We start from the raw sequence: 56,082 nt of genomic DNA, 5'->3' as shown, positions 1-56,082 counted from the left end.
ATTCCTATGCCAGCGGCCGCGCTGCGGCCTCCATGCTGGCTGGCGACATCTGGCCCGAGGCGGTGTTCTGCACCTCGGACGCCATGGCCATGGGCTTGCTCGATATGCGACGCGACGACTTTCCGGGCCATCGCCCCAGCCGTTTCCGCCTTTACGGCTTCGACAACCTCTCGCTGATCGGTATGGCGGCCTATCCAATCGCTTCCATCGGCTTCGACAAGGCCGACTACGTGGCCCGCATCGCTCAATTGCTGACCAACCCCGCCGCGCCGGGCGAGCGGCTGGTGACTGTGCCAACCCATTTCGTCCCTGGCGCCACCGCCTGACGGACACCCGGATGGATTGACGATCACGGTCGATTGTGAAATCGGTTTCATAGTCAATTCTTAGCGGGTTTATCATGCTGCTGCTAGCCAATGCCGAAGCCTGGCCGGGCTTTTCTCACACCGTCGAGCGCCTGCGCGCCGGCGACGAGGGGCTCCCCGCCATGGTGAGCGGCATTTCCCGCGTCGAGGCCGAGCCCAAGGTCCGCAGCGTCGGCTATGGCGGCTGGCCAAACATGCTGGGGGTCATGGAGTGCGACGGGGCGGTGATGAACGGCACCACCCGCACTGTGGGCTCTGTGGGCGCCGTTCCCGACACCATCCCGGTCTGCGCCCTCGCCTATGAGGTGATGCAGCGCCTGCCCCATGTGACGCTGACCGGCGCCGGCGCCCGCCGCTTTGCCGACGAGATCGGCTTCACACGCGACGACGCGCTGTTTCCCGATAGCAAGAGGGTGTGGTGGGAACGGCTGGAAAAGGAAATGAGCGCCGAGCAGCGCGCCAATTTCCCAGACATCCCCTTGGCCCCGCTCAGCACCGCCATTACCGATCCGGAACGGGTACGCGACACCACGGTTTTCCTCTGCCAAGACACCAAGAAGGGTATTCACGCCGCTACGTCCACCTCGGGATGGGCCTGGAAATATCCCGGAAGGCTGGGCGACAGCCCCATTCCCGGCGCCGGCTTTTACGCCGATAGCCGCTACGGCGCTGCCGCCTGCACCCATACCGGTGAGATGACCATGCGCGCCGGCACAGCCCGCGCCATCGTCATGGCCCTGCGGCTAGGCTATAGCCTCTCCGAAGCCATCGAGTTCGCCATCGAGGACCTGCAGGACCTCTCCGGCGGGTTTCTGGGTGGCGTCGTCATTCACGCCATGGACGCCGAGGGCAGTCACGACGTGGTCAATTTCCGCTGCGACGGTGATATTCGCTATTGGTTCTGGCAAGACGGCATGGATGCGCCGGAACTGCGCGCCGCCCGCACCGCCTGACATGTTGGTTGCGACACGGCGTCACTGAATATGATATTTGAGATCAGCTTTATTGACATCACATAAAGCTGATCGTAGCAGTCCGAATTAGGAGCCAGCGGCTCCGAAAACCAACAGGACTGGATCCACCACCATGCACCGAACCAAGGTTCGTGCCGCGTGCGCCTTGTTGCGCGCTCCAAGCCTCGCCGCTCCAACCCGGCCATTCAGGCAGCCTCAGCCATGAGCCGCACTGACGACAAGAGCGGGCGCTTGCTGCTCGTTCACTCCCACTTCGGCCCGGCGCCCGACCTCTTCGCACTGGCCATGGAGCGAAACGATGCACTCCTCGTGCGCGAGCGCGACCTGTCGCCCCATCTCTTCGCCACGGCGCGCGGACTGATCACCACCAGCCATCTCGACCAGGTCGGCTTCATGCAGTTTTCAGATGCGCTTGCCACTTTCATGGCTCGCGGCGGCCGCTGGTTCTTCAACGGCCACATCATGCGCCCCTTCCTGGCCGGCCTCGAGCACTTCCTGCCGATCCCCCGGGCCCGTCGCACCGATCTGACGCTGACCCGCCTTGCCGAGCACCCGATCTTTTCCGGCATCGAGCAATCCGACTTCGAGGAAAATAATGGCGTCGCCGGATTTTACGGCCGGGGCCACAATCCCATGCCGCAAGGCGCCCGCGCCATCAACGGCATTGGACCCGACAGACACCCCATCGACTGGGAATGGACGCTCCCCGCAGGTGGCAAGATGTTCAGCCATGCCGGCAATGACATCGGTGGCATGAAGGGCCCAAATCCTAATCACGCCATTGTCGGGCCGCGCATCATCGCCTGGACCACGGGAGAACTCTGATGGCCATCCTCGCCATTCATCCGGGCACATATTACCACATCGGGAGCCTGGAAAGCCCGCGTTATGCCGGCTATTTCGATCGGCTGGTGCGCCCCGAAGACCTCGGCACTATCCGGCTCGCAGACTTCGCCGTCGTCCTCATCCCCTGTCGCACACCCGCCGACCGCATGTTGCCGCATCGCGAGGCGTTGCGGGCCTATCTCGACCAAGGCGGTACCATCATCGCCACCGGCGAAAGCGACAGCCAGCTTTTCCTGCCCGGCATAGAATTCACGCCGCAGCCCACCAATTTCTGGTGGTGGCTGACGCCCGGCGCCGATTTGGGCGTGCGCATCGCCAGCCCTGGCCACAGCCTGTTTTCGCGATTGGGTGAAAAGGACATCACCTGGCATCTTCATGGCTGGTTCGAGGTGCCGGCGGGCGCCGAAGTCCTCGCGATCAACGAGAGCGGTAAGCCCATTCTCTATGTGGACGAGGTGACCACCCCCGGCCGCATGATCATCACCAGCCTCGACCCCCTCTATCACCACGGCAGCCATTTCATGCCGGCGACGACTCGTTTCCTCGATGGCTTCCTGCCCTGGATGCGCGATCAACTCGACAAGGAGACCCAGCCATGAGCACCACAACCCTTACCGTCCTCGAAAACGGCAAACCGCTGCTTTTCAGCTTCGACGACCTCATGAGCTATCATGGCTTCGGCTTTCCCGGCGGCGTCGCCCATGGCTTCAAGGTGATGCAGCGTGCTTTGCCGCTGCTTGCCGATGGCGAGGTCCCCGAACGCCGGGAGATCGCAATTCGCACCGCCTTTAAGGGCCCCGGCGCCCGCGACGCCTTCGAAATGGTGACGCGCAGCCTGACCGAGGGTCGCTACAAAGTCGATGCCGATCTGGCGCAGCCCGAGCGCGGCACGACGCTACAAGCCTATGTGTTCATCCTCAGCTATCGCGGCACCGAGATCCGGCTGCGCATCCGTGACGGCATCGTGCGCGATGAATTCATCGCCCTGGGCCGCAGACCCGATCGCACTCCAGAAGAAGACGAGCGGCACGAATGGCTGAAGCTGGACATGCGCGACCGGCTTCTCGCTTTGCCTGCCGACCAGGCCTATGACCTGTTCTAGCGCCCGCAGCGGGCTACACGCCGCAGCATCAAAACAAAAAGGGGCGCTCGAAGCGCCCCTTTTCAGATGATCAGAACCGATCAGAACGGGCTGTCGGGGAAGTAGAACTGGGCAGCATTGTCCTTGGTTACCAGCGGGGCGCCCAGGATATATTCGCCCTGCACCGGACCGTTGGAGGTGAAGTTGGCCACGGTCACGTCGATGGCGGTCGCGATCATCGCCGGCGGATAGAGCACGTCGACCGGGATCAGCTCGTCGCCATCCATGATGCCCTTAATGACGTCCTTCATGCCGGCGCCGCCGACGATGAACATCTCGCCTTCGCGGCCCGCCTGACGCACGGCCTCGACCACGCCCATGGCAATGTCGTCGTCCTGCGCCCAGACGCCGTCAATATCGGGGAAGCGGCTGAGGAAGTCCTGCATCACTTCGAAGCCGTCATCACGGTTCCAGTTGGCAAACTGGTTGTCGAGCACATTGATGCCCGAGCCCTCGATCCCGGCCATGAAGGCGTCGAAACGCTCGGTGTCGATCACGGTCGGAATACCGCGCAGGATGACGATATTGTCGCCTTCGCCCAGACGGGTCTTGAAGTATTCGGCCGATACGGCGCCCAGCTCGGTATTGTTGCCGGCGACATAGACGTCTTGAATGGTGGAATCGGGCAGGCCGCGATCCACCACGGTGATGAAGGCACCTGCGGCCTTGGCCTGGCGGACCGGCTCGACCAGCGGCTCGGATTCGAACGGCAGCACCACGAGGGCGTCGATCTGCTGCACCGAGATCAGGTCTTCGATGTCGCCAGCCTGGTCGGCGGGGCTATCGGCGGTGACGATGATCACGTCGATATTGGAATGCAGGGCTTCGATGCGCTTTTCAGCTTCCCCGGCATGCCAGTTGAGCCCGCCTGCCCAACCATGGGTCGCTGCCGGAATGGAAACACCGATCTTGATCTGGTCCTGAGCGAAGGCCGGAAGCGCCAGAGCGGTGGTCGCGGCCAGAGCCAGGGTCAATGCCTTGATAGACATGGGTAGTCCTCCCTTGAGTGGCGCGTTGTGCGCCGGTTTTGCCCGCCCTTGCGAAGCGGGAATGCTTGCTATTCGGCCTTCTTGCGTATGGCGCGCTTGAAGCTGCCACGCTGCAGATAGACCGCCGCCACGATGATCACGCCCTGCACTGCCCCATTGAGGTAGTTGGAGATGATATCGGTGAGATTGAGAATATTGCCGATGGCGGTGAGGATCAGCGCACCGATCACCGTGCCGCCGATGCGGCCATAGCCGCCCTTAAGCATGGTGCCACCAATGATCACTGCGGCGATGGCCTCCAGCTCCCAGAGCACGCCGGTGGCCGAGGAGGCCGAGCCCAGGCGCGGCACATAGATAATGGTGGCGAGCGAGACGCACAAACCCTGAAGGATATAGGTCCAGGTGCGAACGCGATCGACCTTGATGGCCGAATAACGCGCCACCTGCTCGTTGGAACCGATAGCCATGCAATAGCGGCCGAAGGCGGTGCGGTTCATCAGGATCCAGCCGATGACGGCGACGATGATGAACACCCAGACCGGATAGGGCACGCGCAGGAAGTTGTCGTAGTAGACCGGGCGGTAGATTTCGCGGGCCCCGCTATTAAGCGAGAGCGTGCCGCCATCGGCAAAATAGGTCACCAGCGAGCGATAAATGCCCATCGTGCCCAGCGTCACGATAAAGGCTTCGATCTTTGCCTTGGTGGTCAGGAATCCATTGATGAAGCCGGCACCTGTTCCAAGGATAAGCGAACAGCCGATGCCCAGCAGCACGGTCCAGATCGATGCCCCCATGCTCTCGACTGCCGAGTTCATGATGATGATCATCATGCCTGCGATAAAGGCAGCCATGGAGCCCACCGAAAGATCGATGCCCCCGGCGGTGATGACGAATGTGGCGCCTACCGCGATGATGCCGATAAAGGCCGAGCGGGTCAGCAGGTTGGTGACATTGCCCTCGTTGAGAAAGGCAGGGTTCAGGCTATAGCCAAGAATGACCAGCAGGATCAGCGCCAGCAATGGCCCAGCGGTCTTCAGGTCGAGCTTGAAGCCCTTCTGGGGCCTGCTCGCGGTTTCAGGCGCTGACACGGTCATTTTCTCCACCCTGCTTGATGCCGGCCGCGTAACGCATGATCTCGGCTTCGGTAATTTCTGCGCCCTCCAGCACGCCGGCCATGCGTCCATTGCGCATGACCACGACACGGTGGGAAAGGCCGATGACTTCCTGCATTTCCGAGGAGATGACGATGATCGCCTTGCCCTCGGCGGCCAGCGCCGCGATGATGTGATAAATCTGCTGCTTGGTGCCGACATCGATGCCGCGGGTCGGCTCATCCATGATGACGATGTCCGGCTCGCTCTCCATGGTCTTGCCCAGCATCAGCTTTTGCTGATTACCACCCGAGAGCTTTCCCACCGGCACTGACGGATCGCGGGCCCGCACGTCGAAGCGGCGCACCGCGCGTTGCAGCGCCTGCTCTTCGCTGCGCCCGTCCAGGAACCCGTTGCGCAAATGCTTTTTGAGCGTCAGCAGCGTAAGGTTGGGTTGGAGGCCTGCATTGAGCAGCAGCCCCCGCCCCTTCCGGTCCTTGGTCATATAGGCCAGGCCCGCCGCAAGTGATTTCGAAACATCGGAGAACTCGGAAACAGCGCCATTGACCGTCACCGTACCAGCGCTCTTCTTGGTCAAGCCGACAATGGCCTCCGCCACCGCCGTGCGACCGGAACCGATCAGCCCGGCAAAGCCGAGGATTTCCCCGCGCTTGAGTTCGAAAGAGATGTTTGAAATGCCCGATGCGGCCAGATCGCGCACCGAGAGCACCACCGGCGCATCGACATCGGGCTCGTGCTTGGGCGGATAGAGGTTGGACAGTTCGCGCCCCACCATCATCTGCGCGATGGAGTCCGGTGTCAGGTTCTCGGTGCCGACCGTGGCGATCAACTGCCCGTCGCGCAACACGGTCACCCGGTCGGCCAGTTCCATGATTTCGTCCAGCTTGTGCGAAATGAAGATCACGGCGACGCCCTTGGCAGTGAGCCGGCGGATCTGCTCGAAAAAGGTCTGCGTTTCGGCCACCGACAACACGGCCGTCGGCTCGTCCATGATGATGACGCGCGCGTCGCGGCTGATGGCCTTGGCGATCTCGACCATCTGCTTGTCGGCCACCGAGAGCGTGTTGATGCGCGCATCGGGATCGATATTGACATGCAGTGTGTCGAGAATGCTGCGGGTCTGTTCGCGCATATCCCGAAGTTGCAGGAACGGCCCTGAGCGCAACTCGCGCCCCAGGAAAATCGAGTCCGCGACGCTTAGATGTTCGGCCAGCAGCAATTCCTGATGGATGACCACAATGCCCATGGATGCGGCCTGCCCATTGGGCGGCAGCACTACGGTTTCGCCATCGTAGATAATGCTGCCGGAGGTCGGCTGTTCGATGCCTGAGAGGATCTTGATCAGCGTGGATTTGCCAGCGCCATTCTCGCCGATAATGGCGTGAACCTCGCCCGGCTTGATGTCGAAATCGATGCTGAACAACACCGGGATTTCGCCGAATGACTTGGAGATGCGATGCGCCGATAAAATCGGCGCAACTGTCCTGTCCTGCGCATCGTTCATGCTTGGCAGCCCCTCCCCTGAGCACGGCGCACTTGCTGTGCGGCTCTTTGCTCAAGCCATGATGTAAAGGTTTTCATGATTGATGTAAAGGTTTACACAAGGGCATAAGTAATAGGCTTTGTGGAGAATGCCGTGGCGGAGGAAACGGCATCTGCTAAAGGCAGTGGCGCATTGGTCCGAAGTGGCCGGGCGTCGAGGGCGGAGCGGTCCAAGTGCAGCACCATAAGCTGGCAACCATAGAAGATGTCGCGGCCCTGGCCGGGGTATCCATTGCCACCGTCAGTCGGGCCATCAACGAGCCGACCAAGGTCGCCGACGCCACGCGCCGCAAGGTCGCGGAGGCCGTTGCCCGCACCGGCTACACCACCAATGCCATGGCCCGCTCGCTGCGCATGCGGCGCTCCAACATGATTCTGATCCTTGCCCCCGATGTCGGTGACCCCAATTTCTCCAACATCCTGGTCGGCCTCGAAACCGAGGCCAGCAAGCGCGGCTATGGCCTGCTGATCGGCAATACCCAGAATGATCCCAGCCGGGAAACCGACTATCTGCGCTTCATCAGCTCCAACCAGGCGGACGGGTTGATTCTCTTCACCGGCCATTTGCCCTATGGCTTTGGCCAGAACGCCGAAGAAACCCGATTGCCGCCCATGGTGGCAGTGAACGAGCCGGTGGTCGACCAACCCGTGCCTTTCGTGGGCGTCGACAATTTCGAAGGCGCGCGTGTCGCCACCGAACACCTGATTTCCCAAGGCCACCGTCGCATCGCCTTCATCGGCCATTCGCCTGGCCGCGAGATCAATCGCTTGCGCGAGGCCGGCTATCGGCTCGCGCTCGAGAGCGCGGGCATAGCCATCGACCCTCGCCTCATCCTCGATGGCGAGGGCACCACCGAAAGCGGTCGCGCCGCCGCCGAACTGATGTTCGTTCGCGATGCCCTGCCCACGGCCTTCTTCTGCGTCAACGACGCCACGGCGCTGGGCGTGATCATCGCCCTCAACGCCCGGCGCTACGAATTGCCCCGCCAGTTTTCGGTCATGGGGTTCGACGACATTTCCTTTGCCAGCTTCGTCAGCCCCTCGCTGACCACCATGAAACAGCCCCGCCACCGCATGGGCGAGGCGGCCATGGAATTGCTGCTGGCCATGCTGGCGGGCGAACAGCCCAAATCGCAGAAAGTGCTGCTGCGGGCCGAACTGATCGTGCGCAACTCGGTCAGCCGGCCCAACAGCTGAGCGCACCGAGGCCACCACTTCGAAACCGGTGCATCGCGAACCTGCCGGCTCTGGCCTCCATCCCGATATGCTCATAGAACCATAGCCACCACTTGGCGGCAGGAACAGCACTTCATGACCACGGCAATTATCGGCGGCAGCGGCTTCCTCGGACGCAATGTGGCGCTGCGCCTGCTGGCGCATGGCGAAAAACCTGTCGTCGTGCATCGCGGCCACGAACCGGCCAATCTGCCCGAGAGCGTTGCAATCGAACGCGCCGACCGCACCGACGAAACGGCGCTCGACACCATCTTCCGGCGCCATGAGGTGACGGCGGTCGTCGATATCTTCGCGCTGAGCCTCGGCAACACCCAGCCGGTGATCAATGCCGCCCAGCGCGCCCGCGCGCGCTATGTGCTCACCAGTTCAGTGGATGTTTACGCCAATTATGAGGGCCTGCTGCGCAAGGGGAATGCCGCGCCACGCATGGAGCCGGCCGACGAAGACGCACCGCTCCGCACCATGCGCTACCCCTATCGCGGCAACCCTCGCCGTCCGCAGGGCGTCAGCGACGACCTTTTCGAAAACTACGACAAGATCGTGCTCGAAGAGGCCGCCCGGGCCGCCGATCTCGATGCCGTCATCCTGCGACCGCCGATGATCTTCGGGGTCGCCGACAAACAGCGCCGCTTCGGCTGGGTCACCGACAATGCCAAACCCGGTGAGCCCTTCGCCATCGATGAGCGCGCCTATGGCTGGCTCAACTCCTATGGCTATGTCGAGGACATCGCTGAAGCCTTCGCCCTTGCCGCGCTCCATCCCAAGGCCGCCGGGCGCACCTATAATGTGGGACAGAATTTCGTGCGCAGTGCCGCGGATTGGGCCCGCACCCTCCTGCCCTATATCGGCTCGACCGCCGAGGTGATTGCTGCACCTGCCGGTCAAGGCGTGTGGGCCGATCGCGCCGATGCCTCCGACCTGCGCTACCCGCTCACCCTCGACACCACCCGCATCCGCAACGAACTCGGATTTTCCGAAGTGCAGCCGGAAAGTGCGGCGATCAAAAAGACGATTGCGTCCTACAGCCTTCCAGCACATTGACCGCACCCCGGCGATCTGTTTAGTCTCGCTAAACAAAGCATTGGCAGGAGCGTCTGTTGGAGACATCCACCACGCCGACGCTCGGCACACGCATCCGGGCGCGGCGCAGGGAACTTGGGCTGACAGTCTATGACCTCGCTAAGGCGAGTGGTCGTACTGTCGGCTTCATCTCCCAGATCGAGCGCGACATCTCCCGGCCCTCGCTTGCCTCGCTTTACGCCGTTGCCCGTGCGCTCGACACCAATGTCGACCGGTTCCTCTCCGAAGCACCACAGCGCCAGCACCAGATGGTGACCCATTCCAGCAAGCGCGCAAGGTTCTCGCTCGGCGCCACCGAGCCGCTCTACGAATTCCTCGAGCCTGGATTTGCCGATGCCGCGCTCAACGCCTGCATCACCCATATCCCGCCCGGCTTCGCCTCCGAAACCATGCGCCATGAGGGCGAGGACTTCGTCTACCTCATCAGCGGCACCATGCTCTACGTGGTCGACGGGGTGGAATACCCCCTCGAGGCCGGCGGAACGCTGCACTTTTCCTCAAGCCTACCGCACATGTCTCGCAATCCGGGGCAAGAGGTGGCCATCGAACTTTGGGTCGGCACCATGAGGGTGTTTTCGGACAATGCCCGCCCCAATGCCCCTTCAATATCGCTGCCGGGAACGCAGCAGCTTCAACCAGGAGAAACATCATGAAACTGACCAGGACGCTGACCGCAGCGCTGTTGAGCATGACCATGCTCACCGGCGTCACCTTTGCGGCAACCCCGGCCAATACGCTCGTCATCGCCGATGCGCTCGACGACATCATCACGCTCGACCCCGGTGAAGTTGGCGAAGTCGGTGGCATCATGGCCGCCAAGCAGATTTACCAGACACTGATCGCCCCCGATGTGGCCGACCCGACCAAGATCTACGGCGTCCTGGCCGAAAGCTGGACCGTCTCGGAAGACGGCAAGACCTTCACCTTCAAGATGAACCCGGCCGCCAAGTTTGCCTCGGGCAACCCGGTCACCGCCCATGACGCCGAATTCTCGCTGCGTCGCGTGGTCAAGATGGCCTCGCGTTCCGCATTCCTGCTCACACAGCTGGGCCTCAACGCCGAGAATGTCGAAGAGCGCATCAAGGCCACCGATGACGCCACGCTGGTGTTCGAAATCGGCGAACCCTATGCCGAGTCTTTCGTGCTCTATGCCCTCTCCTCGCACAGCGGCGGCATCGTCGACAGCAAGCTTGTGATGGAACACGAAGTCGATGGCGACATGGGCAATGCCTGGCTCAAGCAGGCCAATTCCGCCGGTTCGGGCCCGTTCGTTTTGACCACCTGGACGCCCAAGCAGTCGATCCTGCTCACCCGCAACGAGAACTTCTGGCAGGAAAAGCCGGCCATGGAGCGGCTGTTCTTCCAGCACGTGCCGGAAAGCGCCGCCCAGCGCCTGCTGCTCGAAAAGGGTGACATCGACATCGCCAACAAGCTTGGCGCCGACGACTACACTTCGATCGCCGAAAACGCCGATATCAAGACCCTCGATGGCAGCTCCGGCGTTATCTATTACATGGGCCTCAACGTCCGCAACGAAGCCCTTTCGCACCCCGACTTCGTCAAGGCCATGAAATATCTGGTCGACTATGAAGGCATCGCCCAGACCATCGGCCAGGGCACCATCAAGGTTCACCAGACCCTGGTTCCCGAAGGGTTCTTGGGCAGCCTCGACTACAATCCTTATTCGCTCGACATCGAGAAGGCCAAGGAACTGATCGCCTCGAGCGGCGTCACCACCCCGGTCAAGCTCGACACCGTGGTCTGGAACGTGCCGCCCTATACCGACTTCGCCCAGGCCGCCCAGGCGACCATGGCCCAGGCCGGTATCGATCTCAATCTCCTGGTGGTCGATGGCCAACAGTGGCTCGAACGCTACCGCTCCTCCGATCTCGATATCTGGGTGGGCCTCTGGGGCCCGGACTATCCCGATCCGCACTCAAACGCCAAGGCTTTCGCGGTCAATTCCGACGACACGCCCGATGGCTCGCAGAGCCTGGCCGACCGCTTCGGCTGGGATGCCGGCGACCTCTCGCCCAAGGCCATGGCCGCCCTGCGCGAAAACGACAACGAAGTGCGCAAATCCATGTATGAGGAAATCCAGGTCGAGCACACCGACACCTCGCCCTTCCTTTATATGTTCCAGGAAGTACGCCGCGTCGCCATCCGCGCCAATGTGCAGGATCTCGAACTGGGCCTGACCCTGTCCGACGACCGCTATTGGAAGGCGCACAAGGACTGATTCCAATTTTCGGCGCGGCGGCAATGCTGCCGCGCCCCCCTCTCCCGACAGGACTGATCTGTGGCCGCTACTGCTTCCCCGACCTTGCTGCGCCTCAGGCGTTTCGCCAATGGCCTCGTCACCACCATCGTGACGCTTCTCGGCCTGGTGGCGCTGACCTTCTTCATCGGCCGCGTCATTCCCATCGACCCGGTGCTGTCCATCGTCGGCGAAAAGGCCACCCAGGAAGCCTATGACAAGGTCTTCTTTGAGCTGGGCCTCGACAAGCCGGTCTGGGAACAGTTCACCTCCTACACGCTCAAGCTGATGCAGGGCGATTTCGGCACCTCCTTCACCACCACCCGACCGGTACTGACCGATCTCCTGAGCTTTTTTCCCGCCACGCTGGAGCTGGCAACCCTGGGACTTCTGATCGGCGTGCTGCTTGGCATTCCCGCGGGCGTCGCCTCGGCCTACTGGCACGACAAGTGGCCCGATCACCTGATCCGCATCATCGGCCTGGTCGGCTATTCGGTGCCGATCTTCTGGCTCGGCCTCGTAGGCCTCTACGTGTTCTACTACAAGCTCAGTTGGGTCGCCGGACCCGGCCAGCTCGACGTCTTCTATGTCGGCATCGTGCAGCCGATCACCAATTCCATTCTCATCGACAGCCTGTTGCGAGGCCAGTGGGAGGTGTTCTGGAATGCGGTGAGCCACATCATCCTGCCGGTCTGCCTTATCGGCTATTTCTCCATGGCCTATCTCTCGCGCATGACCCGCTCGCTGATGCTCGACCAACTGACCCAGGAATATGTGTTGACTGCCCGGCTCAAGGGCGCCACCGAGCTGGAAGTCGTGGTCGGCCATGCCCTGCGCAATGCCGCCATTCCGCTCGTCACCATCATCGCTCTCTCCTATGGCGGCCTGCTCGAGGGGTCAGTGCTGATCGAAACCGTGTTCGGCTGGCCCGGGATCGGCAACTACATCGCCTCCTCACTGTTCCGCGGCGACATCAACGCCGTGCTTGGCGGCACTTTCCTTGTCGGGGTGATCTTCATCATCCTCAACCAATTGTCCGACGTGCTCTATGCAACGCTCGATCCCCGCACGCGGGAGGTGCGCAAATGACCACACTGGACCAAGTCGATAGCGCCGGTCGTGCCCGCTGGAAGCAGATTGTCAGCTTCTGCCGCCGCTTTTCGCGCAATCCCCTGGGCATGTTCGGCCTCTTCATTCTCCTGGTGCTGCTGTTCTGCGCCGCCTTTGCCGAGTTCATCGCGCCATACGATCCCTATCTGCCAAACCTCGCCGCGCGCCTCACCGGCCCAGGCGCCGAATTCTGGCTCGGCTCGGACGAGCTCGGCCGCGACATCCTCAGCCGCGTCATCTATGGCTCGCGCCTGACGCTGCTGATCGTCGGCCTCGTCATCGTCACTGCCGCGCCCATTGGCCTCATCATCGGCGTCGTGGCCGGCACCTATGGCGGCTGGCTCGATGCGCTGTTCATGCGCATCACCGACGTTTTCCTCGCCGTGCCAAAACTCCTGCTTGCCCTGGCTTTCGTTGCCGCTCTCGGCCCCGGCATCGTCAATGCCGCAATCGCCATTACGCTCACCGCCTGGCCGCCTTATGCCCGCATGGCCCGCGCCGAGGCCCTGGCGGTGCGCAACAGCGACTATGTCAACGCGGTGCGTCTAGCCGGCGCCTCCGAGTTCCACATCATTGTCTTCCATATTATCCCCATGTGCATGTCCTCGGTGATCGTGCGCATGACGCTGGATATGGCCGGCATCATTCTCACCGCGGCCGGCCTCGGCTTCATCGGGCTCGGCGCCCAGCCACCGCTGCCGGAATGGGGCGCCATGATCTCCACTGGCCGCAAGTTCATCTTCGACCAGTGGTGGGTCGCGACCGTTCCCGGCTTTGCCATCTTCATCGTCTCGCTTGGCTTCAACCTGCTGGGCGACGCTATCCGTGATCTGCTCGATCCGCATCTCAAGGCAAGATCATGACCGGCATGCTCGCTGAAATCGAAAACCTGCGCATCTCCTTCCCTACCGAGGATGGCGGCTGGCACCAGGCCGTGCGCGGCGTCAGCTTCAGCCTTGGCCGCGAGAAGCTCGGCATCGTGGGCGAAAGCGGCTCAGGCAAGAGCCTCTCGGGCCGTGCGCTGCTCGGCGTGCTGCCTGACTATGCGCGCGTAGAAGCCGACAAACTCGCTTTCGACGGTATCGATCTGCTCACCGCCTCGCGCCGCCAGCGCCGCCACCTCCGCGGGGGGCGGTTGGGCATGGTGCTGCAGGACCCCAAATTCTCGCTCAATCCGGTGATGACCGCCGGCGCCCAGATCGTCGAGGCCATCCGCATCGGCAATCGCCGCATCGGCAAAGCCGAGGCGCGCAAGGCGGCGCTCGAAATCCTCGAAAGCCTCCACATCCGCTCGCCCGAACTGGTCTTTGACCGCTATCCGCACGAGCTTTCCGGCGGCATGGGCCAGCGCGTCATGATCGCCATGATGGTGGTGCGCGAGCCCGACCTGCTCGTCGCCGACGAGCCGACGTCGGCGCTCGACGTCACCGTGCAAATTCAGGTTCTGGCCATTCTCGACCAGCTGATCGAGCGTCGCCGCATGGGCCTCATCTTCATCAGCCACGACTTGCAACTGGTTAGCCGCTTTTGCGATCGGGTTATCGTCATGTATGCCGGCCGTATCGTCGAAACCCTCGACGCCAAGCGCCTGCATGAGGCCACCCATCCCTATACCAAGGGTCTTCTCGCCTGCCTGCCTGTGATTGACGGACTGCTGACACCCCTGCCGACACTCGACCGGCAGGCCGCCTGGAGCCAGCCGTCATGAGCCAGTCCATTGTTTCGGTCGATCACCTGTCCGTCCGTTTCGGGGCCAGCACCGTCGTTGACGATGTGAGCTTTGCCGTGGCGCGCGGCGAAAGCTTCGGCTTGGTGGGGGAAAGCGGATCAGGCAAGTCCACCATTCTGCGCACCATTATGGGCCTCAACCACGATTGGTCCGGCGATATCCTGGTCAATGGCGTACCGGCGCGCGGCACCGGCCGGCGTGAATTCGCCACCCAGGTGCAGATGGTATTTCAGGACCCCTATGCTTCGCTGCATCCTCGGCACCTGATCGGCGCCGCCATCGCCGAACCCATGCGTATCCACGGCATGGCCAATGCCAAGAGCCGCACCTTAGAACTGCTGCGCCTCATCGGCCTCGGCGAGGAATTTGCCTATCGCTATCCGCATGAGCTTTCCGGCGGCCAGCGTCAGCGCGTCGCCATCGCCCGCGCGCTCGCCCTGTCACCAAAGCTGCTGCTGCTCGACGAACCGACCTCAGCCCTCGATGTCTCGATCCAGGCTGAAATCCTCAACCTGCTCAATCAGCTGCGCGCAGAGATGGGGCTGACCTATGTGATCGTCAGCCACAATCTGGCTGTCATTTCCTATTGCTGCGACCGACTGATGCTGATGCAGAATGCCCGACAGATCGAAACACTGACCCGCCAGCAACTGGTCGATCGCGACCTGACCCAGCCCTATAGCCAGGAATTCCTCGCCGCCAGCACGCAATAGGGGAGGACCTAGCCCTTATCCAACCACGTTGACCGGTTTTCCGGCGATGAGGGCGTCGATATTGGCGAAGACCTGGTCGGCCACCGCCTGCGTCGCCTGACGGCTGGCCCAGGCCACATGCGGGGTGAGGATGAAATCAGGCCGCCCCAACAGCGCCTGGAATGGATGGTCCGCCGGCATCGGCTCGACCGAGGTCACGTCGAAGCCGGCCCCGGCGATCTTTCCTGCCACCAGGGCCTCGGCCAGCGCCGCTTCATTGACCAGCCCGCCGCGCCCGGCATTGATGATCAGCGGCCGGCGCTGCATCAGGGCGAACTCGGCAGCGCCGATCATGTCGCGGGTTTCGGGCCGCAGCGGCACGTGGAAGGTCAGCACGTCAGCCTCTTCCAGCACAGTCTCGAACCGTGCATAGGGCGGCGTCGCCTCGGACGCGCCGCGCCGCGCCGCGAACAGCACCCGCATGCCAAACGCCTCGGCAATCTTGGCGACGGCCTGCCCCAAGGTACCCCCGCCGATAATGCCTAGCGTCGAGCCCGCCAGATCGCTAATCGGATAATCGAAATAGCAGAACTGCCCACTCTCCAGCCAGCGACCCGCCGCAACCGAGCGGTCATAGGCAATAAGGCTCCGTCGCAGCGCCAGCATCAGTGCAAAGCAATGCTCCGGGACCGTGTTGCGGGCGTAGTCACGCACATTGGAAACCACGATCCCGCGCGCCTTGCAGGCGGCGACGTCGATGACTTCATAGCCGGTTGCCGCCACCGCCACCATTTTGAGGTTTGGCGCCGCATCCAGCACCGCCTTCGTGATCGGCACCTTGTTGGTGATGACGATCTCGGCTTCACCGATCCGCGCCGCTGCCTCTTCCGCGGCAGTCCGCTCATGCAGGACGAGACTGTGGCGTGCCTTGGGCCCATCAAGCCGGGTATCGGGCGGAAAGGTGCCGCGGTCGAGCATGACGATGCGGTGGGAGACTGACGCTGACATGTTGGCCAAACCGTTTGTGCGCTGAACGAAACGCCGACCCGCACAATGTCAGATCGGCGTCCGGTCTTACTTCACATACGGCGCCCCGGCCAAGTGCAGATCCCTGAGATCAGCCCTTCACTGCCCCACCGGTGAGCCCCGAAATCACGTAGCGTTGCGCCAGAAGGAAAAAGGCGATGGCCGGCATGATCGAAAGGGTGAGGAAGGCCAGAATACGCGGCCAGTCCGAGCCGAACTGCCCCTGGAACTGCATGATCCCCAGAGGCCAGGTATATTTGGCCTCCGAATTGAGCACGATGAGCGGCAAGAGGAAGCTGTTCCAGCTCCCGACGAAGTTGAACACGCCAACAGTGGCGATGATCGGCAGGCAGAGTGGCAGCGTCACATACCAGTAGATGCGGATATAGCCGCAATTATCCATGCGGGCCGCGTCAACCAGCTCCTTGGGCAGCTCCTTGAAGAAATTGTGGAACAGCAGCACCGAGAAGGACACGCTGAACGCGACTTGCACGATGATGATGCCCCAGTGGCTGTCGAGCATGCCTAGATCGCGCATCTTGATGAACAGCGGCAGAATGCCCGTCGCTGCCGGAAACAGCAGGCCCAGCATCAGATAGCCCAGGATGAACTTGGAGCCAAAGAACTTGATATGGGCCAAAGCAAAGGCGGTCATTGACGCCACCAGCGTCGACAGCGCCACCGTACCGGCTGCAATCAGCAGCGAATTGCCGAGCGACGAGAAGTAGCGCGGCCCGCCCAGGATCTCGACAAAACGTACCGGATCCCAGCTCGCGGGGAGGCCGAACGGATTGACCCGCAGCTCGCCGATCTCCTTAAAGCCCCCCAGAGCCGTGGTGTAAAACGGCACGATCACGAAGGCGGCGACGATGATGAGCGTGATCCACTGCACGCCGGAAATCGCGGAACGGCGGCGCTTTTTAGTGCGTGTGGTCATCAGTTTTGCTCCGCCTTGAAGAGAACGCGGCGATAGGCCAGCGCTACCGCCACGCAGGCGATGAACAACAGCACGCTGACCGCACCACCAAAGCCCAGATTCATGCGCGTGATGCCGAACTGGTAGAGGAAGGTCACGATGGTGTGGCTGGAATGGGAGGGACCGCCATTGCTGAGCGGGATGATCAGGTCGAACAGCTGCAAGGCGCCGGTAATGGCGAAAAACACCGAGATGACGATGGCCGAGCGGATCATCGGGATCTGGATATGGCACACGATCTGCCAGCGCTTGACCCCGTCGAGCCGAGCCGCCTCGATCACCTCGCCGGGGATGGACTGCAACCCGGCGATATAGATCATCATGTGAAAGCCGAAATATTTCCAGGTGATCACCAGCATGATGGCCGGCATGACCCAGAATTTGTCGCCCAGAACAAAGGGCATATCGACCCCGATGGCGCCGCCTATGGCCGGCAACAGCCCGTAATTGCCGTCATAGACGAACTTCCAGATCAGCCCCGCAGCGACCTCGGCCAACATATAGGGCAGGAAGAACAATACGCGGATGAGATTGATATGGGCGCCGCGCTCCGACAGCGCCACCGCGCACCACATGGCCAAAGGCAACTGGATCGCCAGCGACACCGCCACCACGATCAGGCTGTTGCGCACCGCCGTGCCGAAATTGCGATGGGTGAGCACATCCTCGTAATTCTTGAAGCCGACGAAATCGGTGATGGGCCCATAGCCGTTCCACTTGAAGAACGAGAACGTGGCTGCATCGATCATCGGCAAAACGACGAAGACGGTGAAAAGAATGATCGACGGCGGCAGGAACAGCAGCAGCGGCACGAGGCTTTTGCGGTCCATATAGCGGCGGCGCCGCGGCGCGCCTGCCATTGCCGGGTTCGATGCGGTAGCGATGCTGGTCATCGGCGTCCTCGACCCTGCCGCCCTGTCCCCGAACATCGCGGCGGCGCATGAAGCGCGGCAACGGGCGATGCATGGGCACGAAAAACCGGCATGGAAAAATCTGGTGTGCGGCACAAGAACCGGCGGGCAGAAAGGGTACTGCCCGCCGGCGGAACCGTTCGACTACAGAGTGTCGTCGACCGCTTCCTTGATCAGCTCGGCAGCTTCCTGGGCGCTGATGGAATTGCCGGCCAGTTCGGCGGACACATCGTTGACCACGCCACCGACATTGGGGCCCAGCGCCTGGTCGAAGAACAGGGCATGCCAGTGGGCATTGCCGATATTCTTGGCGATCTGCACCTTGAAGGGGTTGGTCATGACATCGGCCGCGCCCTTGGAGATCGGGATGTAGTAGGCCTCTGCGGCGTACTTGGCCTGGTTCTCGGCATTGTTGAAGAACTCGACCCACTTCACGGCAGCATCGGAGGCGTTCTTGGAGAACAGCACGCCGCCCAGACCGCCCAGTGTATCGGTGGGATCGCCCTTGCCGCCTTCGATGGTCGGGAACGGCAGGATGCCCAGCTGGTCATCCGGAATGCCTTCCTTATTGGCCGAATTGTCCTTCATGGCGCCGTAGTCCCAGTCGCCCATCAGATGCATTGCGGCCTTGCCGTCACCGAAGAAGCCGGAGGCGTCGCCATAGGACGCGGCCAGGAAACCCTGCTGCCACGGCTCCATCTCAGCCAGCTGCAGGAAATATTCGCCCGCCTTGACGAAGTCCTCGCCGGCAAAGCCGTCGCCTTCACCGCGCTGGGCCGCCTGGAAGCCATCCTTGCCGGCCAGCCGGACAACCAGCTTGGACCACCAGAAGTGCGCCGGCCACTTGTCCTTGGCGCCGATGGCGATTGGAGTGATCCCCGCATCCTTGAATTTCTGCACGCCGGCCAGGAACCCGTCCCAGGTTTCCATGCTGGCCGGATCAACGCCAGCCTGCTCGAACAGGGCCTTGTTGTACCACAACACCACTTCGCCAACGTCGCGGGCGACGCCATAGAGGTGGCCATCGGGTGCGGTGAAGGCGGAAACGCCCGCCGTGCCCATGGCCTCCTTGGCTTCGTCGCTCAAGACATCCTCTACCGGACGCAGGAAGCCGGCCTTGGCTTGCTCGTAGAACACGCCGCCACCCCAGGTGTGAAACACGTCGGGCGCATCGGCCGACTGCAACAGCGTCGTGAGCTTGGCCTTGAAAGCCTCGTTCTCCAGGAACGGCAGTTCGATCTTGATATCCGGGTTCTGCGCCATGAAGTCGGCGGCGATGGAATTCATCAGCTCCACTTCCGCCGGGATCGACGTGATGTGCAGATGCTTGACTACGGTTTGAGCCTGGGCCGGCATGATGACGGCCAGTCCCAGCATTGCGGCAAGCGCAATATGCTTCATGTTTTCCTCCTGTCGCATGCGACCGCCGAAACCGGAACTCGGTCTCCTCCCTGGCCGCGGCACTGAACCAGTCCCCGCTGAACTCAGCACTTGCTACTTTTTACGCATCCCGTATTAAAGACGCAAGAGGGACGTACCTCAGCTTGTCCACAGCATGCATGGGGCGCCATGAAACCCCTATCCACATTGAATTTAAATCGATAATCCCTGGATTTTCGCCAGAGTACGCACCGCGACCTCGCCATCCGCCGGAATAATTTGACACAGAGGACAAACTAATTTGTCTGACAACTGCAGGAAACAGGAGAAGCCTTTTTGGGCGTGAAGATCGCAGATCCGCTGCTGATGCGCGAAATCAACAAATACCATGTGCTCGAGACCATCCGGCACCATGGACAGATTTCGCGCGTCGAGATTTCCGAGCGGACCCTGTTGAGCGGCACCACGGTTTCGGCCATTACCGGCGCGCTGATCGAAGAAGGGCTGATCCAAACCACCCATACCCAGGTTAACGGCGAAAGCCAGCGCGGTCGGCCGCGCGTTCTGCTCGGCCTCGTCCCCGATGCCGCCTATGTGCTGGGGATCAAGATTTCCGAGGCCATGACCACCGTGACCCTGGTGGATTTCCGTGGTGAATCGGTATCCTCGGTGCAATTGCCGGTGCGTCTCGCCCGCCAGCCCGCCGAAGTCATCGCCGACCTCATCGAAGACGCCATGGACGATTGCGTCAACAAGGCCGATATCGACCGCAAGCGCATTCGTGGCATCGGCATTGGCGTTCCCGGCCTAGTCGATCCGCGCTCGGGCAAAAGCTATTCCAGCTCGGTGTTCGGCGAGCGGGAAGTGCCGATAACTTCGCTGCTCGAGGGCCGGACCGGCCTGCCGGTAAAACTGGAAAAGCCGGCCAACCTCATGGCCCTGGCCGAAAGCTGGTTCGGCTATGCCCAGAGCGAGCGCAGCTTTGCCGTTGTCGCCCTGGACCAGACGGCCAGCCTGGGGCTCTGGGTCGAGGCGGATCTGCATCGCGGCGCCAGCACGCTCGGCCCCACCTTCGGCCATATCAAGGTCGGCGGCGCAGGTGTGGTCTGTGAATGCGGGCAAAGAGATTGCCTCAATGCCTATGTCAGCGAAGCAGTCATTCGCCGAAAGGCCGCAGACGCCATGGGGCCTGATTTCCTGGGCAGCGCTGCCGCCCGTGCCGACCTCAAGCAGGCGCTGGCCGATGCCGCCGTCACTGGAAATCCCGCTGCCTCCGCGCTGCTTGCCGAGCTGGGTGAGAAGTTGGGGGTCGGCATTTCGCACATCATCAATCTCATCAACCCCGAAAAGATCATCATCGCGCTGGAATCGGCACAATTGGGCGAGGCCATGGCCCCTGCCCTGCGCGCCGCCGCCGAGGCTAATTCCTTCCGGGCCCATTTCGCCACCACCGAGCTGATTTTCCATACTCTGGACGACCAGCTCTGGGCGCGCGGCGCGGCAGCACTGATGCTGCGCGACATTTATAGCGCCCCCTGGACACCCGCATATTAGGAGGAAATACCATGAGCAAATCAGCCCTGATCGTCTGGGGAGGCTGGGATGGCCACACACCCGAGCAAAGCGCCCGCATCGTCGGCGACATTCTCGAGCAGCATGGTTTTTCCGTCGATATCGAGCCGACCACCGAAGCCTTCGCCGATGAAGGGCTGGCCAATTATGATCTCATAGTGCCAGCCGTCACCATGTCCCGCATCGAACGCGAGGAGCTGACCAATCTGCTGGCTGCCGTGCGGGCCGGGACCGGCATTGCCGGCTTTCATGGCCTGATGTGCGACAGCTTCCGCAATGAGCCGGACTATCAGTTCATGACCGGCGGGCAGTGGGTTGCTCATCCCGGCAACATCATCGACTACACCGTAAATATCACCAAATCGGACGATCCCGTCATGGCCGGCATCGGTGATTTTCCCTATCGCTCCGAGCAGTACTACATGCATTTCGACCCCAGCGTCGAAGTGCTGGCGACCACTACCTTCTCGGGCGACATCTTCGACGAGATCGATGGCGTGGTGATGCCCGTCGTCTGGAAACGACGCTTCGGCAAGGGGCGGGTATTCTACTCCGCGCTCGGTCATGTCGCTGACGAGTTCAAGGTGCCGCAAATGCGCACCATTTTCGAACGTGGCGCCCTGTGGGCGGCACGCTGATCGTCTCTAACCATCGGCGAGGAGGATACGATGGCGGACTTGCAACTGCGCGGGATCAACAAGAGCTTTGGTTCGGTGAAGATCATTCATGACATCGATCTCGATGTCGGTGACGGAGAATTCGTGGTGTTTGTCGGCCCCTCGGGCTGCGGCAAGTCCACCCTGTTGCGCACCATTTCGGGTCTGGAGGAGCCCACCTCCGGCCAGGTGCTGATCGGCGGCGAGGACGTCACCGATTTCGACCCCTCTGAGCGTGGCGTCGCCATGGTGTTCCAATCCTATGCGCTTTACCCGCATATGAGCGTCGAGCAGAATCTCGGCTTCGGCCTGCGCATGGGTGGCATGCCACGCGACCAGGTGGCCCAGCGTGTGTCCGAGGCGGCCCGCATCCTCGAACTCACCGAACTGCTCGACCGCAAGCCACGCCAACTCTCGGGCGGCCAGCGCCAGCGCGTCGCCATCGGCCGCGCCATCGTGCGTCAGCCCAAGGCCTTCCTGTTCGACGAACCGCTCTCCAATCTAGACGCCGAGTTACGCGTGCAGATGCGCATCGAAATCGCCAAGCTGCACAACCAGCTGGGCGCCACCATGATCTATGTGACCCACGACCAGGTCGAGGCCATGACCCTGGCCGACCGGATCGTGGTGCTGCGTGCCGGCCGCATCGAACAACAGGGCAGCCCGGTCGAGCTCTACGACAATCCCGACAATATCTTCGTTGCCGGCTTCATCGGCTCGCCGCGAATGAACTTCCTCGAAGGCACCATCACTGCCATCGATGGTCAGGACCTCACCGTCTCGCTCTCCGCTTTCGACGCGCCGGCGCTCGAGGTCAGGCGCCGTGGCAGCGGCGGCGCGGTGGGCGACACCATCAATGTCGGTATTCGCCCCGAGCACTTTGCCGACGCTGCACTTGGCGGCCCCACCCTCTCGGCCAGCGCGCAGGTGATCGAGCAACTGGGCGGCGTCTCCTATGTCTATGCCTTGGGCACGGACAGTGAGACCAAGGTGACCATCCAGCAAAAGGGACACTCACGCATCACCGTCGGCGCCCCCATCACAGTTGGCATAGAGCCGGGCGCGATGCTCGCCTTCGACCAGAATGGCCTGCGGCTATAGAAGGCACGCGCACGACTAAGCGGTGCGGCGGAACACGCCGCCGTGCCGCGCGTTGCGAGTGGGAAGGAGTTTCCCATGGAAGCGACGCAGGAAGGGGCACTGGGTAAGCTGGTGCGCAAGGTGGAGGAGCGGCTCGACGCCGGCGAAGCCGTGTCCATTGGCACCATCCAGCGCGTCGCCGGCCAGCGCGCTGCCGGTCCCATGCTGCTTTTGCCGGCGCTGATCGTGGTCTCGCCCCTCAGCATAATTCCCGGCCTGCCGACCATGGTGGGCATCAATACCATTCTTGTCGCCGGGCAACTGGCGCTGGGACGGGAGCAGGTTTGGCTGCCCAAATGGCTGACCGAACGCTGCGTCCCCGCAAAGTACGCCAAAAAGCTGATGACCTTCCTGCGCCCGGTCAGCCGCGCAGCCGATCATGTGGTCAAGCCGCGTGCCCATGCGCTCACCGGGGCAGCCATGCGCCGGGCCGGCGCGGTAATCTGTGTTTTGGTTGGCTGCATCATGCCGGTGCTGGAGGTAATCCCCTTCACCTCGACATGGGCAGCCAGCATTGTCGCTGTCTACGCCCTGGCCATCACCGCGCGCGATGGCTGGCTGGCGCTGGCCTGGATGGGGCTCGTCTCCGGAGCCATTGCCCTGGCCTGCATGCTGCTGGCCTGAGAAGGTCTCAGGCGGCGTTAATCAGCGCCAAGGCGCGCTCCAAAAGCGCGGGGGTAGCCGCAGCCACCACATTGCCACCACCGGTCGGCTCCGACCCGTCCCAACAGGCAATGGCGCCACCCGCCTCCCGGATGATCGGCACCAGCGCCGCGATATCATAGGTATTGAGATAAGGCTCGATGACGAGATCGGCATGTCCGGCCGCCAGCAGCGCATAGCCATAGCAGTCCATACCAAAGCGTTGCAGCCGCGTCGCCCCTTCGACAGCCGCCCAAAGCGCCTGCATCTGCGGGGTATCGAACAGTTTCGGGGTCGTGGTGAACACCCGCGCCGAGCCCAACTCGGTCAGCCCACTGGTGCGGTTGGCCTGATCAACGGCGGCGCGGCGATAGCGCGACCGCCCCGGCACTGCCACGAAACTCTCGCCGATAAAAGGCTGACTCATCAGTCCCGCCACGGCCACGCCATCCACGGCAAAGCCGATCAGCGTGCCCCAGACCGGCGCGCCCGAAATGAAGGCGCGGGTGCCGTCCACCGGATCGATGATCCAGCTGAACCGCCCTTCGCCGCTGCTGCCCCATTCCTCACCGATCACTGCATGATCAGGGAAGGTTTCGGCAATCACCGCCCGAATGACGGTTTCGGCGCCCTTGTCGGCCTCGGTGACCGGATCAAAACCGGCAGCCAGCTTGTTGTCCACGGCCAGCGGTGTGCGGAACAGCGCCAGCGTATGCGCAGCGGCGGCGTCGGCCGCAGCCAGCAGCGTAGCCTCGACGCGGGCAAAATCGATCGGATCGGCAGCCGTCATCGCGGGCACTCCAATTGGACGGGCGGAACGCCAAGCTGACTGCCACAGCGCGACCCATTCGTCCACCGGAACGCTCCGGCAACAGGATGACGCTGATTCCTTTTTGCAACAAGCCGGCAGCAATGCGCAGCGCACAGTCGATCCTGGCTTGAGGGGACGCGCAAATCGGCGCACCGATTATGGGCATGATGCGTTTCGAGACCGTCCGGCAGATTTGCGCCGAAGTCCCGCACATCGTTCCTCCCTTACTGGGGCCGTCACTCGAGGCGGCCCCTTTTGTTTGGGATTTGAGCCTATTCGGCGGCGGCCTTCTCAGGCATGGCAGGCCCGCCGGCCAGCGCCACCAGGTCGAGGCCCAGCAGCGTCAGCATCAGCCGCTCCATCAGCCCGCGCACGATCTCGAAGCCGGCATTCTTCTCCAGCGTCGCCTCGTTCATATAGAGGTGCCGGCTGATTTCGATCTGCAAGGCATGCACGCCATGCTGGGGGCGCCCATAGGTGCGGGTGCAGAAGCCGCCGGCATAGGGCCGGTTGCGCGCCACCCGCAGACCGGCGGCGGTGAATACCGTTTCCACCAGATCGACAAGTCCGGGCGCGCAGGTGGTGCCATAGCGATCGCCGAGCACGATATCGGGCGCCGCCCGCTCCCCATGCCGACCAATGCGCGGCATGGAATGACAATCGATGAGAACGGCCAGTCCGAACCCGGTCATTGCCTCGCTCAATAGCTTCTGCAAGGCGGCATGATAGGGATGGTAGATGCCGTCGATCCGCATGCGCGCATCCTCAAGCGTGAGGCGCTCGCGATAGATCGGCTTGTTCTCGGCCACGACGCGCGCCAGCGTTCCGAGCCCGGCGGCGACGCGCGGCGAATTGGTGTTGAACCGGTCCGAAAGCGGCTCGACGAACATGGTGGGATCGAGCTCCCATGGCTCGCGATTGACGTCGAGATAGGCGCGCGGAAAATGCGCCCTGAGCAGGGGGGCGCCCAGATGCGGCGCGCGCGCGAACAGCTCATCGACAAAGGCGTCTTCCGACTGACGGATAGAGAGATGATCCAGCCGCGTCATCGCCAGAAAGCGCGGCGGATAGACCCGACCGGAATGGGGCGAATTGAACACGATAGGCGCCACCAGACGCCGTGGCCTGACCGTTTCGAATGCCGGTTGATCCCAATAGTCGGATCGCACGCCGCCTCCCCTGCGGCCCTGTTCGCCAGGGCCCTCGTGGTGATTTGTGTCAATCAAGTGTCGCCTGCAAAGCCCGTCTTGTCCAGCGATCGCCGCCACGACGCACCGCAAAGCCACAATTTCCGCGCCCTCGGCCGGGAAAAGCAGCGTTCGAGCTTGAGGCATACGCCTCAGCGGTTGCGAAAGCGGCAAACTGCACTAAACATCGGGAAAGACGCGACTCACCTGCCGAACCGGCCCAAAGGGTTTTTTGATGAAGCGAATTCTGCTCGCCGAAGATGATAACGACATGCGCCAGTTCCTCACCCGGGCGCTTAAGACCGCCGGCTACGAGGTGGTGTCCTTCGATAACGGCCTTTCCGCCTATGAGCGCCTGCGCGAAGAGCCCTTCTCGCTGCTGCTCAGCGATATCGTCATGCCCGAAATGGACGGCATCGAGTTGGCGCGCCGCGCCACCGAGCTCGATCCCGACCTCAAGGTCATGTTCATCACCGGTTTTGCCGCCGTGGCGCTCAATCCTGATAGCGACGCCCCCAAGGATGCATCGGTGTTGTCCAAGCCGTTCCACCTCAAGGATCTGGTGTCCGAAGTGGAGCGCTTGCTGGCCGCCTGAGAAAAATCGCGGCAACAATCCACAGGCCCGATTTTGCCCCCTTGACCAGGCACCGGGAATTGTGGTCTATCCGCGCCATCGGAACGCCACAGGCGCTTCGACCCGGAGAGATGGGCGTATAGCTCAGCGGGAGAGCACTACGTTGACATCGTAGGGGTCACAAGTTCGATCCTTGTTACGCCCACCATCTCTTCTTTCTTCCCTGCCTGAGGCAGCGGGTGCGTAGCTCAGCGGGAGAGCACTGCCTTCACACGGCAGGGGTCACAGGTTCAATCCCTGTCGCACCCACCATTGTTCCGGATCAGATATAAATCTTGGTTTAGAGCGAGCGCTTCTACGCCTGTCTCGTCGGCATCCGTATCACGCATCAGCCACCGCTACGCCTCGCCTCTAGCAACCCAACGAGGTCGCCCACCAAAGTGCGCAGATCGAACGGCTTGAGGTAAACGCGTTCGGCATGCCATTTGCGGGCGATGGCCTCCGGATCGGCAAGACCCGATCCACCGCCGGTAACCACCAGCACCACGATATCTGGGTTTTGCGCCTGCAGCGCCCGAACCAGGGAATGTCCATCGGTACCCGGCATCCACATATCGCTGATGACGGCATCGTAGCTGCGCGCCGTCAAAGCCAGCTGTGCCGAAGCACCATCCCAGACCTCGGTGACGACAAGGCCGCGATCTTCGAGCTCCAACCGCAGTGACAGTCGATTGGCGACGCCGTCATCGGCGATCAACACGCTGGCCGGCGCGGCGCTCATGGTTCGCCGACAAGCTGCGGCGGCACTGTGATGACGATCCGCGTACCAGCGCCGGGCGCAGAATCGATGTCGAAATGCCCCTGCCAGTTGCGCACGATATTGGCCACCACCGCCAGGCCGAGGCCGGTGCCCTCGGCACGGCCGGACACGAAGGGTTCGGTGGCCCGGCGCCGCAGATCTTCGGGCATGCCGGGGCCGTCATCGGCAAAGACCAGCCGGCTCAGGCCCTGCTCATTGGCGAGGGTCACCTGGATGGTGCCGCTGCCCTCCATGGCGCGAACGGCATTCGCAATAATATTGGAAACGATCTGCAGCATTTCCCCCGGCGGCACAGCAGCCTGGGCGCTCTCGTCAATGCTTTCTGCCAGGATGATCGTGGCCGGCAAGGTGGAGCGCACCGTCGCCAAAGCATCCATGAGGGCGCCCGCCACTGCCATTTTCTCCCCAGGAATCCGGCCCGGATTGAAGGCATTGAGCACTCCAGCCACGATTTCGCCCGCGCGCTTTCCTGAGGCAACCACAAGGTCCAGCAGCTTGCGCGCTTCTGGGTCTTCAGTGTGCTTGTCGCGCACGCGCTGCGCCAGATTGACCATGGGGTGGAGGAGATTGTTGACCTCATGGGCCACCCCGCTCGCCAGCTGGCCCAGGGCCGAAAGCGTATTCTGCCGGCTTTCGCGCAGCCGCCGCTCCACCCGGTCGGTTACATCGGTGAGCGTGCCGCGCAGCCCCATGGCGCCGTCTTCGCCCGGCCAGGGTTCGAGATTGAACGATACCCAGTTGGGCGCGTCCGCAGAGCCGGCAATCGCGATTTCTATATCGCGGGCCGGACGCCCCTGTTTCTGCACTGCCACCAGTTGCCGACGCAACGTGTCGAAGCCCAATGGCACCTGATGGACGAGCACGCCGGAAAAGTCGCCGCCCTCTTCCAGCCCCAGCCGTCGTGCCATCGTGCCAGCGGCGCTGACAATGCGCCCCTGTCCGTCGAGTTCAAAGAAAGAGTCCGAGGCAATCTCGGCAAACTGGCGGAACCGCCGCTCATTGCGCAGCGCCTGTTTGCGCAGTCCTTGCTCGCGGATTTGCAGGTCGAGCACGATGAGGATAGCCAGAAGTCCCATGGTGAGCACGAGGTCGAGATAGCCCTCCAGCACAGCGACCACAGCCGGATTGGGGGATGGCGTGAGATAGAGCAGCGCCCGTACGACGCTGAAAATCACCACCGGCGCAAAGCAGACCAGCAGCCGCAGCGCCCGCCGGTCACCGCGAATGGCATAGTAAGCCAGCGTCAAAACGCCGGCACCGATGCCCATCAATACAGGTGTGGCATTGTCGGTGAGAATGGGGACCGGATAGCCTAGCGCGGCGAACAGCACGAAGATGCCCTGCAGCGGCAAAACCAGCGCAAGGGTGATCAGGAGAGCTCCCAGCACCGGGTTGCGCTGGCGCAGGTCGAGATAGCTGACCACCAGCAGCACCCAGAAGGTCATCATCACCGGCTGCGAGCCATAGAGCAGCACATCGGCCAGGTTTGGCCAATTGGGCAACAGCAGCGCGTGGATGTACCCACCCGCGCCGAAAATGAAGGTGCCGGCAAAAAAGGACAGCCCGCCTGCATAAAGCATGGCCGGCTCGCCGAGCCGTGAGCCGATCACCAGCAGATAGATCGCCAGGGCCAGCAGAATGCCCCAGAGCGTACTATAGGCCACCGCCTGACGCACTTCGCCGGCGACAAAGCCCCGCTCGGTTTCGAGCAGAACCGAGCCGCGCATGGCACCGCGCGCGGTAAAGCCGATCACGCCCACTGCGCCTTCGATGTCCTCGCGGTCAAAGAAAAACACCGGCTGTCGATTGGACAGCCCCGCCCTGCGGGTAGGATCGTCATAGGACCAGTCATATTCGCGAAACGCCCCGTCGCGGATGATGATCAGCCGCAAATCCTCGACGCGGGTATTGGCCAGTCGCAACACCCAGCGCGACTGGTCGGTGTCCATGCTGGGGATATTGAATCGTAGCCATAGGGCATCGCCCTGATAGTAGCGCCAGCCCACACCGGGAACCTTGCCTTCATTGGGGGTAAAGCGGGCGGCGATCTCGGGCCAGGTCGTGGCGTCGATGGTGGTGATGGTCTTGCGGTCGAGCAGGAAATCGGCGGTCGCGCCGACCAGGATCGCGGGATCGGGCGGCGCAGCCGGCGCCAATTGCCCGTCGCGGTTCAGCCCGGAAACAATCAGGTATCCCATCGCCAGCGCGAGCAGGATGACCATGGCGGCCGGAAACATCCGCATCCACAGCCTTGCCAGGCGCATGACCGTCCCCTCCAGCCCCCTGCATAAAGGATATTCGCCATCGCCGAACTTTTGGCAAGTCCCATGGAAACGGGCGTTTCTAGCGTTTGCCTCTCGCCCCGGGAGTGGCGATGCGCTCGAGGTCAGCGGCCGCCTCGGGCGCGATCTGCTTGAGAACTGTTCGATCAAAGACGCTGGCACCATAGAGCGGCAGCCGATAGCATTTGTGCTGAACGAAAATATCGATCCAGAAACCGTCGCGACCGGCGCCGGCCCCATTCTTTTGCCGCCGCAGCGCGATGCGCGACACCTCGTGGAGCGGCACCGTCACGGTCCGCCCGCGCCCCAGAATATGCACCATCTCTATAGACAGCCTGCCGTCGCGCAGGCGTACCTCGGCGGCATTGCTGCGGCCCATCCAGGCGATCAAGCCCCAGATGAAGGCAAAGGCCGCCAGCATCAACAACCCCACATAAAGCGCCACCTCCAGGAGGGGGATGCCCTGATAGACCAGCACAACCGCAGCGACCAGAAAGCCAAGCCCCGCCCAAAGCAGATTGAGGCCGCCCATGCGATTGCGAAACAGCACTACGTCCATGGCTGCACCCATTAATAGCTCAGTGAGCTATAACAAGATTTCCCGCGAAGTACAATATTGCGCCGCTGCTCCACTCATTCGAGTGAACGATGCGCAGACCAAGTCGCACCTCTAGCCTATACCCTTTAGAGAAGGGGGTAGCGGAATGATCCGACCGATTTTTGCCGCCATCGGATTGGGCCTGTGCCTTACCGGTACTGCACCCGCATTTGCCGAGGCACCCAAGATTTGCACGACCAAGGTCTGTGCCAGCTGGGCCTGGATTGGATATAACGGCCAGAAAACCTACAAGTGCGAACGCTATGAGACGCGCATCATGTCGAAATGCAGGCCCGCCTTACCCAATTCCGATTTCGACTGGGGACCGCGGCGCAGCGATGATCCGGCCAGCGGTGACAAAAGCTAGCCTCGCTCACCACATTGTCTGCTTCGCCCGTTCCGGCCAGGCGGTGTCATAGGCATCGCCGCCCACGGCATTTTCCGTGAGCGTGGCAAGAATTCGCCCCGGGGTTGGCAGGCTCGCGGGATCGACATGCCGCTCCGGATTCCACAATTCGGATCGGATGATGGCGCGCGCACACTGGAAGTAGATTTCCTCAATGTCGAGGACCAGCACCGAACGCGGCGCCTTCTCCTCGACGGCAAAGCTTTCGAGCAGCGCCGGATCGATGGACAATTGCGCCCGGCCATTGACCCTGAGCGTGGTGCCGGAACCCGGAATGAGAAACAGAAAGGCACAGCGCGGATCGCGCACTATATTCCTGAGGCTGTCGATGCGGTTATTGCCGCGTCGATCCGGCAGCATCAGCGTCTTCTCGTCGTGAATGCGCACAAAGCCCGGCCTGTCACCACGTGGCGAGCAATCAATCCCCTCCGGTCCAATGGTGGCCAGCGCCAGGAACGGACTGGCCTCGATGAGGCTGCGATAATCAGGCGTGACGACTGAGGCGACCTTGGTCATGGCCGCCGGCGCCGGAGCAGGTTGATAGAGCGCCTCGAGGTGCTCGAGGCTGGAAACGATGGTCATGGACTGGGCATCCTCGGAGCATGTGCCGGGCCTTGTGATGAGGCCAACGCTGGGAAAGCGCCGCGACTATGCCTATATCTAGGGCCAAAGACCAGTCCGCCAAAGGAGTGATGCCGATGGACGCTCATGCCTTCCCCGTGACCCGCACCGACGCCGAATGGCGTACGCGGCTGACCGAAGAACAATATTACATCATGCGCCAGCATGGCACCGAGCGCCCCGGCTCCTGCGCCCTGCTCTACGAAAAGCGCCAGGGCACCTTTGCCTGTGCCGGCTGTGACACCCCGCTCTTCGCCTCGACGCTGAAATTCGAAAGTGGCACCGGCTGGCCCAGTTTCAACGATCCGCTCCCCGGCTCGGTGGAAACCACCACCGATCGCAGCCATGGCATGGTGCGCACAGAAGTCCATTGCGCCACCTGCGGCAGCCATCTCGGCCACGTCTTTCCCGACGGCCCCCCGCCCACCGGCCTGCGCTATTGCATCAACGGGGTCGCCCTCAACTTCACCCCTGCTGCCTGAATCAAAAGCCCCGGACGGCCGTCCGGGGCTTTTTGTTCACATGGCTCGCCAATGCGAGCTGGAGCTACCCCTTCTTGGCCGCGTTCAGCTTGCGCCAGGCCTGATATTCTTCTTCTGCATCCGGATGGAGCGGATAATACCGCTGCAGCGACTCGCCCTGCATCAACTTCAGGCGGGAGAATTCCTCCCATTCTGCATGCTTCTTGCCGTCTTCGATCACCCGTTCGGCCATCGATACCGGCACCACGACAGCGCCGTCGTCATCGGCAACAATGATGTCGCCCGGCACCACGGTCACACCGCCACAGGCAATGGTGACATTGACCGCATTCGGGAAGATATCCGTCTGCACATGGTAGTTGGGCGACCAGCCCTTGAGCCACAGCGAGAGGTCGAGCTTTTCCACATTCGGCCGGTCACGCATCACGCCATCGATAATGATACCGGCGCCGCCGCGGCCCTTGAAATAGGTGGACATCATGTCCCCGAAAATGCCCGAGCGCATGTCACCGCGTGCATCGACGACGACGACGTCGCCCTCCTGCACGTGATAGAGCACATGCCGGTGCAACTGCGTTTCGGGATCGGCATATTCGCCTTCGCTGAACAGGTCCGGCCGCTGGGGCAGGCACTGCAGCGTCAGCGCCGGCCCGCAGATCGACTTTCCCTTGGTCTGGGGCAGGATGCCTGTCATGTGCGGGTTCTTGAACCCCATATGGCCCAGCGTCCCGGCAATGGTCGCTGCGCCCAGATCCTTTAATCCTTCAATCAAATGCTTTGGCGGCCGCGTGATGTCTGCGGTCTTGATCATGTTCTAGTCCTCCAATGCGGCAGTGACCTACCAATTGGTCACCGAACCGTCATTCCGCCGCAAGTGCGGCGCTTCCCAAAATTGGAAACTCTGCCTGGCCAGCAGATCTTCGTTCACCTCGACCCCCAGCCCCGGCAGGTCGCTGACCGGATAGGCGGCGCCGTCCAGCCGCGGCTGCACCGGAAAGAAGTCGCTGTTGTCGAAGCCCAGAGCCTGCTCTGGCGCCCGGGTTTCCAGCCAGGCGAAATTGGGCACTGCCGCCGCCATATGCACCGTCGCGGCCGTGCAGACCGGCCCCAGCGGATTGTGCGGCATCAGATCGACATAGTGCGCCTCGCTCCACCCCGCCACCTTCATCGCCTCGGTCAGCCCGCCGACATTGCACACATCGAGCCGGTTGAACTGGTGGATGCCGCGCTCGATATAGGGCACGAACTGCCACTTGCTGGCGAATTCCTCGCCGATGGCGAAGGGAATATCGGTCATGGTGCGGAGCGATTCATAGGCTTCCGGCGTCTCGTCGCGGATCGGCTCCTCTAGGAAATCGAGCACGCCCTTGTCGAGCCGAGCACAAAAGCTCGCGGCCTCTGCAACCGACAACCGATGATGGTAGTCGATACCCAGAACCACCGCATCGCCCAGTTCGGCTCGCGCACGATTGAGCAATCGAGCCGTTCGCGCAATGGAATCGCGCGGCTCGAAAACCTCGCGATTATCCTGTCCAATGGGAAAGAAGCGAATGGCGTCGAACCCCATTTCCATCAGCTCGCGAGCGCGATCGATCGCCCCTTCGCCGGCGGCGTCGCCCGTGGAGGCGAAGGCCGGAACCCGGTGACGCTGCCTACCACCCAACAGGTCATAGACCGGGACGCCCAGCGCCTTGCCCTTGATATCGTGCAACGCAATATCGATTGCCGAGATCGCAGCCTGCAGCACGCGGCCACCCTCGAAATACTGGCTGCGATACATTTCCTGCCAGATGCGGCCGATCTGCATGGCATCCTGGCCGATAAGGAATTCGCGGTAATGCTCGATGGCGCCGGCAACCGCCTTTTCCCGGCCGGAAAGCCCGCTCTCGCCCCAGCCGAAAATCCCCTGATCGGTTTCGATCTTGAGCAGGAACTGGTTCCTGATCCCCACCCGAACAGGATAGGGCTTTAAGGCGGTAATCTTGAGCTTGATCGACATTTTGATCTCGGGGGGAAGGACAGGCGGCGTCAGCTTGTGCGCAGCGCCATTTCGGTTTCGCCATCGAACAGGTGGATGCGATCCTGATCGAATTCGAGCCATACCATCTCGTCGGGTGCGACCTGCACTGAGGGCGGCAGGCTGATATTGACGATGGAGCTGGACAGGAAAGCCTGGACAAAGGTGATGTCGCCGGTGGGCTCCACCGTATAGACCTTGGCCGGCACCGCGCCCTCCACCTGGCCCTTGTGCAGTTTGATGGTCGAATGCCGCGCCCCCAGAACCACCTTGCGCGAGGTCAAGGTGGCAGCCTTGCGAGCATTGGCATCGGAGAGCGGCAGGATCCACCCTTCGGGGCTTTTGAGCACCGTGCGTCCATCCTGGTTCGCGACCTCCAGCGGCACCAGGCTCATGGCCGGACTGCCGACGAAGCTGGCCACGAACATGTTGACGGGATTGGCGAAGACATTGGCCGGCGAGTCATATTGCTGCAGCAGCCCGCCATTCATCACCGCCATCTTGTCGGCCATGGTCACGGCTTCAAGCTGATCATGAGTCACATAGATGATGGTGGCGTTGAGATCCTGGTGGAAGCGCTTGATCTCCGAGCGCATCTGCACGCGCAGCTTGGCATCGAGATTGGACAGCGGTTCGTCCATCAGGAACACTGCCGGATCGCGCACCAGCGCCCGGCCCAGTGCCACGCGCTGCTGCTGTCCGCCCGATAGCTCGCGCGGCTTGCGCTCCAGCAGGTGGGTGATATCGAGCACCTTGGCCGCATCCATCACCTTGCGCTCGATCTCTTCCTTGGCGAGCTTGCGCATCTGCAAGGGAAAAGCCAGGTTCTGGAACACGCTCTTTTGCGGATAGAGCGCATAGTTCTGGAACACCATGGCGATGTCCCGGTCCTTGGGGTCGAGATCGTTGACGATGCGGTCGCCGATGACGATGTCACCCGAGGTGATCGGGATCAGCCCCGCGACCAGGTTGAGTGTCGTGGTCTTGCCACAGCCGGACGGGCCGACCAGCGCCACGAATTCCCCGTCATTGACCGTCAGCGACACGTCCTTGGCCGCGTAGACGGAGCCATAGGTCTTGACGAGATCCTTGAGTACAACCTGAGCCATAAAAGACCGCCTTTAGTGCTTGACCGCGCCTTCGGTGAGGGCACGCACGAAGTATTTCTGGAGAACGAGGAAGAGCACGACCACCGGCACGCTCATCATGAAGCTGGCGGCCATCAGCCCCGGGAAATCCGTGGTGTTCTCGGAGAAGAACCGCTGGATGCCCACCGGCAGCGTCAACTGCTCGTTCTTGGTGAGGAAGGTCGCGGCATAGATGTATTCATTCCACGCCCCGATGAAGGAATAGATGGCCGTGGCGATGATCCCCGGCACCGAAAGCGGCGTGACGATCAGCAGGAACGCTTGGAAGCGCGTCGCTCCGTCGATCCGCGCCGCCTGTTCGAGCTGGATCGGGATATTGTCGTAAAACCCCTTGAGCAGCCAGATCGCCAGCGGCAGGCCGAAGGTCAGATAGGTCAGCACCAGCGAGCCATGGGTGTTCACGAGCCCCAGCCACCGCATCAGGATGAACAGCGGAACGAGGAAGATCACTGCCGGGAACATGTTGCGCAGCAGCACCGAGAAGAACAGGAACTTCCGACCCGGAAAGCGGAAGCGCGAGAAGGCATAGGCCGCCGGCACCGCCACCACCACCGCCAGGATCGTGGTCAGCACCGAGACGATGAGGCTGTTCAGGAAAAACCGCAGGAAGTCCTGCCCAACGCTGTTGGCCGGGTCGAGCAGCTTCTGATAGCTCGCCAATGTCGGTTCGCTCGGCCACCATTGTGGCGGAAACTGCATGGCGGCGAAGCCGGACTTGATCGAGGTCAGCAGCATCCACACCATCGGCACGGCCGTATAGAGCAGCATCAGGAACAGGAAGAAGCGCCCACCCCAGCGCCAGCCATCGATCTTCTTGCGGCTGCGCGGGCGAATGGGTTCGGAAGAAGTGGTCATGCGCCCTGCTCCTTTTCATTGCCGTTGAGTGCACGGACGTAGAAGTACCCCAACACCATCAGGATGATGAACAGCAGCACCGAATAGGCCGCCGCCACGCCCCAGCGCTGCCGGCCGAAAGCCAGCTCATAGATGTGCGTGATCCAGATGTGCGAAGCGTTGGACGGCCCGCCGCCGGTCATGATCCAGGGCACGATGAAAGAATTGAAATTGGCCACCGCCAAGAGCAGAATCGTCACGGTCGAGACGCCGCGCAGATGCGGGAAGGTCACGTGCCAGAACCGCTGCCAGGCGCTGGCGCCATCGACCTTCGCCGCGCGCAGCAATTGCTCGGGCACGGTCTGCAAGCCGGCCATGATCATGATCATGGCGAAGGGAAACTCGCGCCAGATATTGACCACGATCAGCGAGGGCAGGACCGTATTGACGTTGTCGATGAAATTGGGCTGCCGGTCGACAATGCCCAGTTGCACCATGACGGCGCCGATAATGCCGAAATCGGAATGGTAGATCCATTTCCAGATGTAGGAGGCAGCGACAGCGCTGATCACCCATGGAATGATCAGGATGGCGCGTAATATGGCGCGTCCGAAGAAGTCGCGGTGCAGCGCCAGCGCGCAGCCATAGCCGAGCACGAAGGCAATCAGCGTCGAGGCGATGGTCCAGATGAAGGTGTTGACCGTCACCTTCCAGAACACGTCGCTGGAGAGGATCGCCGAGTAGTTTTCCGTGCCGACAAAAATCTTGTCGCGCAACTGCAGGCCCGGCGGCGTTTTGAAGAAGGACAGTTCGATCGTGTAGTAGATCGGATAGGCGATCACGATCAGCATGACGATGATGGCCGGCAGCACGTAGAGATAGTCCGCGCGGTTGGTCCACATCTGCTGGAACACGCTGGGCCGCGCCGTCGCGTCTTTACGCGTGGCGCCCACCCCGGCTGAAGCAATGGTCATCGAAATGAGCCCTTGTCCTGATCAGGAAGGCAAGACCGGCAGCGCTTTGCACCGCCGGCCGTTTTGATCCGCAGGTTATTAGAGGCCGCCGCCGTCTGTGACTTCGCTCACCTTGCGCGCCGCATCGGCCGCTGCCTCCTCGACCGTCATCGCACCGGTCAGGGCGTTTTGCAGCATGTCCGGGATGATGATGTTCATGATCTCGGGCGTTTCCGGCAGGGTCGGGAACGGAATGCCATAGGGCAGCATCGAGGTCGTCACATCGAGGAACTTGATGCTGTCGAGTCGCTCCTTCATCCACTCGGTCTTGAAACCGTTGAGATTGCCGGGATTGGAGCCGGCATAGGCCATCTTCAGGCTCCATTCCGGGCTGGTCCAGAAGCAGACCATGGCCTTTGCCGCGGCCTCGTCCACTTCGCCGCCCTCGACATATTCGGGGTTGAGAATGTGGATATTGGAGCCGCCGAACACCACGGCGCGCTTGCCGTCGGGGCCGGTGGGGATGAGGCCATAGCGCATATTGTCGATGACGGTCTGCGCCTTTTCGGCATCGCTGCCTGTCGCCTTCTTCTGCAGGTCCAGCATCACATTGTAGTCGGACGGATGGCTGATCATCATCGCCACCTGGCCGGCCAGGAACAGCGGCTGGTTGTCGGCCTGCTGGTTGGTCAGCGCCGAAACCGGGACCGATTGGTCGCGAACATACATGTCATAGGACGCCTGCAGCGCGCGGATGCTTTCCGGGCTATCGAGCCGGATTTCACCATAATTCGGGTTGGGGTCGGCTTCGTCGAAGACGCCACCGCCATAGGCCCAGAGTTGCGGCATGAAGCGATAGGGTGTGTTGCCGGCATTCTTGCGGGCGACCAGGCCATAACCGGCAATGCCGAGCTTGTCGTGAATCTGCTTGGAATAGGCGACGACATCATCCCAGGTCTCCGGCGCCTTTTCCGGGTCGAGCCCAGCGCGTTCGAAGACATCGGCGTTCCAGATGAAGGCCATGGTCTCGTTATTGGTCGGAATGCCATAGGCCTTGCCCTCCCACATTACCGACTTCATGGCACCCGGCCAGAAATCCTCGCTCTTCCAACCCACATCTTCCGGCTTGAGCTCTTGCAGGTACCCCTTGGAAGCGAATTCCACGCCGCCCAGGATCTGCAGGCGCACCACCATCGGGCCGGCATTGCCGAGCAGCGCAGTGCGGAACTTGTCCAGCAGGTCGTTATAGGTCAGCGCCTGTTCCTGCAGCTCGATATTGGGATAAGTAGCGCGGAAGGCTTCGAAAAAGTCCTTGTAATACTGGCGCAGCAGGTCCGGGTCGCCCTCGAATACGCCCTGGTACCAGAAGCTCAGCTTGCCCTTGTAGTCGAGCGGCGTTACGGCGCCGCATTGCTCGGCAGTATTGTAGGTTTCTGTGCCGGCGATCGAGCGCACATATTCCGGCGACCATTTGCTGAGGTCGACGCTCTGCGCCATGACCGAACTGGCCAACAGCGACGCCGACATGGCAGACACGATCGCGCCGTGCGCCAGCGCACGGCCGAGATGAAATCGTCCCATAAAGTCCTCCTGTCACCCTGCTCGCGCCTCTCCGCAGCAGGCTCCCATCCGACAGCAGACATCGGGCTCTGGCCTCTTATGTACATCTGTCGTTGAAACCAACGTTGCAGAAGCCATATTGCGTGTCAACCGGATCAGATTATACATTATCCAAGAATTTTCACGTGCATTTCGACCAGGGCCCTAGAGAAGTCCCACCACCACAAGGCTACAAAGCCGGCTCAGGACACCAGGGACAACGGAGCTACAGATGAGCGAATTCAAGGCGCAGCCACCCGAAGGCATGGAGCCCAGCGGCGCCTCACTGGCCGGCGACTCGGTCTACCAGAAGATTCGCGACGACATCATTTCCGGCCGCCTCAAGGCCAATGAACGGCTGATCGTGGCCGACCTCGCCCGCGAGCACGACACCTCCACCAATCCGGTGCGCGAGGCGCTGCAATTGCTGCGCGGCGAAGGCTTCGTCGTCATCTCGCCAAATCGCGGCGCGCGGGTGCGGCCGATCGACCAGAACTTCGTGCGCGATATCTACGAGATCGGCGTACTGATCGAACCAGCGCTCACCCGCTGGTTCGTGGGCATGGCCACCCACGCCGATATCGCGCGGCTGGAAGAGATCCAGACCCAGATCGAGGAGAACAATTTCCTCGATCCCACACGCCATAGCGAGCTCGACACCCGCTTCCACACCATCATGTACGAGCGCCACTACAACCGGCACGCTGCCGAACTGTGGTGGAAGCATCGTGAAGTGCTGCGTGCCGTCAGCCGCCGCTTCAATTTCACCCTGGCCCGTCGCGCCCAGGTGCTGCGCGAACATCGCCAGCTGATCCAGTTGATCAAGGACGGCGAGGCCGACAAGGCCGCCGCCCTCGTGGCCCAGCACGTGGAGGGCTCGGGCCGCCACATTCTCGAACATATGCGCGCCGCGGAAGCCGCACGCGCCGGATAAATATAATTCGGCGCCAGCCGAACGGGGGGAGCTCAGCATGAAGATCACCGGCGTCAGGCCGTGGCTTATTCGGTCCACGGCATCCTATTGGGGAGAGTTTCTGTTCATCGAGGTGACCACCGATGAGGGTGTGTCCGGCTGGGGCGAAATCACCACCACCACTTTCGTGGGCAATCGCGCGCTCACCGCCATGCTGCGCCAGATCAGCAAGATCATCGAGGGCGACGACCCCGCCCATATCGAACGCATCTGGCACAAGATCTTCCGCAATTTCACCTATGTCGGCAGCCGCGGCGCCGCCGTCGAATGCGTCAGCGCCATCGACATCGCCCTCTGGGACATTAGGGGCAAGGTGCTCGACCAGCCCATCTACGAACTGCTCGGCGGACCGGTGCGCGAGGACGTGCTGCTCTATACCCATCCCGACCAGCGCAAGTTCACCACTAGGGAAGGCGTCGTCCAGGAAATCCGCGACATCATCGCCTCCGGCCACACGGCGCTGAAATTCGACCCCTACCCGCAGCAGGGCAAGCTGGACCGGCACGGCATCGCCCGCGAACAGGGCGAGGGCTATCTCGATGGCTCGATGGATCGCCGCCACGCCCGCGAAGCCGCCGAACTCACCGCCCTCATCCGCGAAACCGCCGGCCCGGATATCGACATCCTCATCGACGCCCATGGCCGCTTCGACGTGCCCACCGCTATCCGCTGCTGCCGCGACCTGGAGGAAGCCGGCGATATCGACTGGTTCGAAGAGCCCGTGCCGCCCGAAAGCGTCAATGCCCTCAAGCAGGTCCGCGACAAGGTCAATGCCGCCATTTCCTGGGGCGAGCGCGGCCACACCAAATGGGACTTCGTGCCCATTCTCGAAAACAAGCTCGCCGACTACATCATGCCGGACGTCACCTGGACCGGCGGCATTACCGAGCTCAAGAAAATCGCGGCGCTCTGCGAGGCCTACTACATCCCGGTCTCGCCCCATGACGCGGCCGGCCCGATCAATGTCGTGGCCGGCGCGCAGGTGATGATGACGGTGCCCAATTTCTATCGCCTCGAGACCTCGGAGTGGAACCTCTCCAAATACGATCACCTGATCGACAAGCCGCTCGATAATTCCAACGGCGCCTTAAAACTCAATAAGGCGCCTGGGCTCGGTATCGAGCTGAACCGGGCCTATCTCGAAGCCAACGCCATAGAGGTCGACTGAAGACCGGCGTGAACTGAATTCGTCTGGGAGGAAAGACTATGGATGCGCACAAGGCCGCGGAAAGTATCGAGAACAATGTAAGGACGGCCTCTCGGCCAAGCGAGTTGCGCATAACCGACATGCGGGTCGCCGAAATCACCGGCGCCCCGTTCCAGACCGCTCTGCTCAAGATCTACACCAATCAAGGCCTTGTCGGTTTCGGCGAAATCCGCGACGGCGCCAGCGCCACCTATGCCTTGATGCTCAAATCCCGCCTGCTCGGCGAGAACCCCTGCGACATCGACCGCCTCTTCCGCCGCATCAAGCAGTTCGGCGGCCATGGCCGCCAGGGCGGCGGCGTCTCGGCGATAGAGATCGCGCTCTGGGACCTGGCGGGCAAAGCCTATGGCGTGCCGATCTACCAGATGCTGGGCGGCAAATTCCGCGACAAGGTGCGGATGTATTCGGATACCGACGCCGAAAAGCCCAGCGGAACCGAGACCGGCAGGCGCCTCAAGGAGCGCATGGAGCTCGGCTATACCTTCCTCAAGATGGATCTGGGCCTCATGCAGATCGCCGACGTCCCCGGCGCAGTGGTGGCGCCGGCCGGCTCGCTCGAAGGCTATCGCATCCACCCCTCGCGCGGTTCCGGCAAGACCATGGACGACCGCCGTGCTCGCAATGCCGTCTACGACACGCATAATGTGCGCCACCCCTTCACGGGCCTGCATTTTTCCGACAAGGGCCTCGACCTGCTCGAGCAGTATATCGCCGAGGTGCGCGAGGTCATCGGTATGGAAGTGCCGCTGGCCATCGACCATGTCGGCCATATCTCCCTGCAGAACGGCATTCGCCTCGCCCGCCGCATCGAGAAATACGTCCCGGCCTGGCTCGAGGATGTCATTCCCTGGCAATATACCGATCAATATCGCCAGCTGCAGGAAGCAACCACCGTCCCGATCTGCACCGGCGAGGACATCTACCTCAAGGAAGGGTTCGAGCCGCTGCTCAAGAGCGGCATCTCGGTAATACACCCGGACCTGCTGACCTCGGGCGGCATTCTCGAAACCAAGAAGATCGGCGATGCGGCCCAGGAACACGGCGTCGCCATGGCCATCCACATGGCCGAAAGCCCGGTCGCCTGCATGGCCGCCGCCCATGTCGCGGTCGCCACCGAGAACTTCATGGCGCTCGAATATCACACGGTGGACGTGCCCTGGTGGGACGACATCGTCACCGGCCTGCCCAAGCCGCTGGTCAAGGATGGCTTCATCACCGTTTCCGACAAGCCGGGCCTGGGCATCGACGACATTGTCGACGAGGTCCTCATGCAACACCTTCAGGAACACGCCACCGGCATCTGGGAGCCCACCGACCATTGGGACGAGGAATATTCCTGGGACCGCACCTGGAGTTGATTCCCACCCACCGCGCGCCATCCTCGGGCCTGACCCGAGGGCGACATCACAGTGCAGCGCAGCTGCATGAGGAGGAAACCATGAAAATCACCGACCTGCGCTGCGCCGTCATCGGCCGCCACCCCATCGTCCGCATCGTCACCGATGAAGGCCTTTATGGCTTGGGCGAGGTGGAGTTCACCAAGCCCTACCTCAAACCCTTCGTGCTCCATTTCAAGGAAGCCCTCATCGGCGAGGACCCCACCGATGTCGAGCGCTGCATGCTCAAAATCCGCCAGCGCGGCAGTTTCAAGCCCTATGGCGCCGCCGTCTCGGCCATCGAGCACGCGCTTTGGGACATTGCCGGCAAGGCGGCCAATGTGCCGGTCTACAAGCTTCTCGGCGGCAAGGTGCGGGACAAGGTCCGCGTCTACAACGGCTCCATCCGCCAGAAGCGGACCGGTGACCGTCCGGAGGATTACGCTGCCGACGTCAAATGGATGATGGAGCGGCCCGAAAACTTCTTCATGGTCAAGCAGGGCATCTCCTTTCATTCCAACATGAAGGACACCATTCCCGACTTCCATTACGGCATCACCCAGACCAAGTCCGGTTATCACGGCGCCATGGACCAGGGGCAGATTTCCGAGCGTGGCTTCAACCACATGCTTGATTGCGTCGCCGCCATGAAGGAAGTGCTCGGCGACAAGGTCTCCCTCGCCCTGGATTGCGGCCCCGGTTGGTTTCTCAACGACGCCATCCGCTTCGCCCGCGCCGTCGAAAAATACGACCTCATGTGGCTCGAAGACATGCTGACCGGCGACTATGTCCCCTGGGTCAATCCGCAGGCCTATCGCGAACTGACCACCTCCACCTCGACGCCGATCCATACCGGCGAGCAGATCTATTCCCGGCACAATTTCAAGGAACTGATCGAAACTCAGTCCGTGCGCGTCGTCGGTCCCGACCCCGCCGATATCGGCGGCATTGCCGAACTCAAATGGGTGGCCGAACACGCCTATATGCATTCGATCATGATGGCGCCCCATGGCACCGCCAATGGCCTCCTGGGCCTCGGCGCGCTGATCAATGTCTGCGCCACCCTGCCCGCCAATTACATCGCCTTCGAATATCCCAGTGCCTCGGACCCGTGGTGGGAGGACATTGTCATCGGTCTGCCCGAAGGCCGGATCGTTAGGGACAGCCATATCGACCTGCTCGAAGCCCCAGGCCTCGGCCTCGACATCGACCCGGAAGGCGCGCGAAAATACCTTGCCGAGGAGGACACCGGCTTTTTCGATCCCTGAGAGAGGAAAAACCACAGCCACAGCCGGGCAAGGGCCGCGAATTTTTGTCCCAGGGGGGTGCGAAACCGCTCATCAGCCATCTTGCTGACAACAAGACATTTGACGAGCATGCCATTGCGGCCCAATAACCGCACCCGACCCTTGCACAACCAGAGGCCAGCATGACGCAATCCGACCCATCGGGTGACAAGCGCCGCCCCCGACTTCTTGGCCTTGCCGCCCCGGCCCGCATTGCGCTGATCCCGCCTCTGTCGGCCGCGCGCTGGATCATCCTCCTGATCGTGCTGGTCAGCGCCTATTTCTTCCACGGCTTTCTAGTGCCGGTGCTGGCGGCACTGATCATCGGCTTTGCCAGTTGGCCGCTTTATCGCCACGTGATCCGCTGGGCCGGTGGCAACAGGACGCTCGCGGCATCGATGATGATCGCCGCCATCGTCTTGTTCCTGGTGGTCCCGGCGCTGTTCATCGGTGCCTTTGCGGTGCAGGAAGTGCGGGCGCTCTACCAGTGGGCCATGACCACCAACAGCGCCGGCGCGCCGCCGCCGGATTGGTTTGCCACCCTGCCGCTTGGCGGCGATTGGCTGAGCGAACTCTGGGCTGAGCGCATCGGCCGCCCCGGCGCAGTGGGGCTCCTGGTGGAAGGCGCTGTCGGCGCCAATATCCTAAATATCTACCACAGCATCCTCAGCATCACCGGCGGCACGCTCAACTTCCTGCTGAACCTGCTCTTTGCCATCGTCGCCTTGCTCTTCGTCTATCGCGACGGCGAGAAGCTGGCGGCCCAGCTCGACAAGATCGGCAATCGCATCTTCCCGCTGCGCTGGGATCGCCTGTCGCGCATCGTGCCTGCAACCATCAGTTCCACCGTTACCGGCATGACCATCATCGCCATCGGCGAAGGCATCGTGCTGGGCATTGCCTATTGGCTGGCCGGCGCCCCGTCACCGGTCTTGCTGGGCATCATCACCGGCGTCGCCGCCATGATCCCGGGCGGTGCCCCGCTTTCCTTCACCCTGGTCTCAGCCTATCTGGTCGCCTCGGGCTCCCCGTTCCATGGCCTGGCCCTGTTGGCCTGGGGTTCGGTGGAACTGTTCATCGTCGACAAGACCTTGCGGCCCAAGCTGGTGGGCGGGCCCATCAAGCTGCCTTTCCTGCCGACCTTTTTCGGCCTGATCGGCGGCGTCAAGACCATGGGCTTTGTCGGCCTGTTCATCGGCCCGGTGCTGATGGCGCTGCTGGTATCGATGTGGCGTGAATGGATGCTCGATCTCGACGAGCCGGCACCCGTGACACAGACAGCCGAGGTGGTGATCACCCAGGACGTGATCTAGCGGCCAAGGGTGGACGCGACGGCCGAAACGACGGCCCAGAGCCCAAAGCCGATCATCACCAGCCCCGAGAGGCGGGAGATGATGGCGGCAAAATCGGTGGGCAGGCGCTGCCGCAACAGCGCCACCCCGCCGCTTAGCAGGCACCACCAGAGCATCGAGCCGGCGAAGACCCCGCCGACCACCATTGCGACCGGACCCAGCCCGTCGGCCGATGCCAATCCCAGCCCGGCGAACAAAGCTGCAAACGACACTATGGTCATCGGATTGGCGATGGTCAGAACAAAGGTGGCAACGGTAACGCCGACGAGGTCGCGCGCCGGCACGTCTGCAGCCGCGCGCATCGGTTTTGGCCTCAGGCTCGTCCAGCCCAGCCACAGCATGAAAGCGCCGCCCAGAAGACGCAGCGGCAGATCGACCATACCCAGCGCCCCGGAGAAGGCCGCAAAGCCGAGCGCCGCCAATAGCGCATAGGTGCCGTCAGCCAGAGCGGTGCCCAGGCCCCCCGCCAAACCGGCGGCAAAGCCGCGCTCGAGCGTTCGATTGATGCAGAGCGCACCAATGGGCCCAAGCGGCGCCGCAATGGCAATGCCAAGCGCCACGCTCTTGACCAGCAACATCCAGTCCATGTTCAGCCCCCCGGCACGAAGGCGCCGCCCACGGTGGAAGACAGGGCGATCACCGTTTCGCTGCGGCCGAGGAAACGCTGCGCCTTGAGCTCGGCCAGTACGCCCTCGATGTCAGCCACGCTCGCCACCCGCAGCTTCACCAGATAGGACCAGGCGCCGGTGACATGATGGCATTCAAAGATATTGGGATGCGCCGACGCAAAGCGGCGGAATGCCTCTTCGTCGGCATCCTGGCGCAGCGCCACCCAGAGAAACACCAATGTAGCGAGCCCCAACGCCTCGGGGGCAGCATCGACGGTGAACCGCCGGATTGCACCCGACGCCACCAATCGCTTGATACGCTCGTTCACGCTCGAGGGCGACAGGCCCACCACCTGGCCAATATCCGCCAGCGCCCGACGCGCATCCTGAGCCAGCAGCGCAACAATTTTGAGGTCAATTTCATCCATAGAAGCAAAATATTCGATTCTTATCCAATATCAACATATATTTTGCTGTATAGGCGCGATCAAACCATCAACTTTCCGGTCAAACTCGCATTCGTCGATGTCGGCTGCGGTGACAGACTTCCGCAACCATATCGCGCAAAATCCGCCCTATCGCGCCCAAACCGTCATAATCGGCCAGCAGGATAGGTGTTTCGCCCAAGGCCGTATCGAGTTTGGAAACGTTTTCAGTGCAGCAATTCACTGGAGCGACAGGACCAGAACAGTCCGCGCCGAAATGGGGGCTTTAATGCTTGATGTTGTGCGGTCCTGGTTTTCCGTGCCCCGAGACAATCCGGAGCTGCTGCGTGCGCAATATGCAGCATTCTCCAAGCAGGTGCCCCTGCTCTACACCATCCTCGTCATCAATACCTGGGGGCTGGCGACGACCCATATCGGTCTGGCGCCGGATTGGCTTGCCATTCTGCTGCCCACTGCGCTGACCCTGGTCTGCATCATCCGCTGCATCAGCTGGTGGCGTAGCCGCAGCTATGTCCCCAGCAGCGGCGAAGCCTACCAGGCCCTGACGCGCACCAATCGGCTGACGGCTATTCTCGGCGTCATGTTCGTTGCCTGGAGCTTGTCGCTCTATTCCTATGGCAATGCCTATACGCAGAGCCACATCGCCTTCTTTATGGGCATCACCGTGGTCAGCTGCATCTTCTGCCTCATGCATCTGCGCGCCGCGGCGCTGTCATTGATGGTGCTGGTGAATGTGCCCTTCGTGCTGTTCTTCAGCGCCACGGGCAACCCGACCTTCATCGCCACCTCCATCAACGTTGCCCTCGTATCGGTAGCGATGCTGATTATCCTCAACATCTCCTATCGCGACTTCACGCACCTCATCGCCTCACGCAAGGCGCTGCTGCAAAAGCAGGGCGAACTCGAGCAGAAGCAGGTCGAGACCCAGGCGCTCAGCGACGAGAATTTCCGTCTCGCCAATCTCGATGCGCTGACCGACCTGCCCAACCGCCGGAGCTTCTTCTTCAATCTCGAGCAGAGCTTTGCGAAGGCGCGCGAGACCGATACCCCGCTGGTGCTAGGCATTCTGGACCTCGACGGCTTCAAGCCCGTCAACGACGCTTATGGCCATGGCGTGGGCGATCTAGTGCTGGTGGAAGTCGCGCAGCGCCTGCGCGATGTCTGCGGCTCCGACATCACCCCCTACCGGCTGGCCGGCGACGAATTCGCCCTGATGGTGGGCACACATCTCACCGAGGATGTCATTCTCGAAAAAGCCGATCGCATCTGTGCGCTGTTGCGCATGCCCTATCCGGTGACCAATGGCACGGCACAGATTTCGGCCAGCATCGGCTTCAGCGCCCTGAGCCCCCAATGTCGCACCGCCCACGATCTATTCGAACAGGCCGACTATGCGCTTTACGACGCCAAGCGCGGCAGCGGGCGCGGCAAGGCACATTTCTTCTCGGCCGCGCATCAGTCGGCGATCCTGCAGAACATCGCCATCGAGCATGCGCTGATCAACGGAAATCTCGAGGACGAGCTCTATCTCGAATTCCAGCCCATCGTTGAAGCCGGCAACGGCCTGCCCATGGGATTTGAGGCGCTGGCCCGCTGGCGCAGCCCGACCCTGGGACAGATCTCGCCCGGCCTATTCATTCCCGTGGCCGAACGCGCCGGGCTCATCTCGAAGCTGACCCGCCTGCTGCTGGCAAAGGCGCTTCACCAGGCCGGTGCCTGGCCTGCGCCGCTCCGGCTCTCCTTCAATCTTTCGGTGCATGATCTCAGCATCGCCGATGGGCTGCTGCCGCTCATCAGCATCATCACTGCCAGCGGCTTCGATCCACGCCGGCTCGATCTCGAGATCACCGAAACAGCAATGATGCGCGACTTTGCCCAGGTCACCCAGGCCATCGACACGCTGAAATCGCTCGGCGTCGGCATTTCGCTCGACGATTTCGGCACCGGCTATTCCAGCCTGACCCAGGTGCATCGGCTGCCGCTCGACAAGATCAAGATCGACCGCAGCTTCGTCGTCGACATCGACAAGAATCCAGCCAGCCACAAGATCGTCAAATCCCTCGTGGCACTGTGCCGCGACATGGACCTGTCCTGCGTGGTCGAAGGCGTCGAGACCGAGGAAGAGCTCAAGGTCCTGCGCGAATTGGGCTGCGACCTGATTCAGGGATTCTACTTTGCCCGCCCGCTTTCGGTCGACAGCATTGCCGGCTTTCTCGCAGGGCCCGAGCGTATTCGCGCCTAGCGGGCAAGCAGCCGCTCGCGGTCCAATAGCATGGCGGCCTCGAGCGCGACGCGCGCCGCCTCGACATCACCCTTCTCAACGGCCAGAACCATCACATCCAGCCGAACAGAGGCTTGGTGCATGTAGTCGCTCAACCCCGGCCTATCGCGTGTCAGCGCCAGGGCCAGCAGCAGTTCGACGACCCCCACCACCGACCGCAGCAGGGTGTTGTGCGCACTCTCGGCAATGATGGAGTGAATTTCGAGCGTCGCGAGGCCGAATTGCTCGACCCCGTCTCCTGAGGTTGCTGCCTGATGCAGCCAATATTTCATCAGTCGCACATGCTCTGCCGTGCGATGGCGCGCAGCCCCTTCGATGGCCGGCACCTCCAGGGCCGCGCGCACCTCAAACAGATTTTCAAAGAAATGCGGGTCGTCAGGCGCGTGAAAATGCCAGGCCAGCACCTGTGAATCGAAGAAATTCCAGCGGCTGCGCGGCGACACCCTTGTGCCGACCTTGGGCCGCGCCTCAACCAGTCCCTTGGCCTCGAGCGTCTTGACGGCCTCGCGCAGCACGGTGCGCGACACACCATACTGCTCCATCATCACCGCGTCGCTCGCCAGCACCGAACCAACGGGAAACGCGCCTGAGACAATGGCGCGCCCAATCTCGTTGATGACGAAGGTGTGGAAATTGCGCGCAGCGTGCCGCCCCGAAAGGGACCGGATGAGGCTGCCTGCTTCGATCATGTCAGGCTTTCTGTGAGGCTTTGTCTCCGGGAGCCGCGGCCGCGAAAATGATGCGTTGCAGCAGAATGAACAGGAACAGCAGTATGCCGATCACGATCTTGGTCCACCAGCTCGACAGCGTGCCGTCGAAGATGATGTAGGTCTGCACCAGGCCCAGCAGCATGACACCGATAAAGGTGCCGAGAACGAAGCCATAACCGCCGGTGAGCAGCGTGCCCCCGATCACCACCGCGCTGATGGCATCGAGCTCCACGCCAACTGCCGCCAACGGATAGCCCGCCGAGGTATAAAGGGAAAACACGATTCCGGCCAAGGCCGCCAGCACCGAAGACAGCATATAAATGGCCACTGTCGTGCGCGCCACCGGCACACCCATCAGCGAGGCCGAAACCGGATTGCCGCCCAGCGCATAGACGTAGGAGCCGAATTTGGTCCGGTGCGCTACCAGCGCGCCGATGATGAACACTGCCACCATCGACAGGCCGATAAAGCTCAGTCGTCCTCCGCCCGGCATGCGGATCATCAGGCTCGAAATCCAGGAGTAGAATTCGTGGCTGATCGGCACGGAGTCCTGGGTGATCACCGAGGCTGCGCCACGCGCCAGAAACATGCCGGCCAGCGTCACTATAAAGGATGGCACCGCCAGGAAATGGATCGCCAGCCCCATCGTGCCGCCGAACGCTGCCGCAACCAGAATGGCGATGGCGAAGGCCAGGAGCGGATGCAGGCCCGCCCAGGAGATCAGCACGGCGACCAGAACGCCGGTGAAGCCGATCACAGCCCCCACCGAGAGGTCGATGCCGCCCGATAGGATGACGAAGGTCATGCCCACCGCCGCGATACCCAGAAAAGCATTGTCGGTGAGGAAATTGCCCAGCACCCGGGTCGAAAACATATTGGGGAACTGCATCACCGCCACGGCATAAGCGATCGCGAAGATCAGCGCGGTGGCGACGAGCGGGCGAAGGCTGCGGCTCATTTCTGCGCTCCCTTGGCGACGGGCCGGAGTCGGACGGGGGCCAGGCGCGAGGCCAGCGGCGACTGGATCAGCAGCACGATGAAGATCAGGCCGGCCTTGACGATGAGGTTGAACTCGGGCGGGAAGCCGGAGACCAGGATTCCGGTATTCATCGCCTGGATGATCAGCGCGCCGACCACGGCCAGCGGCACCGAGAAGCGCCCGCCAAGAAGCGAGGTGCCGCCGATCACCACGGCAAGGATGGCGTCGAGCTCGAGCCACAGCCCGGCATTATTGGCGTCGGCGCCCCGGATATCGCCGGCCACGATGATACCGGCAATGGCCGCGCAAAGCCCGGACAGGGAATAGACCAGCATCAGCAGCATGCGGCTGCGAATGCCGGCGAGACTGGCGGCAGCGCGATTGACGCCCACTGCCTCGATGAAGAGGCCGATGGCCGTGCGACGCACCAGCAAGGTGACGAGCACCATCAGCACCAGGGCGATGACCGTGGCCATGGGCAGGCCGAGGAAAGAGCCAGTGCCGATAAAGATCAGTACCGGGTCGTTGAAGGTGACGATGAAGCCCTGAGTGATGAGCTGGGCGATACCGCGCCCGGCCACCATCAGCACCAGCGTGGCGACAATGGGCTGGATGTCGAGCACCGCAACGAGAAAGCCATTCCAAAGCCCGCACAAGAGGCCCACAACCAGCGCGGCGGTGACGGCAATCGGTGCCGGATAACCCGCCACCACCAGCGTCGCCGCGACCGCGCCAGCAACCGCCATGACCGCCCCAACCGAGAGGTCAACGCCCTTGGTAGCGATGACCCCGGCCATGCCGATGGCCAGGATCGCTACCGGCGCCCCACGGTTGAGCACGTCGATCAGGCTGCCGAACAGGCGCCCGTCCTGCCAGGTGATGCGAAAGAAATTGGGAAATAGCAGCCAGTTGATCAGCAGCACGCCGGCAAGGGCGATGAGCTGCGGATTGGCCAGCTTGCTGACATAGCGCCGGATCATGCGGGCGCTCCTTCACGGTGATTGGCGATGGCCTGCACGATCACGCCGGGATTGATGTTTTCGCCGTTGAGCTCGGCGACCATTTCGCGATCGCGCATCACCACGATGCGCGAGGAATAGGCCACGACCTCGTCGAGTTCGGAGGAAATGACGACCAGCGCCAGTCCCTCGTCGCGAAGGCGATTGATGGTACGGACGATTTCGGCATGGGCGCCGACATCGATGCCGCGGGTAGGCTCATCGAGAATGAGGAAAGACGGGTCGGTGGCCAGCCAGCGCGACAGGATCACCTTCTGCTGGTTGCCGCCGGACAAGAGCTTGATCGGCATGTCGAGCGAAGCGGCGCGGATATCCATGGACTCCCCGAACTTACCGGCGATTTCCATCTGCTCGTCGCGATTAAGCGCCGAGAACCAGCCCAGCTTGCCCTGCAGCGCGATGATGATGTTTTCGCGCACGGAAAGGTCGCCGAAAATGCCCTCGGCCTTGCGATCCTCCGGACAAAAGCCGAAGCCGAGCGCGATGGCGTCGGTTGGCCGGGCGATGCTGGCCGGCTTGCCCTCGAAGCTGACCGTGCCTTCATCGGCGCTGTCTGCCCCGAACATGATGCGCGCCATTTCGGTGCGCCCGGAGCCCAGGAGCCCGGCAACGCCGATTACTTCGCCCTTGTGAATAGTGAGATTGAACGGCAGCACCGAGCGCTTGCGCCCATAGTTCTGGAAGTCGAGCAGCACGTCGCCCAGCGGCCGGTTTTCCTCGAGCTTGGTAGCGCCCGAGAAAGCGACATCCTTGCCCAGCATCAGGCGCACCACATCGGTGCGGCTGAGATCGTCCAGCGCCCGGGTTTCGATCAGCTTGCCATTGCGCAGAATGGTGACCCGATCAGCAATGGCGAAGACCTGGTCGAGGAAATGGGTGATGAAGACGATGGCCAGGCCCGAGGACTTCAGGCCCGCAATGATCTCGAACAGCCGCTCGACCTCATTGCGGTCTAGGCTTGCCGTGGGTTCATCCAGGATCAGCACCTTGCCCGACAGTTCGACGGCGCGGGCAATGGCGACGATCTGCTGCACCGCCACCGAATGGCTGCCCAATTCGCTGGCCGGATCGAGATCAAGGCCGTAGCGCGCCAGCACGGTGCGGGTATCCGCCTCCATCTTGCGGCGATTGACGAAACCGAAACGCGTCGGCTGATGCCCGAGATAGAGGTTTTCGGCCACCGAGCGGTTGGGCAGGAGATTGACCTCCTGGTAGACCGTGCCGATGCCATATTTCTGCGCCTGCTGCGGATTGTCGAGCACGACCGGCTCGCCATCGGCCAGCACCTGCCCGGTGGTCGGCTGGTAGGCGCCGGTCAGGATCTTGATCAGCGTGGACTTGCCGGCGCCGTTTTCGCCCAGCAGCGCATGCACTTCCCCAGCTTTTAGGCCGAAATTGACATTGTCGAGGGCGACATGGTTGCCGAAGACCTTGATGATCCCCCGCGCTTCCAGCGCATATTCGGTCCCGCTCATCGTCTCTCCCCATGAAGCCGATGGCTCCAACGATAATTTCCCCGACCACGAAATGTCACCCCGACGAAAGCCGGGATGACACGGTGATTGAGTCTCGCGTTACTCTTAGTAACCCAGGCCCTTGCGGCGATCATATTCGCCCTGCGGGTCGTCGGCAGAGGTGTAGAGCTTGCTTTCGGTGATGATGAACTTCTCCGGCTCGGTGCCGTCAGCCAGATAGGCGGCCAGGGCGTCGAAAGCGGGACCGGCCATGTTCGGGGTCAATTCGACCGTGGCATTGGCTTCGCCGGCCGCGATGGCGGTGAAGATATCGGGCACGGCGTCGATGGAGACGACCAGGATGTCGGTGCCGGGCTTGAGGCCAGCATCCTTGATGGCCTGGATGGCGCCAACGGCCATGTCGTCATTGTGGGCGTAAACAGCGCAGATATCGGCGCCGCCGTTTTCGGCCTTGATGAAGCCTTCCATCACTTCCTTGCCCTTGGAGCGGGTGAAATCACCGGTCTGGCTACGGATGATGGAGAGGTTGTCGTGGCCGGCAATCGCTTCCTCGAAGCCCTGCTTGCGGTTGATGGCCGGGGTCGAGCCGACGGTGCCCTGCAGTTCGACGATCTTGCACTCTTCGGTGCCGACGGTGTCGACCAGCCACTGGCCGGCCACACGGCCTTCCTTGACCTGGTCGGATGCGACCGAGGTCAGGTACAGATCTTCGGACGCATCGACGCCGCGGTCGAGCAGGACGACCGGGATTTCAGCTTCCTTGGCTTCGGTCAGCACTTCATCCCAGCCGGTGGCGACGACGGGGGCGACCAGGATGGCGTCCACGCCCTGGGCGATGAAGCCGCGAATGGCCTTGATCTGGTTTTCCTGCTTCTGCTGGGCATCGGCGAACTTGAGGTCGACGCCGCGTTCCTCGGCCTGCTGCTTGGTCACAGAAGTCTCGGCAGCGCGCCAGCCGGACTCCGAACCGATCTGGCTGAAACCGACGACCTTGCCCGACAAATCCTGGGCAAAGGCAGCGGTAGACAAGGCAGTAGCGAGGCCCGCCGCGAGGGCGAGCTTGGTGATGATGGTCATGTTGATCCTCCCAAATGACCGCCCGGCTTGTCAGCTTCAGGCGATGAGAGGACCCTATATAAAGTACTATTATATGTAAAGTGGGCATGCTCACGGAAACGGCATCGGCGATTTCGGCGCGCCAAAACGGCGGCGGCGCCCCGAGGGACGCCGCTTACCTGACCGCATTATGAACGAATTCTGAACGACTTACCGAATTCAGAGCGCGTCGAGCGCCTGCCGATAGTCGCCGATGAGACGCGCATAGGCGGCAAGGCGCGATGTGCGGTCCGGGTTCTTGCTGTGCACTTCTTCGATCAAGGCGCTGGCGACGATGGCGCCATCGGCCACTGCCGCAGTCTCGGCCGCCGCCTCTGGGGTCTTGATACCGAAGCCAACCAATACGGGAAGCTTGGTGAGCGGACGCAGCCGTTCGACCGCCCCGCTGATGGTCTCGATGGAGGCCGAGGGCCCACCCGTCGGCCCCACCACCGGAATGCAGTAGAGGAAACCGCCGACCCCAGGCCGAGCAGAGAAATCGGCTGCGTCGAGCGTCGGTGCCGACAGCGCCACCATCACCAGGCCATTTTTATCCAGCTGGGCGAGAAGGTCATCGGCCTCGCGCAGTGGCATGTCGGCGGCGATGATGCCATCGATCCCGGCTGCAGCCGCGCGGCTGGCAAAGGCTTCATAGCCCATGGCGACGAGCGGATTGGAATAGCCCATCAGAATGATCGGGGTGGTCTTGTCGGTCTGCCGGAACGCCACGACCAGGTCGAGCGCGGCGGCGAGATTGCCGCCGCCTTCGAGCGCCCGCCGATTGGCGCGCTGGATGGTGGCGCCATCCAGGATCGGATCGGAAAAGGGATAGCCCAGTTCGATGAGGTCGATGCCGCTGGCGACGAAGGCGTGGAGGGCGGCAAGGCTCTCCTCGCGATCCGGATCATCGGCCACCGCGAAGGTCACCAGCGCCTTGCGGCCTTCGGCCTTGAGACGATCGAACATCACATCGATGCGGTTTGGCGTCTTGTGCGCTTTAGCCATGTCAGCTCTCCGGCCAGACGATATCGAGGTCCTTGTCGCCAGAGGCGGGGACCATGACCACAATGCTGGACCCGGCAGGCAGTGTGGCGGCCAATTGCTCGGCCGCGGCCAGGGCATGCCCGGCTTCGAGCGAAATCAGAATGCCTTCGCGTTCGGCCAGCCGGCGGACCGCATCAAGCGCTTCGGCATCGCCGATGGAGGTGGTCTCGACCCGTCCGCTGTCGACCAGATTGGCCAGCTCGGGCGAGGAGCCGGGATAGGCAAGGCCGGAGGCAATGGAATTGGCGGAGAGAATCTGGCCGTTCTCGTCGCTCAGCACCAGGGTTTCGGCACCATGCAGCACGCCACGGCGGCCCTTGGCCAGCCGCGCCGAATGGGCGGGACCGCCATCGCCGCCGGCTTCGACCGCCAGGAGGCGAATGCCCTTGTCGACGAGAAAGGCGGAGAAAATGCCGATAGTGGAGGAGCCGCCGCCAACAGCCGAAACGATGGCAGCCGGCACCTGGCCGGTGCCGATCATCTGCAGGCGGGTCTCGTTGCCGATGACCGACTGAAAGGCGCTGACAAGGCGCGGATAAGGATGCGCGCCGATCGGGGCACCAGCCACATAGGCGGTATGATCACTGGTACCCATCCAGTGGCGCACCGCCGCGCTGGTGGCCGCATGCAGCGTACCCTCGGCATCGGCGACGACGCGCAGGTCGGCACCGAAAGCCCGGATCTTCTTGACTGTGGCCGCATAGCGCTCTGCGTCGCGCGCGCCGATATAGACCACCGCCTTCATGCCCAGATGCGCCGCCACGGCTGCCGTGGCGATGCCGTTCTGGCCCGAACCGGTATCGGTGACGACGCTTTCGAGGCCCATGCGCCGCGCCAGCAGGCACTGGCCAAGCGCTGAATTGGCATAATTGCCACCATTGAAGGTGAGATCGTCGCGCTTGAGCACGATGCGCACACCATTGGCCTCGGGTATAAGCGCCCCGAGCTCCGAGATGGGCGTCGGCCGGCCGACAAAGCTATGCAGCAGGCGTTCGAACTCGGCACGGAAGCCACGATCGGCCCAGGCCTCTTCAAAGGCTGCCTCTAGCCGGTCGAGCACCGGCAGCAGCACAGGGGCGACGAACTGGCCGCCGAACGAGCCATAACGACCGGGTCTTTCGGCCCGCATTGCGCTTATACCAGCCATATCAGGCCCCCTTGCCGATGCGACGCACCAACACGGCGGCGAGAATGATGCTGCCGGTGATGATGTCCTGGAGGAAGGTCGAAACGCCCAGAATGGTGAGGCCATTGCTGACCACGGCGATGATGGCGGCGCCAACCAGAGTGCCGGGCACATTGGCCTCGCCATCGCGGAAGGCGGTCATGCCCAGGAACACCGCAGCATAGGCGGTGAGCAGATAGCCGCCACCACCGGTGGGATTGGCGCTGCCGATGCGGCCGGTGAGCAGCATGCCCACCAGCGCCGCCAGCATACCCGAGAGCGCAAAGGCCATCATGGTATTGGGGACGATGCGCACGCCGGCGAGACGGGAGGCTTCGCGATTGCCGCCAATGGCATAAAGCCGACGGCCGAACTCGATCTTGTCGAGCAGGAGCCAGACGACGATGGCGACGCCGATCATCCACCAGGTGAGGGTCGGCAGGCCGAAGGTCCAGCCCCGGGCGATATCGCGGAAACCGTCGGGAATGCCGCCAAACAGCGTCGCGCCATCGGAGAGATAGAAGGTGACGCCGCCGATAATGGTGCCCGCCGCCAGCGTGGCGATGAAGGACAGGACCTCGAAGCGCGCAATGATGAAGCCGGACAGGGCGCCAAAACATCCGGCAGCGGCAAGGACGATGACGAAGGCCAGCGGCGCGGGCACGCCGGCAGCGAACAGATACATGATGAAGATGCCGCCGAACGACACCAAAGAGGCGGTGGCAAGATCGAATTCACCAGCGGCCATCACCAGGGTGACCCCGACCGCCACGATGGCGAGCAGCGACATCTGCTGGGTGATGTTGATGAGATTGCCCGGCGTGCCGAAGGCGCCCGGTGAGGCGATGGCGAAGGCCACGACGATCAGGATCAGGGCCAAAAGCGTGCCATATTTGCCGAAGAGGTCACTCATGACCCGGTCTCCTTGCGTTCGGTATGGGCGAAGGCGGCCGCCACGATGGAACGGGGCTCGATCTGTTCGCCGACGAGTTCTGTGGTGATGCGCCCGCCGGCCATGACCAGCACGCGGTCCGACAGGGCGAGCAGTTCGTCCATGTCGCTGGTGGCCATGAGCACGGCGGCGCCATTAGTCGCCATCTGCCGGGCAAGGGCGTGGATTTCCGCCTTGGCACCGACATCGACGCCCCTTGAGGGTTCGTCGAGAATGAGCAGGCGTATAGGACGGCCGAACCAGCGGCCGAACAGCAGTTTCTGCTGATTGCCGCCCGAAAGGGTCAGCGGCCTGGCATGGGGCGAGCCCATCTTGACCGCAAGCTGCTGGCGGATGGTGTCGGCCCGCTCGACCAGCTTCTTGCCGCTGACGATGGGAAGAGCCGGGCTGGCGCGCACGGCGCCGA

Annotated in this window: 56 protein-coding genes and 2 tRNA genes (2 of these 58 cut by a window edge); 28 read left to right on the top strand and 30 right to left on the bottom strand. The window is 62.4% G+C overall.

The features are described from left to right. From BGO80_RS07640 to BGO80_RS07620, 5 genes are all read left to right on the top strand, one after another. Positions 1–326, top strand: the final stretch of a protein-coding gene (locus BGO80_RS07640) for a LacI family DNA-binding transcriptional regulator (RefSeq protein WP_286720589.1). The gene continues 673 nt to the left of window position 1, outside the view; 326 of the gene's 999 nt are visible here — the last part of the coding sequence; its start codon lies off the left edge, out of view; its stop codon occupies positions 324–326. 74 nt (positions 327–400) lie between these two features. Further along, positions 401–1,318: an isoaspartyl peptidase/L-asparaginase gene (locus tag BGO80_RS07635; protein ID WP_286720587.1), complete on the top strand. Its 918-nt coding sequence runs from the start codon at positions 401–403 to the stop codon at positions 1,316–1,318. A gap of 222 nt (positions 1,319–1,540) precedes the next feature. Further along, complete coding sequence (locus BGO80_RS07630; protein WP_286720586.1) at positions 1,541–2,164, top strand: hypothetical protein; 624 nt, start codon at positions 1,541–1,543, stop codon at positions 2,162–2,164. Then, the gene (locus BGO80_RS07625) at positions 2,164–2,784 is read left to right on the top strand and encodes a hypothetical protein (protein WP_286720585.1); all 621 of its coding nucleotides are present in this window, start codon (positions 2,164–2,166) and stop codon (positions 2,782–2,784) included. Before BGO80_RS07630 ends, BGO80_RS07625 begins: the two co-directional genes overlap by 1 nt. Beyond that, positions 2,781–3,287 (top strand): hypothetical protein, encoded by a 507-nt coding sequence (locus BGO80_RS07620; RefSeq protein ID WP_286720584.1) that lies wholly within the window; start codon positions 2,781–2,783, stop codon positions 3,285–3,287. The genes BGO80_RS07625 and BGO80_RS07620 overlap by 4 nt, the downstream gene beginning before the upstream one ends. A gap of 80 nt (positions 3,288–3,367) precedes the next feature. Here BGO80_RS07620 and BGO80_RS07615 read toward each other — a convergent pair whose 3' ends face one another. The 3 genes from BGO80_RS07615 to BGO80_RS07605 form a co-directional block, all read right to left on the bottom strand. Then, positions 3,368–4,315 (bottom strand): substrate-binding domain-containing protein, encoded by a 948-nt coding sequence (locus tag BGO80_RS07615; protein ID WP_126149819.1) that lies wholly within the window; start codon positions 4,313–4,315, stop codon positions 3,368–3,370. Between the two features lie 68 nt (positions 4,316–4,383). After that, positions 4,384–5,409: an ABC transporter permease gene (locus tag BGO80_RS07610; RefSeq protein ID WP_126149818.1), complete on the bottom strand. Its 1,026-nt coding sequence runs from the start codon at positions 5,407–5,409 to the stop codon at positions 4,384–4,386. Further along, entirely contained in the window at positions 5,390–6,931 is a 1,542-nt protein-coding gene (locus BGO80_RS07605; protein ID WP_286720581.1) for a sugar ABC transporter ATP-binding protein, read from the bottom strand. Before BGO80_RS07605 ends, BGO80_RS07610 begins: the two co-directional genes overlap by 20 nt. A 212-nt stretch (positions 6,932–7,143) precedes the next feature. Between BGO80_RS07605 and BGO80_RS07600 the strand changes: the two genes are divergently transcribed. The 8 genes from BGO80_RS07600 (at position 7,144) to BGO80_RS07565 (ending at position 15,094) form a co-directional block, all read left to right on the top strand. Beyond that, entirely contained in the window at positions 7,144–8,166 is a 1,023-nt protein-coding gene (locus BGO80_RS07600; protein WP_286720579.1) for a LacI family DNA-binding transcriptional regulator, read from the top strand. Positions 8,167–8,280: 114 nt separating this feature from the next. Then, positions 8,281–9,246 carry an NAD-dependent epimerase/dehydratase family protein gene (locus BGO80_RS07595; RefSeq protein ID WP_286720577.1) on the top strand — a complete coding sequence of 322 codons (966 nt, stop codon included), beginning with the start codon at positions 8,281–8,283 and terminating at the stop codon, positions 9,244–9,246. 56 nt (positions 9,247–9,302) lie between these two features. Further along, a complete protein-coding gene (locus BGO80_RS07590) occupies positions 9,303–9,938 on the top strand; it encodes a helix-turn-helix domain-containing protein (protein ID WP_286720575.1) in 636 nt (211 codons plus the stop codon). Beyond that, positions 9,935–11,524 (top strand): ABC transporter substrate-binding protein, encoded by a 1,590-nt coding sequence (locus BGO80_RS07585; RefSeq protein WP_286720573.1) that lies wholly within the window; start codon positions 9,935–9,937, stop codon positions 11,522–11,524. Before BGO80_RS07590 ends, BGO80_RS07585 begins: the two co-directional genes overlap by 4 nt. 60 nt (positions 11,525–11,584) lie before the next feature. Then, positions 11,585–12,631, top strand: a complete 1,047-nt coding sequence (locus BGO80_RS07580) for an ABC transporter permease (protein WP_286720571.1) — start codon at positions 11,585–11,587, stop codon at positions 12,629–12,631. Then, positions 12,628–13,515 carry an ABC transporter permease gene (locus BGO80_RS07575; protein ID WP_286720569.1) on the top strand — a complete coding sequence of 296 codons (888 nt, stop codon included), beginning with the start codon at positions 12,628–12,630 and terminating at the stop codon, positions 13,513–13,515. The genes BGO80_RS07580 and BGO80_RS07575 overlap by 4 nt, the downstream gene beginning before the upstream one ends. Next, complete coding sequence (locus tag BGO80_RS07570) at positions 13,512–14,360, top strand: ABC transporter ATP-binding protein (protein WP_286720567.1); 849 nt, start codon at positions 13,512–13,514, stop codon at positions 14,358–14,360. Before BGO80_RS07575 ends, BGO80_RS07570 begins: the two co-directional genes overlap by 4 nt. Beyond that, positions 14,357–15,094, top strand: coding sequence for an ABC transporter ATP-binding protein (locus BGO80_RS07565; RefSeq protein ID WP_286720565.1), 738 nt, complete (start codon positions 14,357–14,359; stop codon positions 15,092–15,094). The genes BGO80_RS07570 and BGO80_RS07565 overlap by 4 nt, the downstream gene beginning before the upstream one ends. A 15-nt stretch (positions 15,095–15,109) precedes the next feature. Here the strand turns inward: BGO80_RS07565 and BGO80_RS07560 are convergent, their stop codons facing one another. The 4 genes from BGO80_RS07560 to BGO80_RS07545 form a co-directional block, all read right to left on the bottom strand. Beyond that, a complete protein-coding gene (locus BGO80_RS07560) occupies positions 15,110–16,081 on the bottom strand; it encodes an NAD(P)-dependent oxidoreductase (RefSeq protein ID WP_286720563.1) in 972 nt (323 codons plus the stop codon). Positions 16,082–16,190: 109 nt separating this feature from the next. Then, a complete protein-coding gene (locus BGO80_RS07555) occupies positions 16,191–17,036 on the bottom strand; it encodes a carbohydrate ABC transporter permease (RefSeq protein ID WP_286720561.1) in 846 nt (281 codons plus the stop codon). Then, positions 17,036–17,968 carry a carbohydrate ABC transporter permease gene (locus tag BGO80_RS07550; protein ID WP_126149808.1) on the bottom strand — a complete coding sequence of 311 codons (933 nt, stop codon included), beginning with the start codon at positions 17,966–17,968 and terminating at the stop codon, positions 17,036–17,038. The genes BGO80_RS07555 and BGO80_RS07550 overlap by 1 nt, the downstream gene beginning before the upstream one ends. A gap of 162 nt (positions 17,969–18,130) precedes the next feature. Continuing rightward, a complete protein-coding gene (locus BGO80_RS07545) occupies positions 18,131–19,387 on the bottom strand; it encodes an extracellular solute-binding protein (RefSeq protein ID WP_164550294.1) in 1,257 nt (418 codons plus the stop codon). A 321-nt stretch (positions 19,388–19,708) separates the two neighbouring features. Between BGO80_RS07545 and BGO80_RS07540 the strand changes: the two genes are divergently transcribed. From BGO80_RS07540 to BGO80_RS07525, 4 genes are all read left to right on the top strand, one after another. Next, positions 19,709–20,920: an ROK family transcriptional regulator gene (locus BGO80_RS07540; RefSeq protein ID WP_286720558.1), complete on the top strand. Its 1,212-nt coding sequence runs from the start codon at positions 19,709–19,711 to the stop codon at positions 20,918–20,920. A gap of 11 nt (positions 20,921–20,931) precedes the next feature. Then, positions 20,932–21,576 carry a ThuA domain-containing protein gene (locus tag BGO80_RS07535; protein WP_286720556.1) on the top strand — a complete coding sequence of 215 codons (645 nt, stop codon included), beginning with the start codon at positions 20,932–20,934 and terminating at the stop codon, positions 21,574–21,576. A gap of 30 nt (positions 21,577–21,606) precedes the next feature. Next, positions 21,607–22,695, top strand: coding sequence for an ABC transporter ATP-binding protein (locus tag BGO80_RS07530; RefSeq protein ID WP_286720554.1), 1,089 nt, complete (start codon positions 21,607–21,609; stop codon positions 22,693–22,695). 75 nt (positions 22,696–22,770) lie between these two features. After that, entirely contained in the window at positions 22,771–23,358 is a 588-nt protein-coding gene (locus BGO80_RS07525; protein WP_286720549.1) for an exopolysaccharide biosynthesis protein, read from the top strand. A 7-nt stretch (positions 23,359–23,365) separates the two neighbouring features. Here BGO80_RS07525 and BGO80_RS07520 read toward each other — a convergent pair whose 3' ends face one another. Both BGO80_RS07520 and BGO80_RS07515 read right to left on the bottom strand, forming a co-directional pair. Beyond that, the gene (locus BGO80_RS07520; RefSeq protein WP_286720547.1) at positions 23,366–24,166 is read right to left on the bottom strand and encodes an inositol monophosphatase family protein; all 801 of its coding nucleotides are present in this window, start codon (positions 24,164–24,166) and stop codon (positions 23,366–23,368) included. Between the two features lie 293 nt (positions 24,167–24,459). Next, positions 24,460–25,356: an N-formylglutamate amidohydrolase gene (locus BGO80_RS07515; protein ID WP_286720545.1), complete on the bottom strand. Its 897-nt coding sequence runs from the start codon at positions 25,354–25,356 to the stop codon at positions 24,460–24,462. A gap of 253 nt (positions 25,357–25,609) precedes the next feature. On the opposite strand from BGO80_RS07515, the gene cpdR reads away from it, so the two are divergent. From cpdR to BGO80_RS07500, 3 genes are all read left to right on the top strand, one after another. Further along, positions 25,610–25,969: a cell cycle two-component system response regulator CpdR gene (cpdR, locus tag BGO80_RS07510; protein ID WP_126149800.1), complete on the top strand. Its 360-nt coding sequence runs from the start codon at positions 25,610–25,612 to the stop codon at positions 25,967–25,969. A 112-nt stretch (positions 25,970–26,081) separates the two neighbouring features. Continuing rightward, positions 26,082–26,156, top strand: a tRNA-Val gene (locus BGO80_RS07505). A 29-nt stretch (positions 26,157–26,185) separates the two neighbouring features. Beyond that, positions 26,186–26,260, top strand: a tRNA-Val gene (locus tag BGO80_RS07500). A 76-nt stretch (positions 26,261–26,336) separates the two neighbouring features. On the opposite strand, the gene BGO80_RS07495 is transcribed toward BGO80_RS07500, so the two are convergent. The 3 genes from BGO80_RS07495 to BGO80_RS07485 all read right to left on the bottom strand — a co-directional run bounded on the left by BGO80_RS07495 (position 26,337) and on the right by BGO80_RS07485 (position 29,609). Beyond that, a complete protein-coding gene (locus BGO80_RS07495) occupies positions 26,337–26,729 on the bottom strand; it encodes a response regulator (RefSeq protein WP_286720542.1) in 393 nt (130 codons plus the stop codon). After that, positions 26,726–29,032 carry an ATP-binding protein gene (locus BGO80_RS07490; protein WP_286720541.1) on the bottom strand — a complete coding sequence of 769 codons (2,307 nt, stop codon included), beginning with the start codon at positions 29,030–29,032 and terminating at the stop codon, positions 26,726–26,728. Before BGO80_RS07490 ends, BGO80_RS07495 begins: the two co-directional genes overlap by 4 nt. Positions 29,033–29,111: 79 nt before the next feature. Next, positions 29,112–29,609 (bottom strand): hypothetical protein, encoded by a 498-nt coding sequence (locus tag BGO80_RS07485; protein WP_164550292.1) that lies wholly within the window; start codon positions 29,607–29,609, stop codon positions 29,112–29,114. Between the two features lie 145 nt (positions 29,610–29,754). Between BGO80_RS07485 and BGO80_RS07480 the strand changes: the two genes are divergently transcribed. Continuing rightward, the gene (locus BGO80_RS07480) at positions 29,755–30,015 is read left to right on the top strand and encodes a hypothetical protein (protein WP_286720538.1); all 261 of its coding nucleotides are present in this window, start codon (positions 29,755–29,757) and stop codon (positions 30,013–30,015) included. Positions 30,016–30,021: 6 nt separating this feature from the next. On the opposite strand, the gene BGO80_RS07475 is transcribed toward BGO80_RS07480, so the two are convergent. Next, positions 30,022–30,636: a pyridoxamine 5'-phosphate oxidase family protein gene (locus BGO80_RS07475; protein ID WP_286720536.1), complete on the bottom strand. Its 615-nt coding sequence runs from the start codon at positions 30,634–30,636 to the stop codon at positions 30,022–30,024. A gap of 116 nt (positions 30,637–30,752) precedes the next feature. Here BGO80_RS07475 and msrB point away from each other — a divergent pair, with 116 nt between their 5' ends. Continuing rightward, positions 30,753–31,157 (top strand): peptide-methionine (R)-S-oxide reductase MsrB, encoded by a 405-nt coding sequence (gene msrB, locus BGO80_RS07470; protein WP_126149795.1) that lies wholly within the window; start codon positions 30,753–30,755, stop codon positions 31,155–31,157. Positions 31,158–31,221: 64 nt separating this feature from the next. Here the strand turns inward: msrB and BGO80_RS07465 are convergent, their stop codons facing one another. The 6 genes from BGO80_RS07465 to BGO80_RS07440 form a co-directional block, all read right to left on the bottom strand. Beyond that, on the bottom strand, positions 31,222–31,968 hold the full coding sequence (locus BGO80_RS07465) for a ribonuclease activity regulator RraA (RefSeq protein WP_126149794.1): 747 nt from the start codon (positions 31,966–31,968) through the stop codon (positions 31,222–31,224). A gap of 27 nt (positions 31,969–31,995) precedes the next feature. Further along, positions 31,996–33,156, bottom strand: coding sequence for a mandelate racemase/muconate lactonizing enzyme family protein (locus BGO80_RS07460; RefSeq protein WP_286720534.1), 1,161 nt, complete (start codon positions 33,154–33,156; stop codon positions 31,996–31,998). 29 nt (positions 33,157–33,185) lie between these two features. Continuing rightward, positions 33,186–34,283 carry an ABC transporter ATP-binding protein gene (locus tag BGO80_RS07455; RefSeq protein WP_286720532.1) on the bottom strand — a complete coding sequence of 366 codons (1,098 nt, stop codon included), beginning with the start codon at positions 34,281–34,283 and terminating at the stop codon, positions 33,186–33,188. A gap of 12 nt (positions 34,284–34,295) precedes the next feature. Next, complete coding sequence (locus BGO80_RS07450) at positions 34,296–35,177, bottom strand: carbohydrate ABC transporter permease (RefSeq protein WP_286720531.1); 882 nt, start codon at positions 35,175–35,177, stop codon at positions 34,296–34,298. After that, a complete protein-coding gene (locus tag BGO80_RS07445) occupies positions 35,174–36,058 on the bottom strand; it encodes a carbohydrate ABC transporter permease (protein ID WP_286720752.1) in 885 nt (294 codons plus the stop codon). Before BGO80_RS07445 ends, BGO80_RS07450 begins: the two co-directional genes overlap by 4 nt. Before the next feature lie 150 nt (positions 36,059–36,208). Further along, positions 36,209–37,690, bottom strand: a complete 1,482-nt coding sequence (locus BGO80_RS07440; protein ID WP_126149789.1) for an ABC transporter substrate-binding protein — start codon at positions 37,688–37,690, stop codon at positions 36,209–36,211. 250 nt (positions 37,691–37,940) lie between these two features. On the opposite strand from BGO80_RS07440, the gene BGO80_RS07435 reads away from it, so the two are divergent. The 5 genes from BGO80_RS07435 to BGO80_RS07415 all read left to right on the top strand — a co-directional run bounded on the left by BGO80_RS07435 (position 37,941) and on the right by BGO80_RS07415 (position 43,863). Beyond that, positions 37,941–38,642, top strand: a complete 702-nt coding sequence (locus BGO80_RS07435; RefSeq protein ID WP_286720529.1) for a GntR family transcriptional regulator — start codon at positions 37,941–37,943, stop codon at positions 38,640–38,642. A gap of 37 nt (positions 38,643–38,679) precedes the next feature. Beyond that, positions 38,680–39,849 (top strand): mandelate racemase/muconate lactonizing enzyme family protein, encoded by a 1,170-nt coding sequence (locus tag BGO80_RS07430; RefSeq protein WP_286720528.1) that lies wholly within the window; start codon positions 38,680–38,682, stop codon positions 39,847–39,849. 38 nt (positions 39,850–39,887) lie between these two features. Next, positions 39,888–41,246 (top strand): mandelate racemase/muconate lactonizing enzyme family protein, encoded by a 1,359-nt coding sequence (locus tag BGO80_RS07425; RefSeq protein WP_286720526.1) that lies wholly within the window; start codon positions 39,888–39,890, stop codon positions 41,244–41,246. Between the two features lie 80 nt (positions 41,247–41,326). Next, positions 41,327–42,532, top strand: coding sequence for a mandelate racemase/muconate lactonizing enzyme family protein (locus BGO80_RS07420; protein ID WP_286720524.1), 1,206 nt, complete (start codon positions 41,327–41,329; stop codon positions 42,530–42,532). 161 nt (positions 42,533–42,693) lie between these two features. Then, a complete protein-coding gene (locus tag BGO80_RS07415) occupies positions 42,694–43,863 on the top strand; it encodes an AI-2E family transporter (RefSeq protein WP_286720522.1) in 1,170 nt (389 codons plus the stop codon). Here the strand turns inward: BGO80_RS07415 and BGO80_RS07410 are convergent. Together BGO80_RS07410 and BGO80_RS07405 are read right to left on the bottom strand one after the other, a co-directional pair. Next, positions 43,860–44,489: a LysE family translocator gene (locus BGO80_RS07410; RefSeq protein ID WP_286720520.1), complete on the bottom strand. Its 630-nt coding sequence runs from the start codon at positions 44,487–44,489 to the stop codon at positions 43,860–43,862. The two genes, BGO80_RS07415 and BGO80_RS07410, sit on opposite strands and share 4 nt — an antisense overlap. A gap of 2 nt (positions 44,490–44,491) precedes the next feature. Next, on the bottom strand, positions 44,492–44,938 hold the full coding sequence (locus BGO80_RS07405; protein ID WP_126149782.1) for an Lrp/AsnC family transcriptional regulator: 447 nt from the start codon (positions 44,936–44,938) through the stop codon (positions 44,492–44,494). 286 nt (positions 44,939–45,224) lie between these two features. Here BGO80_RS07405 and BGO80_RS07400 point away from each other — a divergent pair, with 286 nt between their 5' ends. Beyond that, positions 45,225–47,198: a putative bifunctional diguanylate cyclase/phosphodiesterase gene (locus BGO80_RS07400; RefSeq protein ID WP_286720517.1), complete on the top strand. Its 1,974-nt coding sequence runs from the start codon at positions 45,225–45,227 to the stop codon at positions 47,196–47,198. Here the strand turns inward: BGO80_RS07400 and BGO80_RS07395 are convergent. From BGO80_RS07395 to BGO80_RS07355, 9 genes are all read right to left on the bottom strand, one after another. Next, complete coding sequence (locus tag BGO80_RS07395) at positions 47,195–47,926, bottom strand: FadR/GntR family transcriptional regulator (protein ID WP_286720515.1); 732 nt, start codon at positions 47,924–47,926, stop codon at positions 47,195–47,197. The two genes, BGO80_RS07400 and BGO80_RS07395, sit on opposite strands and share 4 nt — an antisense overlap. Position 47,927: 1 nt before the next feature. Next, positions 47,928–48,905 carry a galactofuranose ABC transporter, permease protein YjfF gene (gene yjfF / locus BGO80_RS07390; RefSeq protein ID WP_126149779.1) on the bottom strand — a complete coding sequence of 326 codons (978 nt, stop codon included), beginning with the start codon at positions 48,903–48,905 and terminating at the stop codon, positions 47,928–47,930. Next, positions 48,902–49,906 carry an ABC transporter permease gene (locus BGO80_RS07385; protein WP_286720512.1) on the bottom strand — a complete coding sequence of 335 codons (1,005 nt, stop codon included), beginning with the start codon at positions 49,904–49,906 and terminating at the stop codon, positions 48,902–48,904. Before BGO80_RS07385 ends, yjfF begins: the two co-directional genes overlap by 4 nt. After that, entirely contained in the window at positions 49,903–51,420 is a 1,518-nt protein-coding gene (locus BGO80_RS07380) for a sugar ABC transporter ATP-binding protein (RefSeq protein ID WP_286720510.1), read from the bottom strand. The genes BGO80_RS07385 and BGO80_RS07380 overlap by 4 nt, the downstream gene beginning before the upstream one ends. A 105-nt stretch (positions 51,421–51,525) precedes the next feature. Beyond that, on the bottom strand, positions 51,526–52,497 hold the full coding sequence (gene ytfQ, locus BGO80_RS07375) for a galactofuranose ABC transporter, galactofuranose-binding protein YtfQ (RefSeq protein ID WP_126150982.1): 972 nt from the start codon (positions 52,495–52,497) through the stop codon (positions 51,526–51,528). A 198-nt stretch (positions 52,498–52,695) separates the two neighbouring features. Continuing rightward, the gene (trpA, locus tag BGO80_RS07370; RefSeq protein ID WP_286720507.1) at positions 52,696–53,520 is read right to left on the bottom strand and encodes a tryptophan synthase subunit alpha; all 825 of its coding nucleotides are present in this window, start codon (positions 53,518–53,520) and stop codon (positions 52,696–52,698) included. Between the two features lies 1 nt (position 53,521). Next, on the bottom strand, positions 53,522–54,706 hold the full coding sequence (trpB, locus tag BGO80_RS07365; RefSeq protein WP_286720505.1) for a tryptophan synthase subunit beta: 1,185 nt from the start codon (positions 54,704–54,706) through the stop codon (positions 53,522–53,524). 1 nt (position 54,707) lies between these two features. Then, positions 54,708–55,637, bottom strand: coding sequence for an ABC transporter permease (locus BGO80_RS07360; RefSeq protein WP_126150985.1), 930 nt, complete (start codon positions 55,635–55,637; stop codon positions 54,708–54,710). Continuing rightward, positions 55,634–56,082: the final stretch of a sugar ABC transporter ATP-binding protein gene (locus BGO80_RS07355; protein ID WP_286720503.1), read on the bottom strand. Its footprint extends 1,066 nt past the window's final position; the window shows 449 of its 1,515 coding nt (coding positions 1,067–1,515); the start codon falls outside the window, past its right edge; the stop codon is at positions 55,634–55,636. The genes BGO80_RS07360 and BGO80_RS07355 overlap by 4 nt, the downstream gene beginning before the upstream one ends.

Origin of the sequence: Devosia sp. 63-57, from assembly GCF_001899045.1 — a bacterium.
GTDB classification, from domain to species: Bacteria; Pseudomonadota; Alphaproteobacteria; order Rhizobiales; family Devosiaceae; genus Devosia; species Devosia equisanguinis.
The sequence above is the reverse complement of the archived record's forward strand: the minus strand, read 5'-3'. Positions and strand labels throughout refer to the sequence as shown.

Bases quoted from the DNA above. Each gene is read 5' to 3' on its own strand.
- BGO80_RS07635 (WP_286720587.1), top strand. From the start codon at position 401: ATGCTGCTGCTAGCCAATGCCGAAGCCTGGCCGGGCTTTTCTCACACC.
- BGO80_RS07630 (WP_286720586.1), top strand. From the start codon at position 1,541: ATGAGCCGCACTGACGACAAGAGCGGGCGCTTGCTGCTCGTTCACTCC.
- BGO80_RS07625 (WP_286720585.1), top strand. From the start codon at position 2,164: ATGGCCATCCTCGCCATTCATCCGGGCACATATTACCACATCGGGAGC.
- BGO80_RS07620 (WP_286720584.1), top strand. From the start codon at position 2,781: ATGAGCACCACAACCCTTACCGTCCTCGAAAACGGCAAACCGCTGCTT.
- BGO80_RS07615 (WP_126149819.1), bottom strand. From the start codon at position 4,315: ATGTCTATCAAGGCATTGACCCTGGCTCTGGCCGCGACCACCGCTCTG.
- BGO80_RS07610 (WP_126149818.1), bottom strand. From the start codon at position 5,409: ATGACCGTGTCAGCGCCTGAAACCGCGAGCAGGCCCCAGAAGGGCTTC.
- BGO80_RS07605 (WP_286720581.1), bottom strand. From the start codon at position 6,931: ATGAACGATGCGCAGGACAGGACAGTTGCGCCGATTTTATCGGCGCAT.
- BGO80_RS07595 (WP_286720577.1), top strand. From the start codon at position 8,281: ATGACCACGGCAATTATCGGCGGCAGCGGCTTCCTCGGACGCAATGTG.
- BGO80_RS07585 (WP_286720573.1), top strand. From the start codon at position 9,935: ATGAAACTGACCAGGACGCTGACCGCAGCGCTGTTGAGCATGACCATG.
- BGO80_RS07575 (WP_286720569.1), top strand. From the start codon at position 12,628: ATGACCACACTGGACCAAGTCGATAGCGCCGGTCGTGCCCGCTGGAAG.
- BGO80_RS07570 (WP_286720567.1), top strand. From the start codon at position 13,512: ATGACCGGCATGCTCGCTGAAATCGAAAACCTGCGCATCTCCTTCCCT.
- BGO80_RS07565 (WP_286720565.1), top strand. From the start codon at position 14,357: ATGAGCCAGTCCATTGTTTCGGTCGATCACCTGTCCGTCCGTTTCGGG.
- BGO80_RS07560 (WP_286720563.1), bottom strand. From the start codon at position 16,081: ATGTCAGCGTCAGTCTCCCACCGCATCGTCATGCTCGACCGCGGCACC.
- BGO80_RS07555 (WP_286720561.1), bottom strand. From the start codon at position 17,036: ATGACCACACGCACTAAAAAGCGCCGCCGTTCCGCGATTTCCGGCGTG.
- BGO80_RS07550 (WP_126149808.1), bottom strand. From the start codon at position 17,968: ATGACCAGCATCGCTACCGCATCGAACCCGGCAATGGCAGGCGCGCCG.
- BGO80_RS07545 (WP_164550294.1), bottom strand. From the start codon at position 19,387: ATGAAGCATATTGCGCTTGCCGCAATGCTGGGACTGGCCGTCATCATG.
- BGO80_RS07535 (WP_286720556.1), top strand. From the start codon at position 20,932: ATGAGCAAATCAGCCCTGATCGTCTGGGGAGGCTGGGATGGCCACACA.
- BGO80_RS07530 (WP_286720554.1), top strand. From the start codon at position 21,607: ATGGCGGACTTGCAACTGCGCGGGATCAACAAGAGCTTTGGTTCGGTG.
- BGO80_RS07525 (WP_286720549.1), top strand. From the start codon at position 22,771: ATGGAAGCGACGCAGGAAGGGGCACTGGGTAAGCTGGTGCGCAAGGTG.
- BGO80_RS07520 (WP_286720547.1), bottom strand. From the start codon at position 24,166: ATGACGGCTGCCGATCCGATCGATTTTGCCCGCGTCGAGGCTACGCTG.
- cpdR (WP_126149800.1), top strand. From the start codon at position 25,610: ATGAAGCGAATTCTGCTCGCCGAAGATGATAACGACATGCGCCAGTTC.
- BGO80_RS07495 (WP_286720542.1), bottom strand. From the start codon at position 26,729: ATGAGCGCCGCGCCGGCCAGCGTGTTGATCGCCGATGACGGCGTCGCC.
- BGO80_RS07490 (WP_286720541.1), bottom strand. From the start codon at position 29,032: ATGCGCCTGGCAAGGCTGTGGATGCGGATGTTTCCGGCCGCCATGGTC.
- BGO80_RS07485 (WP_164550292.1), bottom strand. From the start codon at position 29,609: ATGGACGTAGTGCTGTTTCGCAATCGCATGGGCGGCCTCAATCTGCTT.
- BGO80_RS07480 (WP_286720538.1), top strand. From the start codon at position 29,755: ATGATCCGACCGATTTTTGCCGCCATCGGATTGGGCCTGTGCCTTACC.
- BGO80_RS07475 (WP_286720536.1), bottom strand. From the start codon at position 30,636: ATGACCATCGTTTCCAGCCTCGAGCACCTCGAGGCGCTCTATCAACCT.
- msrB (WP_126149795.1), top strand. From the start codon at position 30,753: ATGGACGCTCATGCCTTCCCCGTGACCCGCACCGACGCCGAATGGCGT.
- BGO80_RS07465 (WP_126149794.1), bottom strand. From the start codon at position 31,968: ATGATCAAGACCGCAGACATCACGCGGCCGCCAAAGCATTTGATTGAA.
- BGO80_RS07460 (WP_286720534.1), bottom strand. From the start codon at position 33,156: ATGTCGATCAAGCTCAAGATTACCGCCTTAAAGCCCTATCCTGTTCGG.
- BGO80_RS07455 (WP_286720532.1), bottom strand. From the start codon at position 34,283: ATGGCTCAGGTTGTACTCAAGGATCTCGTCAAGACCTATGGCTCCGTC.
- BGO80_RS07450 (WP_286720531.1), bottom strand. From the start codon at position 35,177: ATGACCACTTCTTCCGAACCCATTCGCCCGCGCAGCCGCAAGAAGATC.
- BGO80_RS07445 (WP_286720752.1), bottom strand. From the start codon at position 36,058: ATGTGGACCAACCGCGCGGACTATCTCTACGTGCTGCCGGCCATCATC.
- BGO80_RS07440 (WP_126149789.1), bottom strand. From the start codon at position 37,690: ATGGGACGATTTCATCTCGGCCGTGCGCTGGCGCACGGCGCGATCGTG.
- BGO80_RS07435 (WP_286720529.1), top strand. From the start codon at position 37,941: ATGAGCGAATTCAAGGCGCAGCCACCCGAAGGCATGGAGCCCAGCGGC.
- BGO80_RS07430 (WP_286720528.1), top strand. From the start codon at position 38,680: ATGAAGATCACCGGCGTCAGGCCGTGGCTTATTCGGTCCACGGCATCC.
- BGO80_RS07425 (WP_286720526.1), top strand. From the start codon at position 39,888: ATGGATGCGCACAAGGCCGCGGAAAGTATCGAGAACAATGTAAGGACG.
- BGO80_RS07420 (WP_286720524.1), top strand. From the start codon at position 41,327: ATGAAAATCACCGACCTGCGCTGCGCCGTCATCGGCCGCCACCCCATC.
- BGO80_RS07415 (WP_286720522.1), top strand. From the start codon at position 42,694: ATGACGCAATCCGACCCATCGGGTGACAAGCGCCGCCCCCGACTTCTT.
- BGO80_RS07410 (WP_286720520.1), bottom strand. From the start codon at position 44,489: ATGGACTGGATGTTGCTGGTCAAGAGCGTGGCGCTTGGCATTGCCATT.
- BGO80_RS07405 (WP_126149782.1), bottom strand. From the start codon at position 44,938: ATGGATGAAATTGACCTCAAAATTGTTGCGCTGCTGGCTCAGGATGCG.
- BGO80_RS07400 (WP_286720517.1), top strand. From the start codon at position 45,225: ATGCTTGATGTTGTGCGGTCCTGGTTTTCCGTGCCCCGAGACAATCCG.
- BGO80_RS07395 (WP_286720515.1), bottom strand. From the start codon at position 47,926: ATGATCGAAGCAGGCAGCCTCATCCGGTCCCTTTCGGGGCGGCACGCT.
- yjfF (WP_126149779.1), bottom strand. From the start codon at position 48,905: ATGAGCCGCAGCCTTCGCCCGCTCGTCGCCACCGCGCTGATCTTCGCG.
- BGO80_RS07385 (WP_286720512.1), bottom strand. From the start codon at position 49,906: ATGATCCGGCGCTATGTCAGCAAGCTGGCCAATCCGCAGCTCATCGCC.
- BGO80_RS07380 (WP_286720510.1), bottom strand. From the start codon at position 51,420: ATGAGCGGGACCGAATATGCGCTGGAAGCGCGGGGGATCATCAAGGTC.
- ytfQ (WP_126150982.1), bottom strand. From the start codon at position 52,497: ATGACCATCATCACCAAGCTCGCCCTCGCGGCGGGCCTCGCTACTGCC.
- trpA (WP_286720507.1), bottom strand. From the start codon at position 53,520: ATGGCTAAAGCGCACAAGACGCCAAACCGCATCGATGTGATGTTCGAT.
- trpB (WP_286720505.1), bottom strand. From the start codon at position 54,706: ATGGCTGGTATAAGCGCAATGCGGGCCGAAAGACCCGGTCGTTATGGC.
- BGO80_RS07360 (WP_126150985.1), bottom strand. From the start codon at position 55,637: ATGAGTGACCTCTTCGGCAAATATGGCACGCTTTTGGCCCTGATCCTG.